Origin of the sequence: Actinoplanes aureus (genome assembly GCF_015704865.1) — a bacterium.
GTDB lineage: Bacteria > Actinomycetota > Actinomycetes > Mycobacteriales > Micromonosporaceae > Actinoplanes > Actinoplanes aureus.
The window spans coordinates 412,726-470,396 of the sequence record NZ_JADQTO010000004.1; the positions used below are offsets into that span (position 1 = coordinate 412,726).

At 71.2% G+C, this 57,671-nt stretch carries 47 protein-coding genes (2 of these 47 only partly in view); 26 read left to right on the plus strand and 21 right to left on the minus strand.

Annotated features, from left to right (window positions below):
- The 4 genes from I4J89_RS10695 to I4J89_RS10710 all read right to left on the minus strand — a co-directional run.
- Nucleotides 1–59: the 5' portion of a TetR/AcrR family transcriptional regulator gene (locus I4J89_RS10695; RefSeq protein WP_196413716.1), read on the minus strand. It extends 661 nt beyond the left edge of the window; only the first 59 of its 720 coding nucleotides appear in the window; it begins with the start codon at nt 57–59; its stop codon lies beyond the left edge, outside the window.
- Nucleotides 40–465: a thiol-disulfide oxidoreductase DCC family protein gene (locus I4J89_RS10700; protein WP_196413717.1), complete on the minus strand. Its 426-nt coding sequence runs from the start codon at nt 463–465 to the stop codon at nt 40–42. The genes I4J89_RS10695 and I4J89_RS10700 overlap by 20 nt, the downstream gene beginning before the upstream one ends.
- Nucleotides 458–865, minus strand: coding sequence for a hypothetical protein (locus I4J89_RS10705; protein WP_196413718.1), 408 nt, complete (start codon nt 863–865; stop codon nt 458–460). The genes I4J89_RS10700 and I4J89_RS10705 overlap by 8 nt, the downstream gene beginning before the upstream one ends.
- A gap of 250 nt (nt 866–1,115) precedes the next feature.
- Entirely contained in the window at nt 1,116–2,567 is a 1,452-nt protein-coding gene (locus I4J89_RS10710) for a glycoside hydrolase family 3 N-terminal domain-containing protein (RefSeq protein ID WP_196413719.1), read from the minus strand.
- A 174-nt stretch (nt 2,568–2,741) separates the two neighbouring features.
- Between I4J89_RS10710 and I4J89_RS10715 the strand changes: the two genes are divergently transcribed.
- The 3 genes from I4J89_RS10715 (at nt 2,742) to I4J89_RS10725 (ending at nt 5,721) form a co-directional block, all read left to right on the plus strand.
- Nucleotides 2,742–3,920 carry an ROK family transcriptional regulator gene (locus I4J89_RS10715; protein ID WP_196413720.1) on the plus strand — a complete coding sequence of 393 codons (1,179 nt, stop codon included), beginning with the start codon at nt 2,742–2,744 and terminating at the stop codon, nt 3,918–3,920.
- A 94-nt stretch (nt 3,921–4,014) separates the two neighbouring features.
- Nucleotides 4,015–4,830 (plus strand): ABC transporter ATP-binding protein, encoded by an 816-nt coding sequence (locus tag I4J89_RS10720; protein ID WP_309238257.1) that lies wholly within the window; start codon nt 4,015–4,017, stop codon nt 4,828–4,830.
- Nucleotides 4,831–5,721: a ribokinase gene (locus tag I4J89_RS10725; protein WP_196413722.1), complete on the plus strand. Its 891-nt coding sequence runs from the start codon at nt 4,831–4,833 to the stop codon at nt 5,719–5,721.
- A gap of 3 nt (nt 5,722–5,724) precedes the next feature.
- Here I4J89_RS10725 and I4J89_RS51260 read toward each other — a convergent pair whose 3' ends face one another.
- From I4J89_RS51260 to I4J89_RS10745, 4 genes are read right to left on the minus strand one after another with little or no spacing between them, the layout of a single operon-like run.
- Entirely contained in the window at nt 5,725–6,648 is a 924-nt protein-coding gene (locus I4J89_RS51260) for a methyl-accepting chemotaxis protein (RefSeq protein WP_196413723.1), read from the minus strand.
- Entirely contained in the window at nt 6,645–7,187 is a 543-nt protein-coding gene (locus I4J89_RS10735; RefSeq protein WP_196413724.1) for a PAS domain-containing protein, read from the minus strand. The genes I4J89_RS51260 and I4J89_RS10735 overlap by 4 nt, the downstream gene beginning before the upstream one ends.
- Before the next feature lie 52 nt (nt 7,188–7,239).
- The gene (locus I4J89_RS10740) at nt 7,240–7,593 is read right to left on the minus strand and encodes a DoxX family protein (RefSeq protein ID WP_196413725.1); all 354 of its coding nucleotides are present in this window, start codon (nt 7,591–7,593) and stop codon (nt 7,240–7,242) included.
- A complete protein-coding gene (locus tag I4J89_RS10745) occupies nt 7,590–8,051 on the minus strand; it encodes a DUF6232 family protein (protein ID WP_196413726.1) in 462 nt (153 codons plus the stop codon). Before I4J89_RS10745 ends, I4J89_RS10740 begins: the two co-directional genes overlap by 4 nt.
- 79 nt (nt 8,052–8,130) lie before the next feature.
- Between I4J89_RS10745 and I4J89_RS10750 the strand changes: the two genes are divergently transcribed.
- Genes I4J89_RS10750 through I4J89_RS10760 form a run of 3 tightly spaced genes read left to right on the plus strand, consistent with a single transcriptional unit; the run spans nt 8,131 to nt 12,827 of the window.
- Complete coding sequence (locus I4J89_RS10750) at nt 8,131–8,904, plus strand: enoyl-CoA hydratase/isomerase family protein (RefSeq protein ID WP_196413727.1); 774 nt, start codon at nt 8,131–8,133, stop codon at nt 8,902–8,904.
- A 41-nt stretch (nt 8,905–8,945) separates the two neighbouring features.
- Complete coding sequence (locus I4J89_RS49430; RefSeq protein WP_230858659.1) at nt 8,946–11,174, plus strand: Hsp70 family protein; 2,229 nt, start codon at nt 8,946–8,948, stop codon at nt 11,172–11,174.
- A gap of 30 nt (nt 11,175–11,204) precedes the next feature.
- A complete protein-coding gene (locus I4J89_RS10760) occupies nt 11,205–12,827 on the plus strand; it encodes an acetolactate synthase (protein WP_196413728.1) in 1,623 nt (540 codons plus the stop codon).
- Nucleotides 12,828–12,831: 4 nt separating this feature from the next.
- Here the strand turns inward: I4J89_RS10760 and I4J89_RS10765 are convergent, their stop codons facing one another.
- Genes I4J89_RS10765 through I4J89_RS10775 form a run of 3 tightly spaced genes read right to left on the minus strand, consistent with a single transcriptional unit; the run spans nt 12,832 to nt 13,951 of the window.
- On the minus strand, nt 12,832–13,173 hold the full coding sequence (locus I4J89_RS10765) for a PLD nuclease N-terminal domain-containing protein (RefSeq protein ID WP_196413729.1): 342 nt from the start codon (nt 13,171–13,173) through the stop codon (nt 12,832–12,834).
- A gap of 38 nt (nt 13,174–13,211) precedes the next feature.
- On the minus strand, nt 13,212–13,568 hold the full coding sequence (locus I4J89_RS10770; RefSeq protein WP_196413730.1) for a DUF202 domain-containing protein: 357 nt from the start codon (nt 13,566–13,568) through the stop codon (nt 13,212–13,214).
- The gene (locus I4J89_RS10775; protein ID WP_196413731.1) at nt 13,568–13,951 is read right to left on the minus strand and encodes a YidH family protein; all 384 of its coding nucleotides are present in this window, start codon (nt 13,949–13,951) and stop codon (nt 13,568–13,570) included. Before I4J89_RS10775 ends, I4J89_RS10770 begins: the two co-directional genes overlap by 1 nt.
- Before the next feature lie 407 nt (nt 13,952–14,358).
- Here I4J89_RS10775 and I4J89_RS10780 point away from each other — a divergent pair, with 407 nt between their 5' ends.
- The 11 genes from I4J89_RS10780 (at nt 14,359) to I4J89_RS10830 (ending at nt 30,303) form a co-directional block, all read left to right on the plus strand.
- A complete protein-coding gene (locus I4J89_RS10780) occupies nt 14,359–15,138 on the plus strand; it encodes an electron transfer flavoprotein subunit beta/FixA family protein (RefSeq protein ID WP_196413732.1) in 780 nt (259 codons plus the stop codon).
- A gap of 23 nt (nt 15,139–15,161) precedes the next feature.
- On the plus strand, nt 15,162–16,112 hold the full coding sequence (locus tag I4J89_RS10785; protein WP_196413733.1) for an electron transfer flavoprotein subunit alpha/FixB family protein: 951 nt from the start codon (nt 15,162–15,164) through the stop codon (nt 16,110–16,112).
- 534 nt (nt 16,113–16,646) lie between these two features.
- Entirely contained in the window at nt 16,647–17,822 is a 1,176-nt protein-coding gene (locus I4J89_RS10790; RefSeq protein ID WP_196413734.1) for a cysteine desulfurase family protein, read from the plus strand.
- A gap of 9 nt (nt 17,823–17,831) precedes the next feature.
- On the plus strand, nt 17,832–18,929 hold the full coding sequence (gene mnmA / locus I4J89_RS10795) for a tRNA 2-thiouridine(34) synthase MnmA (RefSeq protein ID WP_196413735.1): 1,098 nt from the start codon (nt 17,832–17,834) through the stop codon (nt 18,927–18,929).
- On the plus strand, nt 18,913–19,911 hold the full coding sequence (locus tag I4J89_RS10800) for a methionine synthase (RefSeq protein ID WP_196413736.1): 999 nt from the start codon (nt 18,913–18,915) through the stop codon (nt 19,909–19,911). The genes mnmA and I4J89_RS10800 overlap by 17 nt, the downstream gene beginning before the upstream one ends.
- Nucleotides 19,912–19,945: 34 nt before the next feature.
- Entirely contained in the window at nt 19,946–22,183 is a 2,238-nt protein-coding gene (gene ligA / locus I4J89_RS10805) for an NAD-dependent DNA ligase LigA (protein WP_196413737.1), read from the plus strand.
- Between the two features lie 162 nt (nt 22,184–22,345).
- Nucleotides 22,346–24,574, plus strand: a complete 2,229-nt coding sequence (locus tag I4J89_RS10810) for a putative bifunctional diguanylate cyclase/phosphodiesterase (protein ID WP_373688117.1) — start codon at nt 22,346–22,348, stop codon at nt 24,572–24,574.
- The gene (gatC, locus tag I4J89_RS10815) at nt 24,547–24,846 is read left to right on the plus strand and encodes an Asp-tRNA(Asn)/Glu-tRNA(Gln) amidotransferase subunit GatC (RefSeq protein ID WP_196413738.1); all 300 of its coding nucleotides are present in this window, start codon (nt 24,547–24,549) and stop codon (nt 24,844–24,846) included. The genes I4J89_RS10810 and gatC overlap by 28 nt, the downstream gene beginning before the upstream one ends.
- Before the next feature lie 6 nt (nt 24,847–24,852).
- A complete protein-coding gene (gene gatA / locus I4J89_RS10820; protein WP_196413739.1) occupies nt 24,853–26,316 on the plus strand; it encodes an Asp-tRNA(Asn)/Glu-tRNA(Gln) amidotransferase subunit GatA in 1,464 nt (487 codons plus the stop codon).
- Between the two features lie 10 nt (nt 26,317–26,326).
- On the plus strand, nt 26,327–27,805 hold the full coding sequence (gene gatB / locus I4J89_RS10825) for an Asp-tRNA(Asn)/Glu-tRNA(Gln) amidotransferase subunit GatB (RefSeq protein WP_196413740.1): 1,479 nt from the start codon (nt 26,327–26,329) through the stop codon (nt 27,803–27,805).
- Between the two features lie 1,238 nt (nt 27,806–29,043).
- The gene (locus tag I4J89_RS10830; protein ID WP_196413741.1) at nt 29,044–30,303 is read left to right on the plus strand and encodes a pectate lyase; all 1,260 of its coding nucleotides are present in this window, start codon (nt 29,044–29,046) and stop codon (nt 30,301–30,303) included.
- A 16-nt stretch (nt 30,304–30,319) separates the two neighbouring features.
- Here I4J89_RS10830 and I4J89_RS10835 read toward each other — a convergent pair whose 3' ends face one another.
- From I4J89_RS10835 to I4J89_RS10845, 3 genes are read right to left on the minus strand one after another with little or no spacing between them, the layout of a single operon-like run.
- Entirely contained in the window at nt 30,320–30,982 is a 663-nt protein-coding gene (locus I4J89_RS10835; protein WP_196413742.1) for a response regulator, read from the minus strand.
- Entirely contained in the window at nt 30,979–31,296 is a 318-nt protein-coding gene (locus I4J89_RS10840; RefSeq protein ID WP_196413743.1) for a sensor histidine kinase, read from the minus strand. Before I4J89_RS10840 ends, I4J89_RS10835 begins: the two co-directional genes overlap by 4 nt.
- 34 nt (nt 31,297–31,330) lie before the next feature.
- The gene (locus I4J89_RS10845) at nt 31,331–32,122 is read right to left on the minus strand and encodes a histidine kinase dimerization/phosphoacceptor domain-containing protein (protein ID WP_196413744.1); all 792 of its coding nucleotides are present in this window, start codon (nt 32,120–32,122) and stop codon (nt 31,331–31,333) included.
- A gap of 205 nt (nt 32,123–32,327) precedes the next feature.
- Between I4J89_RS10845 and I4J89_RS10850 the strand changes: the two genes are divergently transcribed.
- Nucleotides 32,328–32,993: a hypothetical protein gene (locus tag I4J89_RS10850; protein WP_196413745.1), complete on the plus strand. Its 666-nt coding sequence runs from the start codon at nt 32,328–32,330 to the stop codon at nt 32,991–32,993.
- 28 nt (nt 32,994–33,021) lie between these two features.
- On the opposite strand, the gene I4J89_RS10855 is transcribed toward I4J89_RS10850, so the two are convergent.
- The 3 genes from I4J89_RS10855 to I4J89_RS10865 form a co-directional block, all read right to left on the minus strand.
- The gene (locus I4J89_RS10855; protein WP_196413746.1) at nt 33,022–34,596 is read right to left on the minus strand and encodes a metallophosphoesterase family protein; all 1,575 of its coding nucleotides are present in this window, start codon (nt 34,594–34,596) and stop codon (nt 33,022–33,024) included.
- 49 nt (nt 34,597–34,645) lie between these two features.
- On the minus strand, nt 34,646–35,806 hold the full coding sequence (locus tag I4J89_RS10860) for a PQQ-dependent sugar dehydrogenase (RefSeq protein WP_196413747.1): 1,161 nt from the start codon (nt 35,804–35,806) through the stop codon (nt 34,646–34,648).
- A gap of 66 nt (nt 35,807–35,872) precedes the next feature.
- Nucleotides 35,873–36,259, minus strand: coding sequence for a PH domain-containing protein (locus I4J89_RS10865; RefSeq protein ID WP_196413748.1), 387 nt, complete (start codon nt 36,257–36,259; stop codon nt 35,873–35,875).
- Between the two features lie 174 nt (nt 36,260–36,433).
- Between I4J89_RS10865 and I4J89_RS10870 the strand changes: the two genes are divergently transcribed.
- Nucleotides 36,434–39,061: an EAL domain-containing protein gene (locus tag I4J89_RS10870; protein WP_309238258.1), complete on the plus strand. Its 2,628-nt coding sequence runs from the start codon at nt 36,434–36,436 to the stop codon at nt 39,059–39,061.
- On the opposite strand, the gene I4J89_RS10875 is transcribed toward I4J89_RS10870, so the two are convergent.
- Entirely contained in the window at nt 39,058–40,071 is a 1,014-nt protein-coding gene (locus I4J89_RS10875) for a LacI family DNA-binding transcriptional regulator (protein ID WP_196413749.1), read from the minus strand. The genes I4J89_RS10870 and I4J89_RS10875 overlap by 4 nt on opposite strands.
- Nucleotides 40,072–40,355: 284 nt before the next feature.
- Here I4J89_RS10875 and I4J89_RS10880 point away from each other — a divergent pair, with 284 nt between their 5' ends.
- The 4 genes from I4J89_RS10880 (at nt 40,356) to I4J89_RS10895 (ending at nt 45,939) form a co-directional block, all read left to right on the plus strand.
- Complete coding sequence (locus I4J89_RS10880) at nt 40,356–41,645, plus strand: ABC transporter substrate-binding protein (protein ID WP_196413750.1); 1,290 nt, start codon at nt 40,356–40,358, stop codon at nt 41,643–41,645.
- A 58-nt stretch (nt 41,646–41,703) separates the two neighbouring features.
- On the plus strand, nt 41,704–42,687 hold the full coding sequence (locus I4J89_RS10885; RefSeq protein WP_196413751.1) for a carbohydrate ABC transporter permease: 984 nt from the start codon (nt 41,704–41,706) through the stop codon (nt 42,685–42,687).
- Nucleotides 42,684–43,535, plus strand: a complete 852-nt coding sequence (locus tag I4J89_RS10890) for a carbohydrate ABC transporter permease (RefSeq protein WP_196413752.1) — start codon at nt 42,684–42,686, stop codon at nt 43,533–43,535. The genes I4J89_RS10885 and I4J89_RS10890 overlap by 4 nt, the downstream gene beginning before the upstream one ends.
- Nucleotides 43,536–43,806: 271 nt before the next feature.
- Nucleotides 43,807–45,939, plus strand: a complete 2,133-nt coding sequence (locus I4J89_RS10895) for a PKD domain-containing protein (protein ID WP_196413753.1) — start codon at nt 43,807–43,809, stop codon at nt 45,937–45,939.
- Between the two features lie 33 nt (nt 45,940–45,972).
- Here I4J89_RS10895 and I4J89_RS10900 read toward each other — a convergent pair whose 3' ends face one another.
- Nucleotides 45,973–47,700 (minus strand): AfsR/SARP family transcriptional regulator, encoded by a 1,728-nt coding sequence (locus tag I4J89_RS10900; RefSeq protein ID WP_196413754.1) that lies wholly within the window; start codon nt 47,698–47,700, stop codon nt 45,973–45,975.
- Nucleotides 47,701–47,844: 144 nt separating this feature from the next.
- On the opposite strand from I4J89_RS10900, the gene I4J89_RS10905 reads away from it, so the two are divergent.
- The 3 genes from I4J89_RS10905 (at nt 47,845) to I4J89_RS10915 (ending at nt 56,173) form a co-directional block, all read left to right on the plus strand.
- On the plus strand, nt 47,845–49,515 hold the full coding sequence (locus tag I4J89_RS10905; RefSeq protein WP_196413755.1) for a multicopper oxidase family protein: 1,671 nt from the start codon (nt 47,845–47,847) through the stop codon (nt 49,513–49,515).
- Entirely contained in the window at nt 49,515–50,270 is a 756-nt protein-coding gene (locus tag I4J89_RS10910) for a hypothetical protein (protein WP_196413756.1), read from the plus strand. Before I4J89_RS10905 ends, I4J89_RS10910 begins: the two co-directional genes overlap by 1 nt.
- Nucleotides 50,271–50,431: 161 nt before the next feature.
- Complete coding sequence (locus I4J89_RS10915) at nt 50,432–56,173, plus strand: peroxidase family protein (RefSeq protein WP_304519296.1); 5,742 nt, start codon at nt 50,432–50,434, stop codon at nt 56,171–56,173.
- A gap of 147 nt (nt 56,174–56,320) precedes the next feature.
- On the opposite strand, the gene I4J89_RS10920 is transcribed toward I4J89_RS10915, so the two are convergent.
- Nucleotides 56,321–56,791, minus strand: a complete 471-nt coding sequence (locus tag I4J89_RS10920; protein WP_196413758.1) for an NUDIX hydrolase — start codon at nt 56,789–56,791, stop codon at nt 56,321–56,323.
- 668 nt (nt 56,792–57,459) lie between these two features.
- Nucleotides 57,460–57,671, minus strand: the 3' portion of a protein-coding gene (ilvD, locus tag I4J89_RS10925) for a dihydroxy-acid dehydratase (protein WP_196413759.1). Its footprint extends 1,636 nt past the window's final position; the window shows 212 of its 1,848 coding nt (coding positions 1,637–1,848); its start codon lies beyond the right edge, outside the window; the stop codon is at nt 57,460–57,462.

The following is a 57,671-nucleotide window of genomic DNA, read 5'->3' on the forward strand; positions in this document are numbered from 1 at the left end:
GCCCGCCGCGGCTTCTCGGTGGGCGGCCCGGCCGGGCCGTCAGCGGCAGCTGTCGTCACAGGCCTCACCGTATCCGGGCTCCCGGGTGGCCTGCCGGACGGCCGACGTGGCGGCGATGAAACCGCGGGCCAGCGGCAGCAGCGCCGGGGCGGCCAGCCGGTCGGCCATCCCGCGGTAGTCGGCCAGCGCCCAGAGGCAGGCCAGCCAGGCGGCGTCCCCGGCGTACACCGCGCCGGTGTCGGCGATCAGCGTGAGATCCCGCAGGGTCGCGGCGTGATCCAGCCCCGGGAAACGGCGCCGGGCCTCAGCCGACCCGGCCGCCACGAATTCGAGCGGCACCAGCTGATCCCGGCCGGTCAGCCAGTGCCGCGCCGTCCGGCAGACCGGGCAGCCGGCGTCGAAGAGCACGGTGAACGAACCGATCCGGCCGGCCCCGTGTCCGGCCGGATCGGTGGTCTCAGGCATGCGCCGGTGGCATCGGCAGGCGTGCGGCCGGCGGCAGCGGAGGGACGCCCTGGTGCTGCCGGAGGCGGCTTCGCCGGTAGCGGCCCAGGAAGTAGACGTTGCAGAAGTGCAGGACTCCGAGGACCAGCAGCACCAGGCCGATCTTCATGGAGAGCGCTTCCAGCACCTCACTGGTGCCGATGACCGTTTGCTCGGAGCGCATCGCCACCGCCACGTAGCCGAGATTCAGCAGGTAGAACCCCATGGTGAGGAGCTGGTTGACGGCCCGGGCAAGCCTGGCGTCGCCGAAGACCTCCTCCAGGAAGATCTGCCCGTTGCGCGAGAGCGTGGTCGCCACCCACACGGTCAAGCCGATGCTGATCGCGAGGTAGACGAGGTACATCAAGGCTTTGTGATCCATGCGGACTCCCACTTGAACGCGTTCAACTATTGCGAGCATGACGGTACGCGCTTTGTTGAACGCGTTCAAGAAGAATTTGGGGTACGTGTGATCGGCCGTCCCCAAAACCCACGCCGTCCCGAACGGCGGCCCCCGCGGCCGCCTGCCCGGTCCGGGCCGCAGCGCGGCCGCCGGGCTGAAGCAGTGGGTGACGGCCGCGCCGGGCTTCAGCCCGGTCCGCGGTGTCGCGCCGGGCGGGCCCGGGCGGAGATCAGTGGGCCAGGCCGAGCGCTTCCGCGGCGGCGCGGCCGTTGGCGTGGCTGGCGCCGTGGGTGACGATGAAGGCCCGCGTCCCCTCCGGCCGCCAGTCCGACGGCCAGCCCATCTCGACGACGCCCACCGGGCGCGTCGCGGCCAGCTCGCCGACCAGCTCGCGGCCGGCCGGTGAGCTGTGGATGCGCCGGCCGACCACCACGATCGGCCGGTTCCCGGCCTGGGCGGCGATGGCCTCGGCCGTCGTGGAGCCGGCCACCAGTTCGATGTGCTCGGTGCCGTTCAGGTGCGGCTTGAGACCCCACGGCACCCGGCCCTCGGCGATCGAGTAGCCGGCGACCAGCTGCACCACGAGCGGGGAACGCAGCTCGGCGGGGGAGCCCTCGACGGTCACGGCCCGCCGGGCGGCGGCCACGCCGAGTTCGTCGTCGCGGTTCGCGGCCGGGCGCGGGGTGGCGCTCCAGGCGGCCAGCGCGGCGGTACGCGCAACCGCGCCCTCCAGCCGCCCGAGTTCCAGCCGCCCGTCCCCGACCGCCGCCACGATCTCGGCCGCGACCGCTTCGACAAGCGCCCGGTCCACGTCCGCGCCGATGCAGAGCAGGTCCGCACCGGCGGCCAGAGCGGCCACGGCAGCGCGCGGGATGCTGCCCGCGACTCCGGCGGCGCCCCGCATCTCCAGGGCGTCGGTGACGATCACTCCGCGGAACCCGTACTCGCCGCGGAGCAGGCCGGTCAGCGCGGCCCGGCTGAACGTCGCCGGCAGGTCGCCGGTGAGCGCCGGCACCCGGATGTGCGCGCTCATCACCGCCTGCGCCCCGGCGGCGACGGCCGCGGCGAACGGCGGCAGGTCCCGTTCGCGCAGCAGGCCGAGCGGTACGTCGACGGTGGGCAGCTCGAGGTGCGAGTCGGTGACCGTGGCACCGTGCCCGGGGAAGTGCTTGGCACAGGCCGCCACGCCGGTCGACTCCAGGCCGGTGATCGCCGCGCCGGCGTGCCGGGCGACCAGCGCGGGGTCGGCGCCGAACGATCGGGTGCCGATGATCGGGTTGTCGTCCGCGGTGTTGACGTCGACGGTCGGCGCCAGGTTCAGGTTCACGCCGGCGGCCGCCAGATCGGCGCCGATGGCCGCGTAGACCAGCCGGGTCAGCTCCGGGTCGTCGACCGCGCCGAGCGCGGCGTTCCCGGGGTACGCGCTCCCGGTCCGGTGCCCGAGCCGGGTGACGTCGCCGCCCTCCTCGTCGATGGCGATCAGCACGTCGGGCCGGGCGGTGCGCAGTTCCGCGGTCAGGGCCGCCAGCTGGCCGGGGTCGCCGACGTTGGTGCCGAACAGGGTGTGGCCGGCCAGTCCCTCGGAGAGCAGTTCGAGCGCCCAGCCCGGGGCGGTGTGCCCGGGGAACGCGGCGAGGAGGGTGTGCAGGGCGAGGCGGCGAAGGCCCGGGTCGGTCGACATGTTGTCCTTCCGATGACGCAAAACTGGTCCAGGTGGCCCGCGAGCTGCCATGATCGCTCGGAGTCGATGAGCCACCCTGCGGTTCGGCGACGTTGCCGACCGTTACGCTGCGGCTGCGTGTCGTGCGCCGACACTGTAACAGGAAAGAATCTTTAGTATTAGGGGACGAACGCTATGGCCGCTACCCGCCTACCGGGCACGCCCCGGCTGCTGCGCGCACTCAACGACCGTGCGGCGCTGGACCTGCTGCTCACGCGCGGTCCACTCACCCGGGCCCAGCTCGGCGAAATGACCGGCCTCAGCAAGGTCACCGCCTCGCAGCTGGTCGAGCGGCTGGAGGAGCGCGGTCTGGTGCGGCGGGTCGGTGAGCAGGCCGGCGGACGCGGCCCGAACGCCCAGCTGTACGCGGTCACCCCGACCAGTGCTCACGTGATCGGCGTGGACGTCGGCCCGGACTGCGTGGTCGCCGCGTGTGCGGACATCACCGGCACGATCATCAGCCGGGTCGAGCAGAGCACCAAGGACACCGACGACCCGGTCGGCGTCGTGCACAACGCGGTGGTCCAGGCCGCCGGCGAGGCGGGCACCGACATGTCCTCGGTACGCCGAGTCGTCCTCGGCACCCCCGGCCTGGTGGACCCGGAGTCCGGCGAGATCTCCTTCGCACACGACCTGCCCCGCTGGCACCGGGGCCTGCTCGCCGAGCTGCGCCGGGATCTGAGCACCCCGGTCTTCTTCGGCAACGACGTCAACCTTGCCGCGGTCGCCGAGTCCGGCACCGGCGCGGCGACCGGCGTCAGCGACTTCGCGCTGGTCTGGATCGGCCGGGGCGTCGGCCTCGCCACCGTCATCGCCGGCCGCCTGCACCAGGGCGCCACCGGAGCCGCCGGTGAGATCGGTTACCTGCCGGTGGCCGGTGCCGAGGTGCCGCACAACGCCTCTCGCCGGGGTGTGAAGGGCGCGTTCCAGGCGATCGCCGGAGCCGACGCGGTCAAGGCGATCGGCAAGCAGTTCGGCTTCCGTGGCGCCGAGGCGGCCGACGTGGTGCGCGCCGCCGTCGCGGCCGGCCCGGCCGGCGAGCCGGTGCTGGACGAGCTGGCCCGCCGCCTCGCGCTCGGTGTCGCCGCCATCTGCGTGGTGCTCGACCCGCCGCTGGTGGTGCTCGCCGGCGAGGTGGGCCGGGCCGGTGGCGCCGCCCTGTCCGACCGGGTCGAGCGCGAGGTGGCCGCGATAACGCTGGGCTCGCCCAAGGTCGTGGTCACCGGCGTGGCGGCCGAGCCGGTGCTGCACGGCGCCCTCCGGACGGCGCTCGACGCGGTCCGCGACGAGGTCTTCGGCTCGACCACGAACTGACTCCACACCCGCCTGCGGAGGAGCCGGGCACCCGCGCGAGTGCGGCACCGGCACGCCGTCTCGTTCCGATGCGGGCGCGTGGTTGGATGGATGCGTGCTGGAGGCTGCTGTATCCATTCCGCCCGACGAGGACACCGTCATCGCCTTCGACCGCGTCAGCGTGGTCCGCTCGGGAAATCACCTGGTCCGTGACCTGTCCTGGCAGGTCGAGCTGGATGAGCGGTGGGTGGTGCTGGGCCCGAACGGTGCGGGCAAGACGACCCTGCTCAACCTCGCGTCCGCCCGGATGCACCCGACCCGCGGTACGGCGTACGTGCTGGGTGAGCGTCTCGGGCGCGTCGACGTCAACGAGCTGCGGACCCGGGTGGGCTTCACCACCGGTCGGTTCGCCGAGCAGGTGCCGCCGGCCGAGCGGGTGCTGGACGTGGTGGTCACCGCCGCGTGGTCGGTGGTCGGCCGCTGGCGGGAGAGCTACGACCCGCAGGACGAGGCCCGTGCCCGGCAGCTGCTGGACCAGCTCGGCATGACCGGTTTCGCCGACCGCGAGTTCGGCACCCTGTCCGAGGGTGAGCGCAAGCGCACCCAGATCGCCCGGGCGCTGATGACCGACCCGGAGCTGATGCTGCTCGACGAGCCGACCGCCGGGCTGGACCTGGGCGGCCGGGAAACCTTGATCGGCCACCTCGCCGAGCTGGCGCTGGACCCGGACGCCCCGGCGATGGTGCTGGTCACCCACCACGTCGAGGAGATTCCGCCGGGCTTCACCCACGGCCTGCTGCTGCGCGACGGTGTGGTGGTGGCGGCCGGTCTGCTCGGCGAGGTGATGACCGCGGAGAACCTGACCAAGACGTTCGGGCTGCCGCTGGTCGTGGAGCGTTTCGGCGACCGTTACGCGGCTCGGGCCGGCTAGATGGCGCCGCGGATCGTCGTCGCCGGCAGCGCGAACATGGACCTGGTCGGGCTGGCGCCGCGGCTGCCCCGGCCGGGTGAGACGGTGCTCGGCGACGACTTCGTGATGGCGCCCGGCGGCAAGGGGTCCAACCAGGCCATCGCGGCCGCCCTGGCGGGCGGCGCGACCACCTTCCTGGGCGCGATCGGTTCGGACGCCTTCGGGGTCACCCTGGGCGCCCGGCTCACCGCCGCCGGCGTGGACACCAGCCGGGTACGCACCAGCTACGGCAGCTCCGGAGTCGCCGTGATCATGGTGGACCGGGACGGTGAGAACTCGATCCTGGTCAGCCCGGGGGCGAATCGTACGTTCGTCGACCTGAGCGCCGACGAGCGAGCCGCGATCGCCGGTGCCGACGTGCTGCTCTGCCAGCAGGAGATCCCGCTGGAGACGGTCTTCGCCGCGCTGCGGGCCGGCCGCGAGGCGGGTACCCGCACGATCTTGAACGCCGCGCCCGCCATGGACCTGCCGCCCGGCCTGCTCGACCAGGTCGACCTGCTGGTGGTCAACGAGATCGAGGCCGGCGCGATCATCGGCCGTCCGGAACCCGACATGGCCGCGCTCCTGGATCTGGTCCCGCGGGTGGTGCTGACGCTCAGCGGTGCCGGCTCCCGGTACGCCGACCGGGACGGCCGGGACGAGCAGGTCCCCGCGTTCCGGGTGGAGGTGGCCGACACGACGGCCGCCGGCGACGCGTTCACCGGTGCCCTGGCGGTCGCCTGGGGCGAGGGCCGGGACCTGCTGGACGCGGTTCGCTGGGCGAACGCGGCGGGCGCGGTGTGCGTACAGAAGGTGGGCGCGAGTGGCGCGCTCCCCGAGCGCGCCGAGATCGAGGCCCTGTACGGCGCCTGATCCTCAGGACGACCGGATGGTGGCCACGAACCGGGAGACCTCGGCCCGGAGAACCTCCGCCAGCTGAGACAGGCCCGTCGTTCCGGCCGCCGCGCCGCCGTCCACCGCGACCGCGATCCCGTCGATCAGGTCGCTGATCTCGCGAAAGCTCCGGCTCACCCCCTCCAGCACGCCCACCGCGTCAGCGGCCGCCTGCTGCACCGTGCTCACCTGCCCCATGATCTCCTCGCTGGACGAGGTGGTCTCGTTCGCCAGGGTCTTCACCTCGCTCGCGACCACCGCGAAGCCCTTGCCGGCCGAACCGGCACGAGCCGCCTCGATGGTGGCGTTCAAGGCCAGCAGCCGGGTCTGCGAGGCGACCTGGTTGATCAGGTCGACGGCGTCGCGGATCTGATCCGAGGCGGCACGCAACGAGGTCACCGTCTCCAGACCCCGCTCGGCGTCACTTATCGCGCCGCGGGCGAAGCTGGCCAGGCCGTTGGCGGACGCACCCATCTGGGTCGCCGCGGTGGCCACCTGTTCCGACACGGTCAGGACCGCCGACTCCAGTTCGTCGGCGAGGGACAGGCGGGCCAGGTCGGCCTGCGAGATCCGCGCGGCGTTGCGGCTCATCGCGTCCAGCGACTGGTTGACCTGCTCCGCGGAGGAGCGGAACGCACCCTGCAACCCGGTGGTCAGGAATCGCCGGTAGAACCGTCCTTCGGCGGCCGCTGCGGATGCGGCGCCCGCCTCCCGGACGAACGCGTCGACCCGGTCCAGCAGGCCGTTCACCGCGGTACGGGTGGCGATCGCGGTCTCCGTGTCACCGATCGGGGGGACGCGCGACTCGAAGTCACCGGCCGACACGCTGCGGAAGGTGTCGGTGATCGCCCGCAGCGCGTCGTCGGTCGCCAGGCCTGGTCGCGGGTCCTCGCCGCCGCGCCTCATCGCGCGGATCCGTTCGTCAGCGACCAGACGAGTTCGTCGTACTCCTGCCCGCGCTCCCGCAGTTCGTTCCCCAGGGCCTGCCAGCCGGCCTGGACCGCGTCCCTGGGGCTGGCCGCCCGTGCCTCGGCGGTGCGCAGCCGGGCGTAGAGATCGCTGACCGCGGTGATCGCGGCCGGCGCGGGCCGGCGGCGGTTGGAGTGGTATCCCACCACCCGTCCGGCGCCGTCGTACGAGGGTGTCACGTGCGCCAGCACCCAGTAGTGCGCCCCGTCGGCGGCCAGGTTCAGCACGTAGGCGAAGATCTCGCGGCGCTCCGCCAGCACGTCCCAGAGCAGCTTGAAGACGGCACGGGGCATGTCCGGGTGCCGGATCACGTTGTGCGGCCGGCCGATCGCCTCGTCCTCACGCAACGCGGAGATCTGCAGAAAGAGATCATTGGCGTACGTGATCACACCCCGCTGATCGGTCTTGGTCACGATCATCTCGTTCTCGCCGAACGTGCGCTCGACCCCGGTGGGGCGTACCTCGGTCGCTCTCATGATTTTTAGATCGTCGCCAACCGGCGGGGTCTCGTACCGGGAAATCGAGGAATCAGCGAGCGACGCGCAACGCCCAGGCGATCAGCGGCGCTTGCAGGGGCAGGCGCCCGTAGGCGACGGCGCGGCGCGCCGGCGAGGCGTGCCGCCAGTCGATCGCCATCTTGACGTTGGCCGGGAAGACCGCGGCGAACAGCGCCGCGGCGGCCAGCCCGCCGGCCCGGCGGGTGCGCGGATGCGCGACGGCGGCGGCCACCGCCAGCTCGGCGACCCCGCTGAGGTGCGTCCAGGTGCGCGGCGATCCGGGCAGCGCGCGCGGGACGATGCTGTCGAACGGCTTCGGCGCGACGAAGTGCAGCACCCCGGTCGTGCCGAGGAACGCCGCCAGCGCGGCGGCGTCCCGCCTCACCGGCGGACCGCCGGCTCCAGAGCGCGCTGAAGGGCCCGGTAGATCCGGCCGAAGCGCTGCGCGTTGTCGGTGCGCAGCAGGAGTACGTCCCCGCCGCGCACCCGGCCCCAGATCTCCAGGTTCCGGCTGCCCCGGTCGTACGAGTGGTCGACCCGCTCCAGCAGCAGGTCGGCGACGGGCACCACGGCCAGGCCGAGCAGGATGCCGCCGACCACCAGCGTCAGGGTGGTGCTCAGCTCGGTGTCCAGGAGAACCGCCACCGCGATGGCGAGGCCACCGGCGAGCAGCGGGAGAAGAATGGTCAGGCCCAGCGCGCCGCGCCATGCGATCACGCTCCAGGACCGGGCGCCGCGCGTGTACCAGACCTGGATCAGGTCGGGCAGGCGGAAGTCGCGGCCGTTCATCCGTACACCGGACGACGTGATGAGCACTTCCGGATCCCGGTAATAGGTGGTCATCTTCTCCTCCTGGGCAACCAATGTAGTCCGTACCCGTCGTAGGCTGGCGGCGAAACGGCTCGATGCGAGGAGGCACGGGGTGGGCGAGTTCGTACGGCTCGAGGTCGCGGACGGTATCGGCACGATCCGGCTCGAGCGGCCGCCGATGAACGCGCTGAACACCCAGGTCCAGGAGGAGCTGCGGGCCGCTGCTCAGGCGGCCACCGGCGACGACGCGGTACGCGCCGTGGTGGTGTACGGCGGGGAGAAGGTGTTCGCCGCCGGCGCCGACATCACCGAGTTCACCACCGTGTCGTACCAGGACATGGTGACCCGGGCGGTGGCCCTGTCCAGCGCGTTCGACACGGTCGCCCGGATCCCGAAGCCGGTCGTCGCCGCCATCACCGGGTACGCGCTCGGTGGCGGCTGTGAGCTGGCCCTCGCCTGCGACTGGCGAGTGGTGGCCGAGGACGCCAAACTCGGCCAGCCGGAGATCAGGCTCGGCATCATCCCGGGCGCCGGCGGGACCCAGCGGCTGGCCCGGCTCGTCGGACCGGCCCGGGCCAAGGATCTGATCTTCTCGGGTCGGATGGTCGACAGTGACGAGGCGCTGCGGATCGGCCTCGCCGACCGGGTCGTCCCGGCCGCCGAGGTGTATTCGGCCGCGGTCGAGCTGGTGCGGCCGTACACGACCGGCCCCGCGCTCGCGCTACGGGCCGCCAAGCAGGCGATCGACGGTGGCCTGAGCGTTGATCTCGCCGCCGGACTGGCACTCGAGTCGCACCTCTTCGCGGGTCTGTTCGCCACCGACGACCGGGTGGAAGGAACCACCGCTTTCGTCGAGAAGCGCAAGCCGAAGTTCACCGGCCGGTAGCGATCAACCGGTTGCGGCCGGTCATTGCCTAGACTGCGGTCATGTCCATCGACCAGGGTGGTCCGAAGCGGTACGCCCTCGGCATCGACTTCGGCACCTCGAACACCGTCGCCGTGGCGCGATGGCCGGACGGGCGTGCCCGCCCGATCCTGGTCGACGGTTCGCCGCTGCTGCCGTCCGCCGTCTACGCCGACGCCGCGGGCAACCTGCTCGTCGGCCGGGACGCGGTGCACAGCGCCCGGCTCGACCCGGCCCGGTTCGAGCCGAACCCGAAGCGCCGGGTCGACGACGGTCTGGTGCTGCTCGGTGAGCGGGAGTTCGAGGCCGTCGAGCTGATCACCGCGGTGCTGGCCCGGGTCACCGAGGAGTGGCATCGCGCGGTCGGGCCGTACCGGCCGCAGACCACGCTCACCTGCCCGGCCAGCTGGGGCGCCGCTCGGCGTACCCTGCTGGCCGAAGCCGCCGCCCGGGCCGGGCTGGAGGGTGCCCGCCTGGTCGCCGAGCCGGTCGCCGCGGCCACCTACTTCGCCGAGATCCTCGGCCGGGACGTGCCGATCGGCTCGGTCGTGATGGTGCACGACTTCGGTGCCGGCACCTTCGACGCGAGCGTGGTGGCGCGTACCTCGTCGGGCTTCGAGGTGCTGGCCGTGGACGGCCGCGACGACCTGGGCGGCCTGGACGTGGACGCCGCGATCGTGGAGTACCTGCGTACCGACGAGTGGGGCCGGCTGATGGAACCGGCGACCGTCGAGGAGCGGCGGGCCCGGCGTCAGCTCTGGGACGACGTCCGGATCGCCAAGGAGCGGCTGTCCCGGGCTCAGTCGGCCGACTTCGTGGTGCCGCTGCTCGACTCCGAGGCGCACCTCACCCGCGACGAGCTGGAGACCGTGGCCAGGCCGGTGCTCGAGCAGACCGTACGCGTCACCAAGAACCTGTTGCGCTGGGCCGACCTGCCGGAGGGCCGGCTGGCCGGCGTCTTCCTGGTCGGCGGCGCGAGCCGGATTCCGCTGGTCGCCACGCTGCTGCACCGCGAGCTGGGCGATCCGCCGGTGGTGATCGAGCAGCCCGAGCTGGTGGTGGCCGAGGGCAGCATCCTGGCCGGTGCCGCGCTGCTGTCCACCGAGCCGGCGGCGCCCGGGCCGACCGAGGAACTGCGGCTGCCGTCGAAGTACCTGCCGAGCGGGACCGGCCTGATCGTTCTGAACGGAAAGCCGGCGGCCGAGTCACAGGCACCCACCGTGGTCGCCGCCGGCCTCGTCGCCGAGCAGCCGGCGGCCGCCGAGACCGAGCTGATCGGCCGCTCCGACATGCCGAACGGTGCGGACTTCGCCGAGACCGAGCTGATCGGCCGCTCCGGCATGCCCTCCGGACCGGACGCCGCCGATCATGACCCGGCCGCCACGGCGGACCCGGAGCCGGAGGCCGGCCAGGCCACCGTCGTGACGGGCACACCGCCGGGATCGGAGTCCGCTCCGCACGTCGCGGAGCAGCCGGGCACCGGCACACCGGTGAGTGAGCGGTCCGGCGAACCCGGATCCGGCCGGCGCGAGATCGACCAGGCCCGGCTCAGCCAGCCGGACACTCCGTCGACGCTTGGCACCGAGCGGCTCGGTGCGGCCCATGCCCCGGCCGAGCCCGCCGAGCCGGCGCCGGAGGACGTCCCGCTGCCGAAGCGGACCAAACGGCCGGTCGCGGCCGAGACGCCGGACGAGCCGGACATGCCGCCGCACCTTCGCCCGCCGGTGGACCCGTGGCCGAACGCGGACCCGTCGACCTGGCGACCGGACCCGGACGCGACGGCCGCCGCCGCGCACCCGTCCGCGGACGACGGCTGGAAGCCCGAGGAGAACTGGGGACGCGGCGACCGCTGGAAGCCGGACGGATCCTGGAAGCCCGTACCCCCGCCGCGCGGGAACCGGCCCACCACGCCGGTGGTCGCGCATGCCCGGCCGATCTCTCCGGTCGCGGCGCAGCCGCACCCGGTCTCGCCGGTGGTCGGCTCCGCCCGCCCGGTGCCCTCGGCGCGCGCCGTCGCTGCCGCACCGCGCCCACCGCGCCAGCAGGGACCGGAGCCGGCCAGGCAGAAACGACCCAAGCGCCGCGGCGGACGGTTCCTGCGCGCGATGCAGATCCTGATCAGCCTGATCACGATGGTGCTGGTGCCGATCGTGGCGCTGGTGCTCGCATACGGGTACGCCAACGGCGCGCCCTTGCAGGAGGACGCGGTGAACGTCTTCGAGGACTTGGCGGAACTACTCGGCTTCCAATAGGCGAAGCGCCCAAGAGGCGAAGGGGACGGCGTGACCGGATCTATCGAAGGGCACGGCGGCGAGCTCGCAATCGCCGCTCTGCGCGCCTACGGCGTGACCGAGATGTTCACCCTCTCCGGCGGGCACGTGTTCCCGCTCTACACCGCCGCCCACGAGTCCGGCTTCGACATCTACGACGTGCGGCACGAGCAGTCCGCGGTCTTCGCCGCCGAAGCGGTGGCCAAGCTGCGGCGCCGCCCCGGCCTGGCCGTGCTCACTGCCGGGCCGGGCGTCACCAACGGCGTGTCCGGGCTGACCAGCGCGCACTTCAACGGCTCACCGGTGCTCGTGCTCGGCGGCCGGGCCCCCGCGTTCCGCTGGGGATCCGGCAGCCTCCAGGAGCTCGACCACGTGCCGCTTGTCGCCCCGATCACCAAGTACGCGGCGACGGTCACCGCCACCGAGAACATCCCCGGCGAGATCGGTGCCGCCCTGACCGCCGCACTCACTCCGCACCGCGGTCCGGTCTTCCTGGACCTGCCGCTCGAAGTCGTCTTCTCCACGGCGGAGGTGGCCCGGCCCGGCGTACCGGCCGTGCCGGTCCTGGAGGCCGACCCGGACGAGGTACGCCGTGCCGCCGAACTGCTGGCCGGCGCGGACCGGCCGGTCATCATCGCCGGATCGGACGTCTGGACCGGTGACGCGGTGAGCGAACTGCGGGCCGCCGCCGAGGCGCTGCGCGTACCGGTCTTCGCCAACGGCATGGGCCGCGGCGCCCTCCCGCCCGGCCATCCGCTCGCCTTCTCCCGCGCCCGCCGGGCCGCCCTCAACGAGGCCGACGTGGTCGCCGTGGTCGGCACACCGCTGGACTTCCGGCTCGGTTTCGGCGACTTCGGCGACGCGCGGGTCGTGCACATCGTGGACACACCGGAACAGCGGGCCGGGCATGTGTCGCCGGCCGTCTCACCGGCCGGCGACCTCGGCCGCGTCCTGGCCGCGCTCGCCGACTTCTCCGGTGACCGGGTGGACCACGAGGAGTGGATCTCCGGGCTGCGGGCGGCGGAGGACGCGGCACGGGCCCGGGACGGCGAGACGATGGCCGCCGAGAGCGATCCGATCAAACCGGCCCGGATCTACGGTGAGCTGCGCAAGGTGCTTGCCCCGGACGCGGTGACGATCGGGGACGGCGGGGACTTCGTCTCGTACGCCGGGCGCTATCTCGAACCGGCGCAGCCCGGGACCTGGCTCGACCCCGGCCCGTACGGCTGCCTCGGCACCGGGCTCGGGTACGCGATGGGTGCCCGAGTGACGTACCCCGACCGGCAGATCTGCGTCCTGATGGGCGACGGGGCCGCCGGCTTCTCACTGATGGACGCCGAGTCCCTCGCCCGGCAGGGACTGCCCGTGGTGATCGTGGTCGGCAACAACGGCATCTGGGGCCTGGAGAAGCACCCGATGCGGGCCATGTACGGCTACGACGTGGCCGCCGACCTCCAGCCGGGACTGCGTTACGACGACGTGGTGCGGGCACTCGGCGGGGCGGGCGAGACGGTGGAGAAGCCGGCCGGGATCGGGCCGGCCCTCCGGCGTGCTTTCGACGCGGGAGTCCCGTACCTGGTCAACGTTCTGACCGACCCGGCCGACGCCTACCCCCGCAGCTCGAATCTGGCCTAGCGACTCAGGGCTTCTGCTGGTCGTCGTCGGGGTCGGGGTGCAGGTCGCGTTCCCACTGGGCGAGCGTCTCGCGGTCGCGGCGGGACTGCTCGGTGTCCATGGAACGCAGGAAGTCCGGGTCGTCGTCCGGCGATGACGGACGCCGCGGTGCGCGCCGCGGCGTACGCGTGACCGGGCGGCCCCACACGAGGTAGGCGATCGGACCGGCGATGGGGATGAGAAGGATCACGAGGATCCAGAGCGTCCGCGGCATGTTACGGACACGATCCGCCGCCAGGCCACTGATGAGGGCCAGGATGAGCAGGACGAGCGCCGCCGCGGCCAAGAAGATGAGCAACCGGACCATGCCGCAATGATGCCCCGGTTATCGCCGGTCGGCGACGATCAGAGCATGACAACCCAACCACCGAGGATCGCCAGCAGTGTGGTGATCAGCGCGTAGGCGCGTACCGAGCGGGGCGCGGCGGCCGGGAAACGGGCTCGCAGGCCACGGGCGCGGTGCAGGGCGAGGGCCACCATCGCCGCCCAGCTGAGCATCGCGGCCGCGGCGGCCAGCCACTGAGCCGGGCCGGAATCGGGCGCGAACGCCGGCCGCGCGGCGAACAGCGCCACCACGGCCGCGGACAGACCGGTACGCCGCCAGGCGAGCCGGGTCCGCTCCGGAGAGGCACCGGGGTCCCGGGTGAGTTCCGCGCAGGCACCCGGATCCCGCTCGTGCTCGGCGCACGGCTCGGGGGCCATCAGAAGACCTGGATCAGCACCGAGACGACCAGGGCGATCGCGCCCAGTGCGACCACGATGGCCAGGACCGCGGGGAACCGGGAGCGCGGCAGTGCCGTACCCAGCCGCATCGCCCGCTCGGTCCGCGCCCAGTGGTCGACCGCCCGCAGCGCGACCACCCCGCCGAGCACCAGCAGCAGGATCGCGATGATCTCGCGCAGGTGGGCGACCGGCAGCGGGGGCAGGAACTGCGCGCAGGCCAGGCCGCCGGCGATCAGCGCCAGGCCGGTCCGGATCCAGGCCAGGAACGTACGTTCGTTGGCCAGCGAGAACCGGTAGTCGGGAGTGGTGCCCCGCTCCGGGTCCCGCCCTGGGTCGAACCATTGGATCAGGCCGCCGAACACCCGTCGATTATTGACCTATCGGGTCAAGAAGCTCGCGCCAGAGAATGCGGACTTCGTCACTCACGCAGGCCTCCCGTGAGTGACCGCAGAGGCACCACGGCGAGTCCTGGCCGGCGCGACCATGGGCCTGCGGCTCGACTTCGACGGGCGGTGGGGGAATATGGGACGCAGGCGGACTCATACCGTCTACCAGCGAAGCGTTTTGGCCGGACATGTCTGACACCTCCTCAAGGCCACTGTAGCGATCGTGATCGCGCCGTGGGTGAGGTGTGTCACTCTGGGTGGCCGGCACCAGTAAAGCTACTGACGGGTAACCTGGCGGACATGTGCACTGCCCGGGCTCACCCCGGCCGGCAGTCAGGTCGACCGCAACGGTGCGTTCAATACAGGAGGGTCGTAGGAGCGCGATGAACATCGTCGTACTGGTGAAGCAGGTACCCGACTCCGGTGCCGAGCGCACCCTGAGCGCTAGCGACAACACCGTCGAGCGGAGCTCGGCGAGCAACGTCATCAACGAGATGGACGAGTACGCCATCGAGGAAGCGCTGAAGATCAAGGAAGCGCACGGTGGCGAGGTGACCGTGCTGACGGTGGGCCCGGCGGGCGCCACCGAGTCGATCCGCAAGGCGCTCTCCATGGGCCCCGACAAGGCGGTTCACGTGCAGGACGACGCGCTGCACGGCTCGTGCGCCGTCGCCACGTCCAAGGTGCTCGCGGCCGCCCTCGGCACGCTCAACGCCGACCTGATCCTGTGTGGTGCCGAGTCGACCGACGGCCGTGTCCAGGTCGTCCCGCACATGCTGGCCGAGCGCCTCGGTGTGGCCGCCCTCACCGGCGCCCGCAAGCTCACCGTGGACGGTTCCCAGCTGACCGTCGAGCGGCAGACCGACGAGGGCTACGAGGTGGTCACGGCCGCCACGCCGGCGATCGTCAGCGTCTGGGACACCATCAACGAGCCGCGGTACCCGTCCTTCAAGGGCATCATGGCCGCGAAGAAGAAGCCGGTGCAGAGCCTCGCCCTGAGTGACCTGGGCGTCTCCGCCGACGAAGTGGGCTTCGCCGGTGCCACCAGCACCGTGCTCGAGTTCTCGAAGCGGCCGGCCCGGTCCGGCGGCACGAAGATCACCGACGAGGGCGACGGCGGCGAGAAGCTGGTCGCGTACCTCGCCACCGAGAAGTTCGTCTGAGCGGGTCGAGGGGAATAGACACCATGGCTGAGGTATTGGTCGTCGTCGAGGCCTCGCAGGCTGCCGGCGTCAAGAAGGTCACGCTCGAGATGCTGACCATCGCCCGTGGGCTCGGTTCGCCGAGCGCGGTGGTCTTCGGTGACGCGGCGCAGCTTACCGACAAGCTGGCCGAGTTCGGTGCGGAGAAGATCTACGTGGCGTCCGGTGAGGACGTCGAGGGCTACCTGGTGGCGCCCAAGGCCACCGTGGTCGCCGAGCTGGTGAAGCGGGTGCAGCCGGCCGCCGTGCTGCTCGGCTCCACTCAGGAGGGCAAGGAGATCGCCGGACGCCTGGCGGTCAAGCTGGACAACGGCCTGCTCACCGACGCGGTCGCGGTCGAGGCCGACGGCACCGCCACCCAGGTGGTCTTCGCCGGTTCCACGATCGTCAAGTCCAAGGTCACCCGCGGCCTGCCGATCGTGACCATCCGCCCCAACTCGATCACCCCGGCGCCCGCCGCGGCCTCGCCGGCCGTCGAGCAGCTGACCGTCGCGGTCTCCGACCAGGACAAGCTGACCAAGGTGGTCGAGCGGGTCGCCGAGCAGAAGGGCTCCCGCCCCGAGCTCACCGAGGCGTCGATCGTCGTCTCCGGCGGCCGCGGCGTCGGCAACGCCGACAACTTCAAACTGGTCGAGGAGCTCGCCGACCTGCTCGGCGGCGCGGTCGGCGCGTCCCGCGCGGCGGTCGACTCCGGTTACTACCCGCACCAGTTCCAGGTCGGCCAGACCGGCAAGACGGTGTCGCCGCAGCTCTACGTCGCGCTCGGCATCTCCGGCGCGATCCAGCACCGGGCCGGCATGCAGACCTCGAAGACCATCGTCGCGGTCAACAAGGACGCCGAGGCGCCGATCTTCGAGCTCGCCGACTTCGGCGTGGTGGGCGATCTCTTCAAGATCGTGCCGCAGGCGGCCGACGAGATCCGCAAGCGCAAGTAGACATCTCGCTCCGAGGGAAAACGGCCCGGCGGTCTTCCGCCGGGCCGTCTCCTTTTCCGGTACGGGCGCCGCGTCCCGCCGAAGCCACACCTCCCGCCCTGCCGCGCGGCCACCTGCCCACTCACCGCCCCACCGCGCCCGCCGGGAAACGCCACGTGCCCCAGCCGAGTCCGGTCAGCTGCTCGCCATAGCGAGCCCGCACTCACGGCCCGACAGCCGCCCGCTGGAGAGCCTTCGTGGTCGGGGTCCAGGTCGGCCCACACTCAATGCTGTCTCAACGGCCTCAAGACAACACTCACGTTGGGCCAAGAAATCCGGACGTGATGGCCGCGCGGGGCGTTGGCGGCGGGTGAGGGTATGGGCGTGCTTGGGCCCGGCGGGCGCCGGGCGGCATGGAGTGGCAGGTGGTCGCGGGGGGACGGCGGGACGGCGGAAATCTCGGCGGGGAGGTGTGGGGCGTACCCCCGCATGGTTTTGATCTTCGCGGTAGGACGGCTGGGGGGTGCGCCGGGCGGAGGGCCTAAGCTGAAAGTGATGGCCTACCTGGATCATGCGGCGACCACGCCGATGCTTCCCGCCGCGCTGGACGCCTACGTCGCCGCGGCGCGGGAGGTCGGCAACCCGTCGTCCCTGCACGCCGCCGGGCGCGGCGCCCGGCGCCTGGTCGAGGAGTCGCGGGAGCGGATCGCCGCGGCGCTCAGCGCGCGCCCGTCCGAGGTGATTTTCACCGGTGGCGGCACGGAGAGTGACAACCTCGCCGTCAAGGGCATCTTCTGGGCACGGCGTGCGGCGCAGCCGGCGCGGGCCCGGGTGGTGGCCTCGGCGGTGGAGCATCACGCGGTGCTGGACGCGGTCGACTGGCTGGGCCGGCAGGAGGGCGCCGCGGTGGCGTCGCTGCCGGTGGACGGTGCCGGCCGGGTGGCACCGGAGACCCTCGCCGAGATGATCGACGAATACCGCGACGAGCTCGCGGTGATCAGCGTGCAGTGGGCGAACAACGAGGTCGGCACGGTGCAGCCGATCGCCGAGCTGGCGCGGATCGCGGCCGAGGCGGGTGTGCCGTTCCACACCGACGCGGTCCAGGCGGTCGGGCAGATCCCGGTGGATTTCGCGGCGAGCGGTGTCGCCGCGCTCACGGTGACCGGGCACAAGGTCGGCGGGCCGGTCGGGGTGGGTGCGTTGCTGCTGGGCCGCGAGGTGCCGTGCACGCCGCTGTTGCACGGCGGCGGCCAGGAGCGCGACGTGCGTTCCGGCACGCTGGACACGCCCGGTGTGGTCGCTTTCGCGACCGCGGTGGAGGCCGCGGTGAAGACCCGGGAGGAGTACGCGACGCGCCTCGCCGCCCTGCGCGACGAGCTGGTCGAGCGGGTACGCGCCGCGGTCCCCGACGCGATCTTCAACGGTTCCGTGGCCGACCGGCTGCCCGGTAACGCGCACTTCTCCTTCCCCGGCTGCGAGGGCGACGCGTTGCTGCTGCTCCTGGACGCGCAGGGGGTCTACTGCTCGACCGGTTCGGCCTGCTCCGCCGGGGTGGCGCAACCGAGTCACGTGCTGCTGGCGATGGGTGCGGACGACGCCCGGTCCCGGTCGTCGCTGCGCTTCACGCTCGGCCACGACAGCACCACGGCCGACGTGGACGCGCTGCTCGCGGCGCTGCCGGGTGCGGTGGAACGCGCCCGCCGGGCGGGTGCCTGGAAGACTCCCAGATAGGCTTTGCACATGCGAGTTCTTGCGGCCATGTCGGGCGGTGTCGATTCCGCGGTCGCCGCCGCGCGCGCTCGTGACGCCGGTCACGACGTCACCGGTGTGCACCTGGCGCTGGCCCGTAATCCACAGACGTTCCGGACCGGGGCGCGCGGCTGCTGCACCCTGGAGGATTCCCGGGACGCGCGCCGGGCCGCCGATGTGATCGGCATCCCGTTCTACGTGTGGGACATGGCCGAGGAGTTCCACGACAGCGTCGTCGACGACTTCGTGAACGAGTACGCGGCCGGGCGTACGCCGAATCCCTGCCTGCGCTGCAACGAGAAGATCAAGTTTGCTGCGGTGCTGGACCGTGCGGTCGCTCTGGGGTTCGACGCGGTCGTGACCGGCCACCACGCGCGGCTGGGTGCCGACGGCCTGCTGCGCCGCAGCGTCGATCTGCCCAAGGACCAGTCCTACGTCCTGGCCGTGCTGACCCGCTCGCAGCTGGAGCGGGCCGTCTTCCCGCTCGGTGACTCGACGAAGGAACAGGTGCGGGCCGAGGCCGCCGAACGTGGGCTGGCCGTGGCGGACAAGCCGGACTCGCACGACATCTGCTTCATCTCGGACGGGGACACCCGGGGCTTTCTGGAACGGCGGCTGGGGTCGGCGCCGGGCGACATCGTGGACGGGCGGAGCGGTGAGAAGCTCGGCACCCACAACGGCGCCTACGGGTTCACGATCGGCCAGCGCAAGGGCTTGGACCTGCGGGTTCCCGCCGCGGATGGCCGTCCTCGATACGTGTTGTCGATCACTCCGGTGACGAACACGGTGACCGTGGGTCCGCGCGAGGATCTCGAGGTGGACGTGGTGACCGCCGAACGCCCGATCTGGCATGAAATTTCGTCTGATGTCTCGTGCGAGGTGCAGCTGCGCGCCCACGGCGAGGTGGTGGCAGCGTCGGTCTCGGTGACTGAGGACGGCTTGACGGCTCGCCTGGAGTCGCCGGCCCGCGGAGTGGCGGCGGGGCAGGCGATCGTCGCCTACCGGCCGGACCCGGGCGGCGACATCGTGCTCGGCTCGGCGACGATCACCGCGGGCACCCGGGCGCCGGCCGATGTCGCCAATGCCTGACTTCCCCTGGCCGTCCGGGGCCGCGACCGGTATCGGCTCGTTGCCCGGCACCGACGTCGCCGAGTCCCTGCGGATCGTCCTCGGCGAGCTGCCGGACCTGCCGCACCTGCCCGAGCTGCCGGACCGCGGCCCGGGCGCCGACATGATCGGCCGGGGTGCCGGGTTCCTGGTGGAGCTGCCGGTCCAGCTGTACGCCGGCCGCTGGCAGACCGCGTCGCGACCCGGCACGGACCTTCGTCGCACCGCCGACCTGCTGGAACGCGACCTGGACCAGCTCACCGAGCAGGCCGACGGGTACACCGGGCCGCTGAAGGTGCAGGCACCCGGCCCGTGGACCCTCGCGGCGAACCTGGACCTGCCGATCGGCGGCCGGATGCTGCGCGACCCGGGAGCGGTACGTGATCTGACCGACTCGCTCGCCGAGGGACTCCGCCGGCACGTCGCGGACATCCGCAAGCGGGTCCCGGGCGCTTCGGTGCTGCTCCAGCTGGACGAGCCGTCGTTGCCGGCGGTGCTCGCCGGTCACGTGGCGACGGAGAGCGGGCTCTCCGCCTACCGGAAGGTCGACGGGCCGGACGCGGCGACACACCTGCGGGCCGTGGTGGAGACCGTCGGGGCACCGGTCGTGCTGCACTGCTGCGCTCCGGACCTGCCGTTGCAGGTGGTCCGGGACGCGCAAGCGGTCGCGGTCGCGCTCGACCTCTCGCTGATCAAGGATCTCGATCCGCTGGGTGAGGCGATCGAGGCCGGGCTGGGCGTCTTCGCCGGCGCCGCCGCCACGTCGGGCGCCGCGCGACCGGACTCCAAGGAGATCGCGGAACGGGTACGTACGCTCTGGCAGCGCCTCGGTTTCCCGGCCGCGCGCCTGCCACAGCAGGTGGTGATCACGCCGGCGTGCGGCCTGGCCGGAGCACCCGCCGGGTACGCTCGCGCGTTGCTCAAGGCGTGCACGGAGGCCGGCCGCCGCATCGCCGAGGTGTAGCTGCGCTCTAGGTTCACTGACACGGAGGTTCTCGGTGGTGGAAAAGTCTGTGGTGGAAGAGTCCACACCCGAGCCGGCGGCGGTGGGCAAGGAGCCGACCGCAGAGGCCGGCACCCGGCACGCCGAGCTCGCCGACGAGATCCGCGGCCATCAGTACCGGTATTACGTTCTCGACGCGCCGACGATCTCCGATCACGAGTTCGACGTACTGTTGCGCGAGCTGGAGGCGCTGGAGACCGAGTTCCCGGCGCTGCGCACCCCCGACTCGCCCACGCAGAACGTGGGCGGCACCTTCTCGACGCTGTTCACCTCGGTCGAGCACGCCGAGCGGATGATGTCGCTGGACAACGTCTTCAACTTCGACGAGCTGACCGCCTGGTCCGAGCGGACGGTGCGGGACGCCGGCGGCCCGGTGCGGTTCCTCTGCGAGCTCAAGGTCGACGGGCTGGCGATCAACCTCACCTATGAGAAGGGCCGGCTGGTCCGTGGCGCCACCCGCGGCGACGGCCGCACCGGTGAGGACGTGACGCCCAACGTGCGCACGATCCGGGAGATCCCGGAGCGGCTGGCCGGTGACGACGTCCCCGATCTGCTCGAGGTGCGCGGCGAGATCTACTTCCCCGGTGAGGCGTTCGCCGATCTCAACGCGAGCCTGGTCGAGCAGGGCAAGGCGCCGTTCGCCAACCCGCGCAACGCGGCCGCCGGCAGTCTCCGGCAGAAGGACCCGAGGGTCACCGCCTCCCGCGGCCTGCGGATGGTCGTGCACGGCATCGGCGCCCGGGAGGGCTTCCACCCGGTGTCTCAGTCGCATGCCTACGAGGCGTTGAAGGCGTGGGGGCTGCCCACCAGCGAGCGGTGGAAACTGGTCGACGACATGGCCGCCGTCCGCGACTTCATCGAGTATTACGGGAAGCACCGCCATGACGTCGAGCACGAGATCGACGGCGTGGTGGTCAAGGTCGACGAGGTGGCCCTCCAGGGCCGGCTGGGCTCGACGAGCCGGGCGCCACGCTGGGCGATCGCGTTCAAGTACCCGCCGGAGGAGGTCACCACCAAGCTGCTCGACATCGCGGTGAACGTGGGCCGGACCGGCCGCGTCACGCCGTACGCGGTGTTGGAGCCGGTGAAGGTGGCCGGTTCGGTGGTCGCACAGGCCACTTTGCACAACGCCCAGGAGGTCGTACGCAAGGGCGTGCTGATCGGCGACACCGTGGTGCTCCGCAAGGCCGGTGACGTGATCCCGGAGATCCTCGGCCCGGTCGTGGACCTGCGGCCGGAGGACGCCCGGGCGTTCGTGATGCCGACCGAGTGCCCGGCCTGCGGCACCCCGCTGGCGCCGGCCAAGGAGAGCGACGTCGACATCCGCTGCCCCAACGCGGAGTCGTGCATCGGGCAGCTCCGGGAGCGGCTCAGCTATGTGGGCAGCCGCGACGTGCTCGACATCGAGGTGCTCGGCGCGAAAGCGGCCTGGGCTCTGTTCGACTCCGGGGTGCTGCACAACGAGGGCGACCTGTTCAGCCTGACCGAGGAGGACCTGCGCCGGGTCCCGTTCTTCGTCAAACAGAACGGTGAGCTCAGCACCAACGCCGGCAAGATGCTGCAGAGCCTGGCGGAGGCGAGATCGCGCCCGCTGGCGCGGGTGCTCATCGCCCTCTCGATCCGGCATGTCGGCCCGACCGCGGCGCAGGCCCTGGCCGTGGAGTTCGGCTCGATGACGGCGCTGGAGGAGATGCTCGCCAAGACCGCAGCCCAGCCAGAGGTCGTGGCGGCGACCGCTGAGGCCGCCGCGGCCGCCGAAGCGACCGACGCCGAGGCGGCGGAGTCGGCCAAGCGGCAGGCCAAGGCGGTCGACCCACTCGCCGCGGTCGACGGCGTCGGCCCGATCATCGCGGACAGCCTTCGCGAGTGGTTCACCGTGCCCTGGCACCGGGAGATCATCCGCAAGTGGCGCGAGGCCGGGGTCAAGATGGCGGACGAGCGGGTGGAGACCGGCCCGCGCCCGCTGGAGGGCCTGACCATGGTGGTCACCGGGACGCTCGCCGGTTATACCCGCGACCAGGCGGCCGAGGCGATCACCACGCGCGGCGGCAAGGTGAGCGGCTCGGTGTCCAAGAAGACCGGGTTCGTGGTGGTGGGCGACAACCCCGGCAGCAAGTACGACAAGGCCGTCGCCCTCAAGGTGCCGGTGCTGGACGAGGCCGGGTTCGCCGTGCTGCTCGCCGAGGGCCCGGAAGCGGCTCGATCAGTCGCCGAGGTGACACCCGAGTCCTGATGCGGTGGCCGGGGTTCGCGGTCACCCTTACGGGGGAATCGTGACGGTTATCACGTGTAGGAGCTTATGACGGTTTAGTAACGCATAGGTGCTTAAGAGCAAAAAACACCATATGGATCTATGGTGTAGGCGATCGGTGATCGAGGCCATCGTGGAGGTCGCATGGATGCCGCTCGCCCTCGCATGGCCGGATTCCGGACCGCCCCCAAGGTGGCCCGGATCGATCCCGGCCTGGGCACCTCCGGCCGGCGGCCGGTCGGCAGGAGGCCAACCGGCCACCACCCTGCCGACCTTGACGCGGCCCGCCAGCTCAGTGGTGTTCCGCTTGACGACCGGGAGCCAGGCGGCCCGCGCCACCGGCGCACCATCCTCATCACGACGATCGTCGCCGTCGCCGGAGCGCTGACGCTCTGGGCGGCCGATCCCGGATCCTTCGCCGGCCTGCCGGCCGGCTTCTGGACGATGGCGCTGCTCGCGATCGCCGCCGACGCCCGCCCCTATCTGGTGCCCGGCCGCCGGGCCAGCGCCGTCGTCCTGCCCTCGATCTGCTTCACCTTCGCGATCCTGCTGGCCTGGGGTGGCCCGCCGGCGCTGGCCGTCCAGCTGGTCGCGGTGACCGTCGCCGGCGTACGGATCCGGCATTCGCTGCGCCGCACCCTGCATCTGGCGCTTCAGCACGCCGTCGCGCTCGGCGCGGCGGCCGGTGTCGCCGCTGCCGCGTCGCTGCGGATCGGCACCGGGCCCGGCTGGGGCGACGCCGTGCTCACCGTCGCCGCCGCGGCCGCCTGGATCGCCGCCCGGTACGTGGTCGCCGCCCTGGTCCGGCGCTGGACCAGTGAGGGCCGCCCGGGTGGCCGGCCGAAACGGCACGGGGTGCACGCCGATCTGCTGGCCACCGCCGCGCTGCTGCTCCTCGGCCCGGTGGTGCTGGTCGCCGCGCACGTCAGCCCGGCTCTGCTGCCGCTGGCCCTGCTGGCGTTGCACGCGGTGCACCGGATGGTCCGCTGGGCCGGCGAGTCGGAGCGGGCCGCCCGGTTCGACGCCCTGACCGGCCTGCCGAACCGCCGGGCGTTGCAGGCCGCGATGACCGAGCGCGCCCCGGACCGTCGCCGCGCGCTGCTGCTGCTCGACCTGGACCGGTTCCGTACGGTCAACGACGCCCTCGGCCACGGCGCCGGCGACCACCTGCTGACCCGGGTGGCGGACCGGCTCGCCGCCGCGGTGCCCGCCCACGACCTGGTCGTCCGGCTCGGCGGTGACGAGTTCGCGGTGCTCGCCACCCGGGTCGAGGGTCCGGCCGCGGCCCGCCGGATCGCGCAGCACCTGGCCGAGACGCTGAGCCGCCCGTTCCCGATGGACGGCACGCCGGTCGAGCTGAGCGCGTCGATCGGGATAGCGCTGCAGTCCGGCCGTCGTGACGGCGGCACCCTGCTGCGCGAGGCGGAGGCCGCGATGTACGAGGCCAAGCAGCGCGGCGACCAGATCGCGGTGCACGGCCCGGATGCCGCTCACCACTCGCCGGAGCGGCTGGCCCTTCTCGCCGACCTGCGTACCGCGCTGCGGCGGGACTCGCCCGACGACGGGATCGTGCTCTTCTACCAGCCGCAGATCGCCATCGCGACCGGCGAGGTGATCGGTGTGGAGGCGTTGCTGCGCTGGCGGCATCCGGAGCGCGGCACGGTCGGCCCGGAGGAACTGCTCCGGGTGGCCGAGCCCACCCCGGTGATGCGGTTGCTGACCAACCGGGTGCTGGAGGAGGTGATCGCGCAGCTGGCCGCATGGCAGAAACAGAAGAAGCCGCTGCGGGCCGCGGTCAACGTCAGCGCCCGCGACCTGCACGCCGGGGACATCGCGGATCGGGTCGCCGGGCTCCTGCACCGCTACGCGGTCCCGGCCGAGCTGCTCCAGCTGGAGATCACCGAGAGTGCCCTGATGGCCGACCCGCACCGGGTGCTGGACACCACCACCCGGCTGAGCCGGATGGGCGTCGCGATCTCCCTGGACGACTTCGGCACCGGCTACTCGTCGTTGCAGCATCTGCGCCGGCTGCCGCTCTCCGAGGTGAAGATCGATCGTTCGTTCGTCCTGGGTATGGCGACGGACCGGGGCGACGCGGCGATCGTGCGCTCGGTCATCGGCCTGGCCGAGGCGCTCGGTCTGCGTGCGGTCGCCGAGGGTGTGGAGGACGAGGCCACCTGGCGGCTGCTCGCCGCCGCCGGTTGTCACACCGCGCAGGGCTGGTTCCACGCTCGCCCGATGCCGGCCGCCGATCTCGCCGAGTGGCTGGGCCGGTACCGGCCGGTCCAGCCCCGGAAAATAGACTCAGGGTTCGCAGGCAAACCGTCAAACAATGAGGGGGCAGGATGGCCGCCATCTCCCGCGAAGAGGTAGCGCATCTGGCGCGCCTGTCGCGGCTCGCCGTGACCGAGGAAGAGCTCGATCGATTCGCGGGACAGCTCGATGTGATCCTGCAGTCGGTCGCGCGGGTCGGTGAGGTGGCCGCGGAGGAGATCCCGCCGACCTCGCACTCGGTTCCGCTGACCAATGTGTACCGCGACGACGTCCCCACTCCGAGCCTGACGCAGGACGAGGCGCTGTCCGGCGCTCCGGACGCGTACGAGGGCCGGTTCCGGGTGCCGCGCATCCTGGACGAGGAGGACTGATCGATCGTGAGTGACCTGACCAGGATGTCCGCGGCTGATCTCAGCAAGTTGATCACCGCGAAGCAGGTCTCGGCCGTCGAGGTCGCCACCGCGCACCTCGATCGCATCGCCGCGGTCGATGATCGAGTGCACGCGTTCCTCCACGTGGACCGGGAGGGCGCCCTCGAAGCGGCGGCCGCGGTCGACCGCGGGGAGATCACCGGTCCGCTGGCCGGTGTGCCGATCGCGGTCAAGGACGTGGTGACCACCAAGGGCATCCCGACCACCGCGGCCTCGAAGATCCTCGAGGGCTGGAAGCCGCCGTACGACGCGACGATCGTCGAGCGGCTGAAGAAGGCCGGCATGCCGATCCTCGGCAAGACCAACATGGACGAGTTCGCCATGGGGTCGTCGACCGAGTACAGCGCCTACGGCCCGACGAACAACCCGTGGGACCTGGGCCGGATCCCGGGCGGCTCCGGTGGTGGCTCGGCCGCCGCTATCGCCGCTTACGAGGCCCCGCTCGCAATCGGCACCGACACCGGCGGCTCGATCCGCCAGCCCGGTGCGGTGACCGGAACGGTCGGCGCCAAGCCCACCTACGGCGGCACCTCCCGCTACGGCTTGATCGCCTTCTCCTCCTCGCTGGACACCCCGGGTCCGTGTGCGCGGACCGTCGAGGACACCGCCCTGCTGCACGCGGTGATCGCCGGGCACGACCCGCGTGACTCGACGTCGATCAACCAGGCGGTGCCGGACGTCGTGCGAGCCGCCCAGATCGGCAAAAATGGGGATCTGTCCGGCGTCAAGCTGGGCGTCGTCAAGGAGTTCACCGGCGACGGCTCCGAGCCCGGCGTGAGCGCCGCGTTCAAGGAGTCCCTGGAAGCCCTGGTCAAGCTGGGCGCCGAGGTCGTCGAGGTGTCCTGCCCGCACTTCCAGTACGCCCTCCCGGCCTACTACCTGATCGCCCCCAGCGAGTGCTCCTCGAACCTGGCCCGCTTCGACGGCGTCCGCTACGGCCTCCGCGAGGGCGACGACGGCAACCGCTCGCTCGAGGAGGTCATGTCGCTGACCCGCGAGGCCGGCTTCGGCCCCGAGGTGAAGCGCCGGATCATCATCGGCACCTACGCCCTGTCGTCGGGTTACTACGACGCCTACTACGGGCAGGCGCAGAAGGTCCGCACCCTGATCACCCGGGACTTCCAGTCCGCGTTCGAGAAGGTCGACGTGCTCGTCTCGCCGACCACACCGTTCGTGGCGTTCCCATTCGGGTCGCGTACCTCCGACCCGTACCAGATGTACCTCGCCGACCTCTTCACCATCCCGACGAACCTGTACGGCGGCCCGGCCATCTCGGTACCGTGCGGACTCTCCGAGGGCCTGCCGGTCGGCTTCCAGATCATGGCGCCGACGATGGCCGACGACCGGATGTACCGGGTCGCCGCCGCTCTCGAGTCCGCCGTCGGCACGCTCACCCCGCCGGCCCTGTGAGGGAGAACCGATGAGCTACGAAGAGATCCTCACCCGGTACGAGCCGGTGATCGGCCTGGAGACGCACGTCGAGCTGGGCACCAGAACCAAGATGTTCTGCGGCTGCAAGACCGACTTCGGCGCCGAGCCGAACACTCAGGTCTGCCCGGTCTGCCTGGCCCTGCCGGGCGCGCTGCCGGTGGCCAACCGGGCCGGCATCGAGGCGACCATCCGGATCGGCCTCGCGCTGAACTGCGACATCGCCGAGTGGTGCCGGATGGCCCGGAAGAACTACTTCTACCCGGACATGCCGAAGAACTTCCAGACGTCCCAGTACGACGAGCCGCTCTGCACCGACGGCTACGTCGACGTGACCGTGGACGGCAAGGAGTACCGGATCGGCATCGAGCGGGTGCACCTCGAGGAGGACACCGGCAAGACGCTGCACGTCGGCGGCGCCACCGGCCGCATCCACGGCGCCACCGAGTCGCTCGTCGACTACAACCGGGCCGGCATCCCGCTCGTCGAGATCGTCACGAAGCCGGTCCCCGGCCTCGGCGAACTCGCCCCCGAGGTGGCCAAGGCCTACGTGGCCGAGCTGCGCGACATCATCCGCTCCCTCGGCGTCTCCGACGTGCGCATGGAGCAGGGCTCGCTGCGCTGCGACGTGAACACCTCGCTGAACCGGCCGGGGGAGGAGTGGGGCACGCGTACCGAGACCAAGAACGTCAACAGCCTCCGCTCGGTCGAACGCGCCGTCCGCTCCGAGATCATCCGCCAGTCCGGCATCCTCGACGAGGGCGGCAAGATCTTCCAGGAGACCCGGCACTTCCAGGAGACCACCGGCGACACCCGTCCCGGCCGCTCCAAGGAGACGGCGACCGACTACCGCTACTTCCCGGAGCCCGACCTGGTCCCGATCGCGCCGGACCCGGCGTGGGTGGCCGAGCTGCGCGCCGGCCTCCCGGAGAGGCCCAGCGCCAAGCGGGCCCGGCTCCGCCTCGAATGGGGAATGAGCGAACTCGACATGCAGTCGGCCGCCAACGCCGGGGCCGTCGAACTGATCGAGGAGACCATCGCGGCCGGCGCGTCCCCGGCGGGCGCCCGCAAGTGGTGGCTCGGCGAACTGGCCCGGCGCGCCAACGAACAGAGCATCGACCTGGCCGAGGTCGGCGCCACGCCGGCGCAGGTCGCGGCCCTGCAGAAGCTGGTCGACGAGGGCAAGCTGAACGACAAGCTGGCCCGCGCGGTCCTGGAAGGCGTCGTGGCCGGCGAAGGCGACCCGGCCGCCGTGATGGCCGCGCGCGGCCTCGAGGTGGTCAACGACACCGGCGCGCTCACCGCGGCGGTGGACGAGGCGATCGCCGCCAACCCGGACATCGCGGCCAAGATCCGCGACGGCAAGGTGGCGGCGGCGGGCGCCCTGGTGGGCGCGGTCATGAAAACCACGCGCGGTCAGGCAGACGCCAAGGCCGTCCGCGACCTCATCCTTGCCCGGCTCGGCGCTTAAACCTTTCATCAGTACGCGTAACCGCCCGGTCCCCGCTTCGGCGAGGCCGGGCGGTGCCGTACCCGGCCTTGTCTCCCCGCTGCCGGGCTGATGCGGTGGTCCTGCCTTTCTCCCTGGTGGCGCTGCGCATTTGTTCTCACGCTCGCGAGGTGGGGACGGTTTTGGGGCGGCGATGGCCCACTCCGGGCGGTCAGGCTTGATCCCTGCGTGGACCATCACCGCCCCAAAACCTTGCCTACTCACCCTCCGCAGCGCGGCTCGCGGCCGGCAGATTCCAGCACTCGTTCGCAGCCGGCGGTTTCCGGCACCCGTTCCGCAGCGGCGGTTGCCGGCACCCATTCCGTTGCCGGCGGCTCCGGCACCCTTTCCGCAGCGCGCGCTGCTGCACCGGGCGGCCACCTTCGTGAACAGCCGGGCGCGCGGCGGCTCCGGCCTCCTTTCGCAGCGGGCGGGTTCCGGACGCGTTTCGGCAGCCGGCGGCTTTCCGGCAGGCCACCGTGACCGGCGGTTCTGGCATGCGCTTCCGACAGCCAGCGGACTTTGGCCTCGATCCGTCCACTGTGCTCGGCGCACCCCTGTGGCCCCGGCCGTCTTCTACACAACCGGCACCCTCCGACACGTGGTAGAGCGACGGCTGAGGGCCCAGCCGTCGTCTACGCCTATGCCCCGACAGCCGTTCGACGAGGTGGAAGCGTGACGGCTGGGCGGGCCGAGCCGTCGCTGGCGTACCTTGTCTGGCTCGTCAGTGGGTGGGGGTCTGGCGTGTGTTGCCTGTTGGTGGGGTGTTGTGGTTGCCCGCGCTGCGCGTTGACCTTGGCGTTGTTCGGCGAGCGCGTTTGCGGGTTGGTGGCGGGAGCCGCGCTGTGGAGGGTGAGTAGGCAAGGTTTTGGGCGGTGATGGTCCACGCAGGGATCAAGCCTGACCGCCCGGAGTGGGCCATCGCCGCCCAAACCGTCCCCGCTCGCGAGCGTGACCAAGCCGCACCGCGCAACCGAGGCGCAGTTCGTTATCGGCCGTCATTGCGGGGGTGTGTGGGAGCGTTCCCACTGGTGATGGGATGTTCGCTAACAGAAGGGCGTTTGCAGCAAATGGCTGCAACAAACTGCAAATGCGCATTCTCTTGACGGGCCAAGTTGTTAGCGACAACATCGATGGACATCTGTTCTGTAGTGAGCCGGGCACGCGAGGAAGACCCCCAGTGCGCGGCGTTTCCCCATGCCTCGGACGGAGAGGAAACCATGAGCGAGACCAGAAGACGACGGCGCTGGGCGGCGGTGGCGGTCACGGTGCTGACGACTGTCGGCCTCGGTGCGGCCGGTGTGGTCACGGCCCAGCAAGCGAGCGCGGCCACCATCGACCTCAACGCCTACTACGTGCTGAAGAATCAGCACAGTGGCAAGGTGCTGGACGTCTGGAACCTCTCCACCGCCGATGGCGCGGTCATCAACCAGTGGTCGCAGAACAACGGCGACTGGCAGCAATTCAAGTTCCTCGACATGGGCAGCGGCAACTACCGGCTGCAGGCCAAGCACAGCGGCAAGGTGCTCAACGTTCAGGGGGCTTCGACGGCCAACGGCGCGCAGATCATCCAGTCCAACGGTGACAAGAACGCGACCAGCCAGCAGTGGAGGATCCAGGACATCGGCAGCAACATTCAGCTGATCAACCGGAACAGCGGCAAGGCCCTGGAGGTCTTCGAGTGGTCGACCGCTGACGGTGGCAACGTGGTGCAGTACGACGACCAGAACTTCGCCAACCAGCAGTGGCAGCTCATCAAGATGGGCAGCAGCGGCGGGGGCGGCGGCACCGGTCCGACCACGCCGTGGCCCAGCGAGACCGGCAGCGTGAAGGTGAACGCCACCATCAGCGTCTCGTCGAGCGGGCTGGACGGCGGCAACAAGCGGTACTACGGCATCGGTGACGGCGGGCAGAGCGAGAGCCAGGACCCGATGTTCAAGCTCGCCAACGGCGCCACCCTGTCGAACGTGATCATCGGTGCCCCGGCCGGTGACGGCGTGCACTGCGACGGCAACTGCACGCTGCGCAACGTGTGGTGGCTGGATGTGGGTGAGGACGCGGCGACGTTCCGCGGCGGCAGCTCGACGGTGGCCACCGTTGATGGCGGCGGTGCGCGGTCGGCGTCGGACAAGGTGTTCCAGCACAACGGTGGCGGCACGCTGACCATCAAGAACTTTCAGGTCACGAACTTCGGCAAGCTGTACCGGTCGTGCGGCAACTGCTCGACGCAGTACAAGCGGACCGTCGTCGTGCAGAACGTGCGGCTCACCGCCCCGGGTGGCTCGGTGGTCGGCATCAACACCAACTACGGCGACACCGCCACGCTCAGCGGCATCAACATCGTCGGCGACAGCTCGAAGAAGATCTCCATCTGTGACCGGTTCACCGGCAACAGCAGCGGGGACGAGCCGACCAAGACCGGTTCCGGCCCGGACGGTACGTACTGCCGCTACTCGACCTCCGACATCACCTACTCCTGAGGGAAGGCGGCCGGGATCAGTGCGATCCCGGCCGCACCAGCCCGCTCTCGTACGCGAAAGCCACCGCCTGCACCCGGTCCCGCAGCCCGAGCTTCATCAACATCCGCGACAGGTACGTCTTGACCGTCGCCTCCCTGAGATACAGCTCCGCGGCGATCTCGGCGTTGGACAGTCCGCGGGCCACCAGCCGCAGCACGTCGGTCTCCCGGTCGGTCAGTTCGCCGAGCCGTGAGGCGTGGGCCGGGTCGTGCTGCGGCGCCGTGGCCAGTGACTGGATGACCCGCAGGGTGACCGCGGGGTCGAGCAGACCACGACCGTCGGCGACCGTGCGTACCGCGTCCAGCAGCTGCTCCGGCGGCGACACCTTGAGCAGGAAACCGCTGGCCCCGGCCCGGAGCGCCCCGGTCACGTAGCTGTCCTCGTCGAACGTGGTCAGCACGATGATCCGCGTCGCGGGCAGTTCCTCGATGATCCGCCGGGTCGCCTCGATGCCGTCGACCCGTGGCATCCGGATGTCGATGAGAAGCACGTCCGGCCTGGTCCGCAGGACCACGGAGACCGCTTCGGCGCCGTCCGACGCCTCGCCGACGACCTCGATGTCCGGCTGGTAGTCGAGCAGCATGCGCAGCCCGGCCCGGATCATCCCCTCGTCGTCGGCGAGTACGACACGGATCGTCATCGGGTCCTCCTGATCGGGAAGGTGGCACAGACCGCATAGCCGCCGGACGGGCGCGGGCCGGCGCGCAGGGCACCGCCGAAGAGCCCGACCCGTTCCCGCATCCCGATCAGCCCGTGGCCGCCCACGGTGGCGTCGGGGACGACGGAATCTGACGGATCGTTGGTCACCTCGACGGTGAGCGTGTCGCCGCTGTGGCACAGGCGGAGCCGGGTGGGCACGAGACCGGCGTGCCGCAGCACGTTTGACAGTGCCTCCTGCGCGATCCGGTAGGCCGACACGTCCAGGCTTCGCGGAAGGTCGAAGTCACCGACCACCTCCAGCTCGACGGGGAGCCCGGCTGCGCGTACGTCATCGAGCAGCTCGTCGATGTGCCGCAGTGACGGCTGCGGCGCGTGCCTCGGCTTCGGCCTCGTCGCGCAGGATGCCGACCAGGCCGCGCAGTTCCTGCACCGATTGGCGGCCCAGCCGTTCCACGCCGAGCAGGACCTCGCTCTCCATCGGCCGGTCGTCCATCCGGGTACGCAGCACCCCGATCTGCAGGACCATCACGCTCACCGAGTGCGCTACCGCGTCGTGGATCTCCCGCGCGATCCGCTGCCGCTCCTCCATGACCACGGCGCGGTCCCGGGCTTCCCGTTCGGCGTCCAGGGCCGCGGCGAGGCGGGCCAGTTCGTCGCCGCGGTTGCGTTCCCGCCGCACCACCTGGCCGACCCACCAGGACACCCAGTACAGCGTGCCGAAGAACAGCGACTCCCACGCCGACTGCCCACCGGCGAGCACCGCGACCACGGCCATCAGGTGCCCGCCGGCCGGGCCGGTCCAGCGGTGTCGGCCGGTCTGGCGGTAGCCGAGCCACCCGTACGCCAGCAGCAGCGCCACCACGGTCGTACCCGGCGGCCCGGGTATCCCCAGAGCGACCACGGCCGGGAAGGTGGCGGACATCAGCAGCGCTCCGCCGAGCGGTGACCAGGCGGCCAGCACCGCCGCCACGGCGGTGATCGCGACGCTGACCGCCGGGGCGAGGGGCGCCGCCTGATACGCCTGGTCCAGCGTCACCTCGGCCACGCCCAGCACGGTGAGCAGCACCGCCGCGCCGATCGGCAGCGTGCGCCAGGGCGCCGGTACGTGCGGAGAAGGCATGTGGATCACGGTAGCCAGCCGGGATGACGGTGCGGATCAGCCTGCTGGTGGACAGCCGGGCCCTCGCTCGTCCGCCGTGTGACGGACGAGCGGGCGGCGCCGGCCAGCCGCGCGGCGGGGCTCGATCAAGCCCGTGGAAGGCATCGCCGGCACCGGTGCGAGACCTAAGTTTTCCCAGGTCAACGACAACCGAGGAGAACTGATCATGACTGTGACCGCACCTGTTGCCGCCCTTGACAACCCGGCTCGTCGAGTCCTGTGGCGGACCGGCGCCGCGTCCCTGATCGCCGGACCGCTGCTGTTCTTCGCCGGCAGCGTCACCGCGCCGGCGCAGGACTCCGAGACCCAGGCCGGCTACGTCGAATCGCTGGCCCGCGACCCGATGCTGACGCAGGTGTCCGCGCTGCTGCTGCACTACGGCAACATCTTCATCGGCGTCGGCGCGCTACTGCTCCCGCTGCTGGTTCGTGGCCGTAAGGGCGCCGTCGTCACGATCGTCGGTTCGCTGATGATGGCGCTCGGCTTCCTTAACATCTCCGGCAATCTGCTCAGCGACTGGTGGATCATGGAGCTGGGCCGGAACCTGCCGATCGAGCAGGCGGTCGCTCTCGCCGAGGGTGCTCTGGGCCACGGGCTGCTGCAGGTCTGGAACTTCACCGAGATGCTGTCCCTGCTCGGCGTGGTCGTGGCGCAGGTCGGGCTGGCCCGGGCCGGTGTGATCGGCTGGTGGGCCGTTCCGCTCCCGGTGGTCTGCCTGCTCGGCGCGTTCGCGCTGCCGCTGAGCATGCCGCTGTTGATCTCCGCCGTGGTGGGCGCTGCCTTCGCGCCGCTGGTCGTGGCCGGTATCCGGGCGATGCGCCGCCCGGCCTGAGCAGACCGCCCAGGCCACCGGGAACATGTCACCGACTGGGTTGGCTCACCGGTACGGACGCGGCCGGTGCGGGCTCCTCGTCGAGGCCGACCACGTTGCGCTGCATCTCCACGTTCGACTGGCCGGTCCCGCCGAGCTGGATGTCGTCGTACGCCTTGAGCTCGTTGTTCTCGTCGAAGTACAGGACCGACAGGCTCAGCGGCGTCGGCTCCTCCTCCTCGAGCCCGCGCAGCCCGGCCCCACCGGTCGACCCCTCGATCATGAGCCGGGTCGTCATCGGTGGCAGGGGTGCGGCCGACGGCACCGGGGACGGTGCGGCCGACGCCGACGGCGACGGGGCCGGCGCCTCCGGGGCGGGCAGCACACTCACCTCGCGCTGGTGCCGGTGCCCGGCCAGCACCAGCGGCACCACCCCGGAGAGCGGCTGCGCCATGGCCGGATCGTGAACCAGGGCGATGTCCACCTGCTTGCCGGAGCCGCGGATCGTGGTCGCCAGCCGCTCACCCGCCGCGCTCAGCAGCTCGGGGCCGGAGTCGTCCCCGGCCTCGTTCGTCTCGCTCTTGTCCGGGGTGAACTGCGGGTCGCCGATCCCGGCGATGGTCAGCCCGTCCACCTCGGTGAGGGCGTTGTCCAGGACCACCGCGTTGCTCTGCGCGTCCACCGCGGCCTGGATCGCCGCCGAGTCGTGGTTGCCCCGCACGTAGATGTACGGCACCTGGATCGACGGGATCGAGGCGACGTATCCGGTCTCGGCGCTGCTGCCCCAGTCGACGATGTCCCCGGTGTCGATCACCGCATCGATCTCGAAGGTCTCCACCACGGTCCGGATCAAGCCCCAGGAGGACGGGTTGAGGTGCAGGTCGGAGACGTGCAGCAGACGGGTGGTGTTGCCGGCCGGCTCGTAGACCGGCAGCGTCGCGATCGTCGAGTAGACCCGGCTGACGTTACCGACGATGGCCTGCAGCTGCTCGGCGTACCGCCCGTAGTTGTCCGCGATCCGCCGGGCGTCGCCGACCACCGCGGGTGCGTTGATCAGCAGTCCCTCGTACCGCGGCTCGCTGATCGCGTCCGGTCGCAGCGTGCCCGCCGCCAGGCCCAGGCTGCCGGTGGTGATCACCAGCGCGGTCACGCCGGCCGCCGCCGTGCGGCGGACGTCGCGGAAGATGACGGCGGCCAGGATCAGCGCGCTGAGCACGGCCAGCCCGAGGGTACGCAGCCCGAGGCGGGACACCCCGGCCACCACCTCGTCGACCGCCCGGTCACCGGCCGAGCTGAGCGCCGACGGGTTGTCGATCAAGGCCTCGGTACGGCTCTGGTCCAGCGAGCCGAGGGCCACCTTGAGGTGCAGCGGCCCGGAGTGGCTGTCCAGGTGCAGCGAACCGAGCGGCGGGATGTCCACCTCGGTGCCGCCGTGGACGGACGGCGAGATGGACATCTCGGCGCTGAACGGGCCCACGTTGAGGTCGGCGTGCGCGAAGAGCATCACACCGATCACCGAGCCGACGACGCTGACCAGGCCCACCGTGGCGGCGATCCCGGTACGCCGTACCCAGCGGTGCCGGATCACCCGGCCGGCCCGATGCCGGAGTTCGCGCAGTTTCATAAGGGGCACACCCTGCCCGGACCGGTGCGGATTGAAACAGTCATGGCCGTCAACTCCGGCCGGCGCCGCCGTCGGAGAAGACCAGACGGATGATGCGGTCGTCCTCGGGATCCGGCTCGCCGGCCTCCTCCTGGTTGGAGGTGCTCACCCAGAACGAGCCGTCCGGCGCGGTGACCAGGGCGCGCAGCCGGCCGAACTCGTCGTTGAGCAGTTGCTGCGGGTTGCCGAGCACGGTGCCGTTGCCGGTCACGTTCAGCAGGTACATCCGCTTGCCGAGCAGGCAGGCGGTGGCCACCAGGCTGTCCAGCGCGGCCACCCCGCCGCACGACGACTCCGCGGCCGGCCAGCCGACCAGCGGGTTCGTCAGCTTGGCGTCGGTGCCGGGGCCGTCGGCGGTGGGCCAGCCGTAGTTGGCGCCCTTGGTGATCACGTTCAGCTCGCCGGACCGGGGCTGGCCGCTCTCCGTGGCGTACATCCGCTTGGTGCGGTCCCAGGCCAGACCCTGCACGTTGCGGTGCCCGGAGGACCAGACCGGCGAGTTCTTGACCGGGTTGCCGGAGGCCGGCTTGCCGGCCGTGGTGATCCGCAGGATCTTGCCGCCGAGGCTCTTCGGGTTCGCCGCCAGGCTGCCGGCCGGGGTTCCGTCGCCGGTGCCGACGTAGAGCTGCCCGTCCGGCCCGAAGGCCAGCGCGCCGCCGTTGTGGCTCGCCGAGCGCGGGATGCCGGTGAGGATCGGCTGGAGCTTGCCGCCGGCCACCAGTTTGCCGACCCGGTTGTCCCGCTCGGTGGAGTAGTAGACGTACAGGGTCTTGTCGGTCGCGTACTTCGGGGAGACGGCGATGCCGAGCAGTCCGCCGTCGCCGGAGGGGCGTACCTCGCTGAGGCGCTGCAACTCGGTGACCTTGAGGCCCTCGGCGTCCGACTCCGGGCCCACCTTCAGGATGCGGGCGGTGTCCCGCTCGGTGACCACGGCCGAGCCGTCCGGCAGGAAGGCGATGCCCCAGGGCACCTCCAGTGCCTTGGCCAGAACCGTGATCGCGACCTCGCGCTCCTCGCCGTCCGCGGAGGAGGTGGGCGCGACGGACGGGCGGGGCAGGTTGGGCGGAGACCCGGCCTGGTCCGGCCCGGGCGGTCCGAAACTGCAGCTCGCGGTCAGTGCCAGCACGGCACCGAAGGTCGCGACCGCAGCGCGGCCCCGGCGGAAACGCACGACCAAACCACCCCTCTCAGGCTCTGCCGACCAGGGTAGCCGCGGCGTCTGAGAGTTCGCCGACGCTCACTGCTCGGTGGTGGCCGGTGTGCCGAGCGGGTGTCCGCCGGCCGCCAGCACCAGGGGCAGGTTGTCCCGGTTGACGCCGGTCAGGCGGATGACGTTGCCGTTGTCGAGCAGGGCGGAGACCCGGCCGCGCTCGTCCGGGGCGAGCTCGGTGATCCGGCTCCAGGGCACCCGGCTGCCGCCGAACAGGGCGCGCACCCGCAACTCGTCCGGGTAGACGTCGGTGCCGGCGCGCCATGCCCAGATCAGCACGGCGAGCGGGATCAGCAGGATCGGCGCCAGGGCCCACGAGGCACCGGCCAGCGGAACCGCGCCGACGACCGCGATGAGCGCCGCGACCAGGACGGCGCCGGACTTGCGGACGCGAAGAGCGGGACGATTGCGCACGTTCCCATCTTCCCATCCGTTGTGGCCGTCGGCTCCGCCGACCCGGTGCGGCCTTCACGATTTGACCATCGTCATTGGAAGGTCCACGATCCGTGGTAGGAGAACCCGTAACCCGAGCCGGGGAACACTCGTTGACCGGGTGCAGTTCCTACCCCTCGTCCCAGAGGACAGATCGTGGCTGTGCCTCCCCTCGCGCCGGCCCCGTCCCGGCCTGGCGGCCGGACGGTCTTGATCGCTGTGCCGGTGGTGTCGGCGCTGGTCCTGATCGGGGGTGCGGCCGGACTGCTGCCCGCGCTGGCGGCCCTGGCGGTGGGTGTCGGCGTGGCCGGCCTGGGCGCGGGCGCCTTCCTGATCCGTGCGGCGCTGGACATCCACCATGCCGACGGGACGTTCGTGGCCTGCCGGGGCGCCGGCTTCGTCGGGCTCGCCGCGCTGGCCACGGGTGTGACCGCGACCGTGCCGTGGTGGGCGTCCCGGCAAACGGTCGGCTGGCTCACTGCCGGGCTCGCGGTGGTGGCCGGCTGTCTCGTCGTGGGCGTCTCGCTGCTTCCCGGCGCGGTGCGGACCTGGCAGGTCCGGTTGCGGCGGGCGTTCGACGGCGTGGGTCTGGGCGTGAGTCTCGGCTTCGCGGCGTACCTGGTGCCCGGGGCGGCGACCCGGCCGTCCGCGGTGCCCGCGATGCTGATCGCGGCTGGTGGGGCGGCCATCGTCACGGTGATCGTGTTGCGTGCCCGGCCGCGTCCGAACCCGGCTCTCTGGTGTGGCGGCGGGGCGGCGCTGGTCCTGCTCGCGCTCTGCGGGCTCACCGAGCTGGTCGCCTTCGATGTGACCGGTCCGGCCGTGCCGCTGATCGGGCTGCCGATGGTGGCCGGGTTGACCGCCTGCGCGACCGGTGGGTCCCGCCGCGACCTTCCGCTGCCGCCGCTGGAACCGCGGTATCCGGATCAGTACCTGGCGAGCTATCCGCTGCTCGCGGTGCCGGCCGCGGTGGGAGTCGTCGCCGCGCTCTGGCACCTGGTCACCGTCCGCGACTTCAGTACGCAGGCGGTCATCTTCGGTCTCGTGATGGTCAGCGTCCTGGCCGTACGGGAACTGCTGGTGGTCCATGACATCCGCCGGTACGCCGGCCGCCTCCGGGTCGCCGAGGCACATTTCCGCTCCCTGGTGGCCGGCGCCACCGACCTCACCCTGGTGCTCGACGAGCAGCTGACCATCCGCTGGCAGTCACCGGCCGCGGCCCGGCTCTTCGGGCTGCGCGACGAGGAGGTGATCGGCCGCGGGTTCCGCGACCTGATCCACCCCGACGACGCCGGCCCGGCCCAGGCGGTGATCGAGTCGGTGCTGGCGGGCGAACACGAGGGCGGGCCGCCTGTGCTGGTCAGCGCCCGGCTGCGGGACGGCGCGAAACTCTGGCGCGACACCGAGTCGACCATCTCCGACCAGCGGTCGGTCCCCGAGGTGGCGGCGCTCGTGGTGCACGTGCGCGACGTCGGCGAACGGGTCCACCTGGAGCGCACCCTGCACCGGCTGTCCCACCTCGACCAGCTGACCGGGCTGGCGAACCGGCCGGCGCTGATGCGTGACCTGCTGGACCGCCGGCGCCGGGCCGGGCAGCGCGGCACCCTGCTCGTGATCGACCTGCACGGACTCGCCGAGATCAACGACAACCGGGGCCGGGAGATCGGTGACGCGGTGCTGGTCGAGGTGAGCCGGCGGATCCGCGGGCTGCTCGGCGCCGAGGACGTGCCGGCCCGCCTGGGTGGTGACGAGTTCGCGGTGCTCACCGCGGATTCGGCGGTGCCCGCGTACGCCCTGGCCACCCGCATCGTGACCACGCTGGGTGAGCCGTACGCGCTGCCCGGCGCCACCCTCGACCTGCACACCAGCGTGGGCCTGGCCGAGCTGTCCGGCGGCGCCGACTCCGAGGAGGTGCTCCGGCACGCCGACCTGGCCCGGCAGCGGGCCCGCCAGCTCGGCCTGGACCGCGTCGAGTGGTACGACCCGGACGTCGAGATCCAGTTGCATCGCCGGATGGAGCTGGAGCGCCAACTGCTCGGCGCGGCCGGCCGGGGCGAGCTCGACCTGGTGTTCCAGCCGGTGACCGGGCTGCGCGACAACCGCCCGGTCGGCGTCGAGGCGCTGCTGCGCTGGCGCCACCCGGAGCTGGGCACCATCCTGCCGGCGGAGCTGCTGCCGATCGCCGCGTCGCTCGGCATCACCGCGCAGCTCGACGAGTGGGTCCTGGACGAGGCGTGCCGTCACCTGACCACCTGGTCGTTCTCCGACGAGGGCTTCTGGCTGTCGGTGAACGTGGGCCCGCGCGAGCTGCTGACCGCCCGCTTCCCGGAACAGGTCGCCCAGACGCTGAACCGGCACGGCCTCGCCCCGGAACGCCTGGTCGTCGAGGTGGCCGAGACGTGGATCGCCGCGGACGTGCCGGCCATCGTGGCCGCCCTCACCGGGCTGCGCAAGCTGGGTGTCCGGGCCGCGCTCGACGACTTCGGCTCGGGCCAGACCTCGCTGTCGCACCTGCGGCGGCTCCCGGTGGACATGCTGAAGCTGAGCGCGTCACTGCTGAGCAACCCGTCCGAGGCGGTGGTGGGCGGCGGTCCGGCGGTGCTCGACGTGGTGGTGAGCCTCGGTCGCCGGCTGGGTCTGGAGATCGTCGCGAAGGGCCTGGAGACGGCCGAGCAGATCGAGCGGGCCGCGGCCGCCGGCTGCCGGTACGGCCAGGGGCACGCGCTGGGCTACCCGGCGCCGGCCGAGCGCATGGAGGCCTACCTGGAGTCCCACCGGTCCTAGCGGGGCGGTGCGGTGCTCCCGCGCGGCGTGAGGTGCACCCGGCCGGCCTCGACGTTGCCGACCTTCTTGCCGTCGATCGCGTTGAGCAGTTCCCGGGCCGCCTGCGCCCCGTACGCCGAGATGTCCCGGCTCAGCGCGGTGAGCGGCGGGTGCACGAGGCTGCACAGTGGTGAGTCGTCCCAGGCCACGATGGACAGATCGCCCGGCACCGAGAGGCCCATCTCCTGTGCCACCGCCAGTCCGGCGACCGCCATCACGTCGTTGTCGTAGATGATCGCGGTGGGCCGGTCGCCGCCGATCAGCAGCCGCCGGGTGGCCCGGCTGCCCTCCTCGCCGGTGTAGTCGGCGGGCAGCGTGATCACGTTGTCCAGCCCGAGTGAGGCGCAGACCTCGTTGAACGCCTTGGTACGGACCTGGGTGTGCAGCAGGTCGGGCACACCACTGACCCGGGCGATCTTGTGATGGCCGAGGGCGACCAGGTAGCGGACCGCCTCGGTGATGGCACCGGCGTCGTCGGACCAGATCTGCGCGATCGACCCGGTGTCGCCGGGGCCGCCGATCACCACGGCGGGCAGTTGGAGCTGCTGGAGCACCGGGATGCGGACGTCGTCCTCGCGGATGTCGGTGACGATCACCCCGTCGATCCGCCGCTCACCCCACCACCGGCGGTAGACCTCGATCTCCTGCTCGGGAGTGGCCACCACCTGGAGGGTCAGCGCGTACGAGTGAGCACCGAGCTCGGCCTCGAAACCGCTGATCAGTCCCATGAACCAGGGCTCGATCCCGAGGATCCGGGCGGGCCGGCACAGGGTCAGCCCGACCGCCCGGGCACGCGCGCCGGACAGCGCACGGGCCGCGCTGTTGGCGTTGAAGCCGATCTCCTGAGCGATCGCCAGGATGCGTTTACGGGTCGCTTCGGAGACGCCGGGCTGACCGTTCAGCGCGTACGACACGGCGCCTTTGGACACACCCGCACGCCGGGCGATGTCGGCGATCGTGGGCCGCTTCACTCAGTCTCCTCCGTACCCGATGGTGCCGAGCTTAACGGTCGCTGAACGTCCCTTGGCGAGCTCCCTTGACGCTAGGGAGGCGCTTGAGCGGTTAAGTGTTACGGCACGCAACGGCCGGTGTAAAGCGTGGGAGCGCGCCCATGTCCGTTAAATCCAGCTTATCCGCACCTGATGGCACGGAAGAATCACGACTGTAACCGGCTATTGACAGCCGCCGAAGCCGCACATAGCGTCGGCGCAACTTACCCGGTTCAGTGACTTACCTCTCCGCACTGGAGGAAACTATGGAGCGTTTCGGACGACGTGCCCTGCACGCCGCCGTCGCGGGCGTCGCGGCGACACTGCTCATCACCGGTTGCAGCGGTCAGGCCCTGGAGGGCGGGAACGACAGCGACAGCGCGAGCGGCGAGCAGATCACCCTGAAGGTCAACTTCTTCGGTGACATGGGCGAGAAGATGCTCAAGGAGCGCTTCGAGAAGGCCAACCCGAACATCAAGATCACCCTGAACTCCGCCGAGTACAACGCGCACCACGAGGACCTGCAGAAGAAGCTGGTCGCGGGCTCCGGCGCGCCGGACGTCGTGGCGATCGACGAGGGCTTCATGGTTCAGTTCAAGAACCAGGCCGACAAGTTCGTCAACCTGCTCGACCAGGGTCTGGGCAGCGCCGAGTCGCGTTACCTGCCGTGGAAGTGGAAGGCCTCGATGTCTTCCGACGGCAAGCAGATCGGCATCGGCACCGACGTCGGTGGCCTGGCCATGTGCTACCGCACCGACCTGTTCAAGGAGGCCGGCCTGCCGACCGAGCGGGACCAGGTCTCCGCCCTGTGGCCCACCTGGGACGCGTTCATCGAGACCGGCAAGAAGTACACCTCCGCGACCAAGAAGAAGTTCATCGACTCCGGCACCAACCTGTTCAACCCGGTGCTCGGCCAGCAGCCGGTGGGCTTCTACAACGAGCAGGAGCAGCTGCAGATGGAGGGCGGCCCGAAGGTCGCGTTCGACGTCAGCATGAAGGCGATCGACGCCGGCCTCTCCGCCAACCTGGTCAGCTTCCAGCCGAACTGGAACCAGGGCTTCACCGGTAACAAGTTCGCCGTGCTCGCCTGCCCGGCGTGGATGCTCGGCCACATCCAGCAGACCGCGCCCAGCACCAAGGGCAAGTGGGACATCGCCGCGATCCCGGGCGGCGGCGGCAACTGGGGCGGTTCCTGGTGGACCGTGCCGGCGCAGACCAAGCACGCCGAGGCCGCTGCCAAGTTCGTCGACTTCGCGACCCAGCCGGAGCAGCAGATCGAGGTCTTCAAGACGGTCGGCAACCTGCCCTCGCAGCCGGCGCTCTACAAGGACCAGGCCGTCCTGGACTTCAAGCACGAGTTCATGAGCGGCGCCCCGACCGGCCAGATCTTCGCCAAGACCGCGGAGAGCCTGCAGCCGCAGTACCTCGGCAAGAAGAACGGCAAGACCCGTGAGGCGGTCGAGGCCGTCATCACCCAGGTGCAGCAGGGCAAGGTCAAAACCACTGAGGCCTGGCCGAAGGCAGTCGAGGCTGCCAACAAGGTCGCCAATTCCTGACCCGTAGCTGAACGGCGGGGCGACGCGAGTCGCCCCGCCTTCGCCCTAGGAGTGCCTCGTGTCCCTGACCCAGGTCCGCCCGTCGCCGCCGGCGCCGCCGCGGCATTCGGCGTCCGCCGGCAAGGCGAAGCTGTGGTGGCACCGCTTCGACACCAGAACCGTCCCGTACTTCCTGATCGCGCCGTTCTTCGTGCTCTTCGGGATCTTCGGGTTGTTTCCACTGATCTACAACGCCGTGGTGTCGTTGCGCCACTGGCGGCTCGACGACCCCGACAAGACCGGCTGGGCCGGGACGGAGAACTTCGCCCGGCTCTTCTCCGACGAGGACTTCTGGAACGCGCTGTTCAACACGTTCGGCATCTTCATCCTGTCGACCGTCCCGCAGCTGCTGCTGGCGCTGATCATCGCCAACCTGCTCAACCACAAGCTGCGGGCCAACACGTTCTGGCGGGTCGCCGTCCTGCTGCCGTACGTCACTCCGGTGGCCGCGTCCACGCTGCTGTTCGCGATGTTCTTCCAGACCGACAGCGGCATGGCCAACTGGTTCCTCTCGCTGGTCGGCTTCGGCGAGGAGACACCGCTGAACTGGCGGGCCGAGAAGTGGAGCTCGTGGATCGCGATCGCCACGATGGTCAACTGGAAGTGGATCGGCTACAACGCACTGCTCTACCTGTCGGCCATGCAGGCCATCCCGCGTGACGTCTACGAGGCGGCGGCGGTGGACGGCGCCGGCCCGCAGCGGCAGCTGTGGCAGATCACCGTTCCGATGATCCAGCCGGTCGTCATCTTCACCGTGGTGCTGTCCACCATCGGTGGCCTACAGCTGTTCAACGAGCCGATGCTCTTCGACGAGAACCCGGCGCTGGCCAGCGGCGGCTCCGACCATCAGTGGCAGACCATCGCGCAGCTCATCTATCGGGTCGGCTGGCGTGATGGAAACCTGGGCTACGCGGCCGCGATGTCCTGGGCACTGTTCCTCATCATCCTCGTCGTGGCGGGGATCAACGCCCTGCTCACGCGGCGTCTCGGAGGTGGCCGATGAGCGTTCTGACATCTCGTGCGCCGCAGGACACGCGCGGCAGCTGGAAGACCTATTTCAGCCTCGGCGCCGTGCTCCTGCTCTCCGCCTTCCCGCTGTACTGGATGTTCGTCATCGCCACCAGTACCGACGAGGCGCTCGGCAAGTACCCGCCCGTGCTGATCCCGGGCGACCAGTTCATGGTCAACCTGCGGGAGGTCTTCACCCTGCAGAACGTGTACTTCGCCGCCTCGCTGATCAACAGCGTCATCGTCGCCGCGGTGGTCACCGCCTCGACGCTGTTCTTCTGCTCGCTGGCCGGGTTCGCCTTCGCGAAGCTGCGGTTCAAGGGCCGCAACCCGCTGATGTTCGTGGTGATCCTGACCCTGACCGTGCCGAACCAGCTCGGCGTGGTCGCGCTCTACATCCTGATGGGCAAGCTGCAGTGGAACGGGACCCTGCTGGCGGTCATCGCTCCCGGCCTGGTCAGCGCGTTCGGCGTCTTCTACATGCGGCAGTTCATCGACCACGCCGTCCCGGGCGAGCTGGTGGAGGCGTCCCGGATCGACGGCGCGTCGACGATGCGTATCTACTGGAGCATCGTGTTGCCGGCCATCCGGCCCGCCCTGGCGGTCCTCGGCCTGCTGACCTTCGTCGCCACCTGGAACGAGTTCCAGTGGCCGCTGATCACCCTCGGCGGCACCGAGTACCCGACCTCGATGGTCGCCCTCTCCGACCTGGCGAGCGGCAACTTCGTCATCTTCCGCCGGGTGCTCGCGGGCGCTTTCGTGGCCACGGTGCCGCTGCTCCTGCTGCTGCTCATCGGCGGCCGGCAGATCGTGCGCGGCATCATGGAAGGCGCGGTCAAATAAGGCGAACCCCATAAAAACCGCCGGGCCCGCTGCGGGCCCGGCGGTGGGTCTCTCTTCAACCTTTGGACGTACGCCCACGACTCCCGCCGAAATCCCGGCCGTCCCCCGCCTTCGGCGGCTACCGCCGGACCGTCCGGGGCGAACTTTCAGCGATTACTCAGCCCGCACCAACGCGACCTCAGCCGGACGACCGGTCACCCGACGAAGGTGACCGGTCGAGTCGTGTGCCGCTCTGTCCGGACAACGACTCCCGGAACGACTGAGGAGTCCGATGAAGAAGACGCTGAACCGCTGGTCGATCACCGCGGGGGTGATCGTCGCGGTGGTCGCGCCGCTGGCCGGCACGGCCGCCGCCGTCGTGGTGAATCCACCGGTAGGCCGAAGTGGCACCCTGACGCAGGTGGGCCCGATCGCCGAGCACGGTTTCCCGGCCTGGTACCGGGACAGCAACGGGGTCCGGCTCGAGGCGTGCACGACGCTCGACGATCCGCTCTGCTCGACCCTGCCGGACGAGGTGCCGAACCCGGACGAGCCGGTGTCGTACCCCGGCAACTTCCCCGGTGAGTTCTTCTATCAGCTCGCCGGGGCCGAGCTGACGCTCGCCGACGGGACCGAAGCGTCGATCGGCATGGACCTGGAGGGCGCCTGGGCCGCCGAGGAGGTGCGCGAGGGCGACCAGATGGTGTTCGGCCGGATCCGGATCCGGTTCGACGCGACGACCGGTGAGGCGTTCCGGGTCACCCACCCGTACGGCATCGACGAGGTGGTCGCCGACGACCGGGGCCGGATCCGGATGACCGAGGACATCGGCACCACGCCGGGCGCGTTCGGGCAGGCGTTCACCAGCCGGGTCGGCCCGTTCCTGAAGTGGGACCCGGCAGTCGGGCCGCAGGCTCCGGCGGGCTACACCGGTGACCCGGGCGTCGACCACAAGGTGGTCGGCAGCCCCTACGACACCAACTTCGTCCGGATCGAGCAGATCGACCCGGCGACCAAGGCCGTCATCGGTCAGGTCGGGTACACCGACCTGTTCAGCGTCCAGGGTCGGTACGCCGTCAACGCCGGCGTCGACGTCGACCAGGCCACGTACACCACCGGCGCGAACGGCAACGGCGTGATCGAGGTGTACGCCAGCAGCGAACCGGACGAGGTCATCGAGGTGACCGGCGACTCCGCGCTGGGCTTCAGCACCACACCGCTGCGGGGCAGCGGCGGCCGCTACTACGGCCGGTTCCCGGTCACCGGGCCGCTGCCCGCGGGCACCACGATCGAGGTGGTGAACGCCGGGGACGTGCCGGTCGCCAAGAAGACCCGCAAGCTGGTCGACGTCGTCCGGATCACCGCGGCCGAATACGACGCGGACGCCCGTACCCTCGCTGTCAAGGCCGTCTCCAGCGACGGTGACAGCACTCCGCCGACCCTGACCGTCACCGGCTTCGGCCCGTTGACCGGCAGCCCGTTCACCGGGGTCGTCGCGCCGCCCGCCGCGGTAACGGTCACCTCCTCGGGCGGTGGCTCGGTGACCGCCCCGATCACCGGTGGCGGAGCCGTCTTCGGCCCGGTCGCCCCGGTCGCCGCCGTGGTCGCGGACGCCGCCTCGGTGGCCGGCCAGCGGGTCCGGCTCGACGGCAGCGGTTCGGCCGGCGTGATCACCTCGTACGCCTGGGCTCAGACCTCGGGCCCGGCGGTCGCACTCGAGGACGCCGCCACCAGGGTTGCCACCTTCACCCCGCAGCAGCCGGGCGAGTACCGGTTCCAGCTGGTCGTGGCCGGTCCTGGTGGAACCAGCACGCCGGCCGAGGTGACCGTGACGGTGACCGGGGCCGCACCGGCGACGGCGAACGCCGGCCCGGACCAGACCGTGGTCCGGGGACGGTCGGTCACCCTGGACGGCTCGAAGTCGACCGGCGCCGAGTCGTACCAGTGGAGCCGTGTCTCCGGCCCGGCGGTCACGCTGACCGGCGCGACCACCGCGAAGCCGTCCTTCGTCTATCCGGCGCTGGCCCTGCCGGCCGCGCCCGGGCCGAACGCCGCGTACATCTACAACAACGACCCGGTCGTCCTGGAGCTGACCGTCCGTAACGCGGCCGGCGTCAGCACCGCCCGGGTGACCGTCCGCCCGCAGGCCGAGACCCTGTCCGGCCTGGCGGTCCGCTACCGCACCGGCAACAACGAGTGGCGGATCTCCGGCACCAGCAGCGTGCTCGCCGGGCAGCGGGTCACCGCGGTGGTGGGCAGCACGCTGAGCGGCGGCCGGGTGGTCGGCACGCCGGTCACGGTGGACGCGGCCGGCGCGTTCAGCCTCCGGGTCACCGGTCCGAACCCGGGTACGGTCCGGACCATCAGCCTGGTCACCTCGATCGGCGGGCAGTCGCTCGCCGTCCCGGTCAACGTGACGAACTGATCCAGCGCTGAAGTCTGGCGGCGGTCTCCTTCCTCAGGAGGCCGCCGCCAACTGTTTGCGCAGGTAGAGAGCGGACGCGGTGGAGACCTGTCCGGCCACCGCGGCGCGGATCAGCGAACTGCGGTGCCCGGCCCGGCCGTCCCCGGTCTCGGTGAGCAGGTGCGCGTGCACCAGCCGGTCGACGCAGCTCAGCAGCTCCGGCAGGGAATAGCCGGTGAGCGTGCTCAGCTCGGCCGGGCCCAGTTCGCCGAGGATGGCGCAGAGCCGCAGGATCTCCCAGGCCGGCTCCGGCATCCACCGGGTCCGCTGCCGGGCGATCTGCATGGCGACCGCGTGGGTCACCTCGGCGGGCCGCCGGGCGACCGCGACCAGCGCCGGGATGCCCCCGGTCCGTTCCAGCACGGTGTTGTCGCCGAGCACGGTCAGGTCCTGCTCGTGCAGGGGTTCCAGCCGCAGCACCACCGGCGTGCCGAGCCCGGAGAGCGGCCGGTCGGCGATCTGGGACGGATAGCAGTAGGTGAGCACGATGCGCAGGGACGGGCAGTGCCGGCTGAGCCAGGACAGCTCGGCGACGCTCGCCGCGTCGAGGTCGGCCGCGTCGTCGACGGCCACGAAGGCCGGCTCCGGACCGGCGAAGGCGGAGGCGACCAGCTCCAGCTCCGAGCGGCGCAACGGCTGTTCCGGACCGGCCGCGTCGATCACGGCGAGCACCTCGGGGGACACGTCCAGCTGGGCGAGCGCGGTGCCCAGCCAGGCGTGCCGCAGCACACCGACCGACGAGGCACCGTGCCCGATGCCGACCCGTCCCGGCTGGTGCCGCTCCAGTTCGGCGAGGAACGCCGACTTGCCGGAGCCGGCCGGGCCGACGATGTGCACCACCGGCGGGGGGTCCGGCTCGATCAGCACCCGCAGCTCGGTGAGCCGGCCGAGGAACCGTTCCCGTGGCGGCTCTGGACGGACCACGGTGAGCCGGGGAACGACCGGCGCGGGTGGTGGGCCGGGTTCGGCGGCCGGGCCCCGGCTGGCGAGCACGCTGCGCTGCAACCGGACCAGCTCGGCCGACGGCGCCACGCCGAGTTCCTCGTCCAGCAGCTGCCGGCAGCGCTCGAAGATGCGCAGCGCGTCGTCCTGCCGGTCCAGGGCGATCGCCGCGATCATCGCGGCCCGGTAGCCGGACTCCAGGAACGGGTTGAGCTCCATCACCTCGTGCGCCAGGCGCAACGACCGGGCGGCGTCCTGCGACAGCACGGCGGCGGCGTGCTTCAGCAGCGCGTTCACCGCCGCGGCCTGGACCTCCGTGCGCACCGGCTCGGCCCACTCGGCGTACGGGTCCTCGGGGAAGGGCAGTTGCCGGGCCAGGGCCAGGATGCTCTCCTGGGCGGCCAGCTGCTCCGGGCAGTCCGGCCCGTACGCGTCCAGCTCCCGTACCAGCCGGCGCAGCCGGGCCAGATCGAGGTCGGCCCGGCTGGTGTCGAAGAGATACCCGCCGCTGCGGGTGACGATGAACCAGGTGGCCGCCGAGCCCTGCGGCTGGAGCCGGCGCCGGATCACCGAGACGTAGTGCTCGAGCGCGGCGACGTGGTTGCCGGGCAGGTCGGTGCCCCAGACCGAGTCGGCGAGGGAGTCCTTCGACTGGATCCGGTCGTGTCTCGCGGCGAGCACGGCGAGCACCTGCCGGGCTCGCCGCGGCAGTTCGCCGGCCGGTAGCGGGTTGCCGTCCGCGTCGGTCACGGTGAGCTGCCCCAGCACGCTGACGCGCATCTCGCCTCCTCGTCGATCTTCCTGGTCCCGGATCGGCGGCCGAGGTGGGGGACTTGAGGCGTTTCTTCAGCTTTTACTACGCCGGTCCTCAGGGCGGATCCATAACTTCGGCACCGGCCTGACGTACGGAAACTAGGGAGTTCGATGTCACGCGGGAGTCTGAACCGGCGCGACCTGCTCAAGGGGGCGCTGGCACTCGGCGGAGGCGGCCTGATCGTGGGGGCCGGCGGCGGTGCCGTCGTCGCCAAGTCGAGCAAGCTTTCCTCGAAGAACACACCGACGCCGTACACCAGCATGTTCCGCCGTCCGCCGGTGCTGCTGCCGGTCGCCGAGGGCGTCGACGAGCAGGGGCCGTACCAGAAGTACCGGCTCACCCAGAAGGCCGGGAAGGCCAGCATCCTGCCCGGTCTGAGCACCGCGATGGCGGGCTACAACGGGATCTTCCCGGGGCCCACCATCCGGGTGCCGCGCGGGACCCGCAGCGAGGTGCGGATCGCCAACGCGCTCACCGTGAACCGGCTCAACGGCCGGCCCTTCTCGACCGTGACGCACCTGCACGGCTCGGCGTCGCTGCCGCAGTACGACGGGTACGCGAACGACCACACCACGCCCGGGCACTGCAAGACGTACCGGTACCCGAACTGGCAGCAGGCCCGCACGCTCTGGTATCACGACCACAACCACCGGACCACGGCGGAGAACGCGTACGTCGGCCTGGCCGGGATGTACCACCTGGTCGACGAGTACGAGCAGGCGCAGCTGCCGCAGGGTGAGTTCGACGTGCCGATCGTGGTCAACGACATGGCCTTCAAGTCGGACGGGTCGGTCGACTTCGACGACGACTCGCACGAGGGCTTCATGGGCGACGTGATCCTGGTGAACGGGGTGCCGTGGCCGAAGATGCGGGTCAAGCCGCGGGTCTACCGGTTCCGGATCCTGGTCTCGTCGGTCTCCCGTTCGTTCCGGTGGCAGCTGAGCACCGGTGACCCGTTCCACGTCGTGGCGACCGACGGCGGCCTGACGCCGAAGGTGGCCGCCGTGACCACGCTCCGGCACAGCTCCGGCGAGCGGTACGAGGTGCTGATCGACTTCCGGAAGTACCGGACCGGTCAGAAGATCGAGCTGCGGAACCTGAGCAACAAGAACAACGAGGACTTCCGGAACACCGACAAGGTGATGCAGTTCGAGGTGGTCGCCGACTCGGGTGCGCCGGACCCGTACCAGATCCCGTCGACGCTGGACGCCGGTCCGGTGCCGTGGGCCAACCGCGGCGCCCTCGACGTCATGAAGCTCAAGCCGGAGATGGCCACGGCCCGCCGGACCGTACGCGTGGAGCGCAAGCACGGCCTCTGGACCGTCAACGGGGAGACCTGGGACGACGTCGAGCGCAGCGGCTTCCGCCGGGTGCTGAGCAACCCGAAGCCGTACGACGTGGAGATCTGGGACCTGGTGAACGAGTCGGGTGGCTGGTTCCACCCGGTGCACATCCACCTGGTCGACGGCATGCTGCTGTCCCGGAACAACACCTCCGGCAGGAAGCCGTACGCCTGGGAGAACGGCCCGAAGGACGTCTTCTACCTGGGCGAGAACGAGACCGCCTCGGTGATCATGCAGTTCACCACGGGTGACGGCAACGACGGTGGCCGGTACATGCTGCACTGCCACAACCTGGTGCACGAGGACAACGACATGATGATCCAGTTCGCGGTCGGCGACCTGGACGGCAACGACCCGATCGAGGCGGACCCGGCATACGCGGACCACGAGCCGGAGCAGCCGGTCGGGTACGCCCCGAGCCGTCCGCTGGGCACCTGATGCGTATCCATCGCCCGACCCTGCTGTCCCTGGTCCTGCTCCTGCTGATCACCGGGGTGGTGGTCCGGCTCGGGGACCGGCTGGCCGAGCCGGACGCCGTACCGGTCGCCGCGACCGTCACCGACGACGCCGGCGACGAACTGGCCACCACCACGTACGACGGCCCGATGATCCGCCGGCGCGCGGCGATCGCGATCCACCCGGTGGCCGGCGCCGACCGCGCGGCGATCGCCCGGGAACTGCGTGCCGTGGCCGCCCGGGAGGAGGTCGGCGAGCTGACCGACTCGACGTTCGCGGTGTTCAGCGCCGAGATGCTGGAGTACCTGGTGCCGGAGTTGACGCTGGTGATGCCGGAGGGCGTCTCGGTGCACCGGGCCGAGGCGTTCATGCGCGACTTCCGGCCGGCGAGCGTCGGCTTCTACCTGGTCGAGACGGTGCTGGTGCACGACCTGACCTTCGCGGTGCTGCCGGTGGCCGGGGTCGCCCCGGCCACGGTCCGGGACCGGATCGACGCCGAGGGCGTGCTCGCCGACTCGCTCAACCGGTACGAGACCACGGTGCAGCCCGCCGGGGTGACCGTGCGGTACTTCGGCGCGGTGCTCAGCGATGGCCAGATCGCCAGGGTGCGGGCGTCGATCGGCCGGGCCGCCGGGGTTCCGGCCGAGCGTGTGCTGGTGGAGGCGAGCCGGCCGGGGGCGGGCGTGGACCTTTCGCACGGCGTACCCAATCTGGTTGAGCCCCCGCACGGGCACTGACCGCAAGCTGACCACCAGGCCCGGCCGATTCTTCGGCCGGGCCTTCAGCGTTCGCACAGCCAGGCCTTCAGGAAGCGTTCAGCCGGACCAAACCCCACCTTCCCAACATGTACGGAATAACCGCCCTAACCGGGCAATCCATCTCGCTGGTGAGGTCCCACTTGCGCAGAACCTGGCTCTTCGCCGCACTGCTCGCCACTACGGTGATCGCGGTGCCCGCCCCCGCCCAGGCCGCCCCCATCGGCCAGGGCTTCACCGTCACCGCCGCCGACCTGGCCTACATCCTCAAGCAGATCAAGATCGCTGAGGCGCATGCGGCCGCCACCACCAGCGAGACCGGCCCTTGCGGCGCACTGCTCGGCACCGGCCCGAACCAGCTCGCCAGCCCGCTGCTCTCGATGGGCCTGCGCACGGTCGACGGCACCTGCAACCACCTGACCCCGGGCGAGGAGACGTACGGCGCCGCCGACCAGGCCTTCCCGCGTCTCGCCCCGGCCAAGTACCTCCCCGGCTACACCGGCGCCAACGCCCAGGACGACCAGCCCCGGCTGATCAGCAACCTGATCTCCGACCAGACCGCGGCCAACCCGGCGGCGGTCGCGGCGGCCGGCAGTCCGGTACGCAGCCAGCAGAGCGGCACCGCCCCGGTGCTCGACGGCACCACGCTGTTCATCCCGAACGTCACCACCGACGTCGGCCTCTCCGCGCCGTACAACTCGTGGTTCACCCTCTTCGGGCAGTTCTTCGACCACGGCATCGACCAGACGGTCAAGGGCACCGGCACGGTGGTCGTCCCGCTGCGTGCCGACGACCCGCTGATCGCCGGCAAGGACCGCGTCCCGGGCAACGCCGACGACCCGAAGCCGGGCGACGCGAAGTACGTGCCGCAGTCGATGCGGTTCATGGCTCTCACCCGGGCCGGCCGGGAGGCCAAGAACACCGACACCCCGTACGTCGACAACTCACAGACGTACAGCTCGCACGCCCCTCATCAGGTCTTCCTCCGCGAGTACGACGGCGCGGTCAGCACCGGGCGGCTCCTCGAAGGCGCGTCCGGCGGCCTGCCCACCTGGGCCGAGGTGAAGCAGCAGGCACGGGAGCGACTCGGCCTGGAGCTCGGCGACCTCGACGCGCTCAACGTGCCGATGGTGCTGGCCGACGCGTACGGCGACTTCGTTCCCGGCCCGGCGCGCGGCCTGCCGCAATACGTCACCGCCACCGGCCTGGTCGAGGGCAACCTGGCCACCCCGGTCAAGGTCCCGGCGAACGTGCTGCACTTCGACACCCCGTTCCTCACCGACATCGCACACCACGCCACCCCCGCTCCGGCCCTGCGGCCGGACGCCGACACGGTCGCCTCCTCCGACTTCGCCGCTCAGCCGAGGGGCACCTACGACGACGAGATGCTCGCCGCGCACTACATCGCCGGTGACGGCCGGGTCAACGAGAACATCGGCCTCACCGCGGTGCACCACGTCTTCCACTCCGAGCACAACCGGCTGATCTCGGACATCGTCCGCATCGTCGGGGACAGTCCGGAGTGGACCGGCGAGCGGCTCTTCCAGGCGGCCAAGTTCATCAACGAGATGGAATACCAGCACCTGGTCTTCGAGGAGTTCGCCCGCAAGATCTCACCGGCGATCAACCCGTTCCAGCCGTTCGCCTTCACCCAGACCGAGCTGAACCCGGCCGTCTACGCCGAGTTCGCGCACGCGGTCTACCGATTCGGGCACTCGATGCTCACCGAGTCGATCCAGCGGCCCAACGCCGGGAGCCTCTCCCTGCTCGACGGCTTCCTCAACCCGCTCGCCTACACGAACAACGGCACACTGAGCCCCGAGGCCGCGGCCGGCGAGATCGTCATGGGCATGACCGACCAGGTCGGCAACGAGATCGACGAGTTCATGACGGACACCCTGCGGGACAACCTGCTCGGCCTGCCGATGGACCTCGCCGCGATCAACATCGCCCGGGGCCGGTCGGAGGGCGTGCCGACGCTCAACGACTTCCGGCGCCACCTGTACGAGAAGACCGGTGACGGGCGGCTCAAGCCGTACGTGAGCTGGGTCGACTTCGGCGAGCACCTGAAGCACCCGGAGTCGCTCGTCAACTTCGTGGCGGCGTACGGCAAGCACCCGTCCGTGATCGGGGCGACCACTATCGCGGACAAGCGTGCGGCCGCTGCCGCGCTGCTCGAGTCACCGGCGGCCGCCGACTTCTTGAACGCCACCGGCACCTGGACCACTGCGAGCTCCGGCCTGGACGGTGTGGACCTGTGGATCGGCGGGCTGGCCGAGGTCACCGAACCGTTCGGCGGCCTGCTCGGCACCACCTTCGACTACGTCTTCGAGAGCCAGCTGACCAGCCTCCAGAACGGGGACCGGTTCTACTACCTGGCGCGTACCACCGGGATGAACCTGCGCAGCCAGCTCGAAGGGAACTCGTTCGCCGAGCTGATCGGCCGGACCACCGGCGCGTCCGGGCTGCGGTCCGACTCGTTCGCCACCGCCGACTGCAAGTTCGACCTGGCGAATCTGGCCGGGGACGGCGGTGGGGTGGCCGACGACCCGGCCTCCGACTGCGACGAGAGCCGGCTCCTGCTGCGCCACGCGGACGGCACCATCGCGTACCGGGCCCGCAACAGCGTGGACCGGCCCGGCCTCAACGCCCAGTCCGTCTGGTCCGGAACGCTCGACCGGGACCGCGTCGTCGCGGGCAACGACAACGACACCATCTGGGGTGACGAGGGCGACGACGTCCTCGAGGCCGGCGCCGGCAACGACGTGACGCTCGGCGGTGAGGGCGACGACGTGCTCACCGACCAGAACGGCGCCGACTTCGCGAAGGGCGGCCCCGGCAACGACGCGCTCGACGGCGGACCCGGCCTGGACATCGTCCTCGGCGGCGACGACAAGGACTTCACCGGCGGCGGCGCCAACGCCAACGACACGTTCGGCGGCGAAGGCGATGACATGATCTTCGCCGGCGACGGTGAGGACGTGGCCTGGGGCGACTCCGGCGACGACTGGATGGAGGGCGGCGACTCGCCCGACCTGCTCCAGGGCGACAGCGGCAACCTGTTCTTCCTCGACGACGCGAACCGGCCCGGCCACGACGTGCTGACCGGCCAGGGCGGCGACGACGACTACGACATGGAGGGCGGCGACGACATCGGCGTCCAGGGCCCCGGCATCGAGAAGAACGCCGGCGGCTCCGGATACGACTGGTCGATCGCCGGCGACGCCGGGGCGGTCGACGCCGACCTGGACCTGCCGCTCGACGGCCGAGACATCCTCCAGATCGGCGTCCGGGACCGGTACAACGAGGTCGAAGCGCTGTCCGGTGGGGCACACGACGACACCCTGCGCGGCGACGACGTGACCCCGTCCGCGGTGGGCGGCGACGGCTTCCTCGGCTGCGACGCGCTCGACGCCGCCGGCATCGCCCGGATCAACGGCCTGAACCAGGTGGTCACCGAACTGCCGACCCCGGCCTCGGCCGTCGGCAACCAGACCGGGCGGCCCTGCGAACTCAGCGGCAACGTCTGGGGCGAGGGCAACATCCTGCTCGGCGGCGCCGGCAACGACACCTTCCAGGGTCGCGGCGGCAACGACATCATCGACGGCGACCGCTACCTGACCGTCCGTCTCTCGGTCCGCGACGCGGACGGCAACGAGATCCGGTCGGCCGCGAGCATGGCTGAGCTGCGTGCCGACGTCTTCGCCGGCAAGATCAACCCCAAGGACATCTTCACCGTACGAGAGATTCGCGTCGCCCCGTCCGCCGGTGTCGACACGGCTGTCTTCGCCGGTCAGCGCAGCGCGTACGCGGTCACGCCGATCTCCGCGGGCGTACTGGTCTCCGGCCCGGACGGCAACGACATCGTCCGCAACGTCGAGAAGATCCAGTTCGACGACGAGACCATGGATGTCACCGGTCTGCAGGCCTTCCTCGGGGTCACCGCTTTCGCGGGCGACGCCCAGGCGACCGTCCTGATCACAGTTCCGTCCGGCAGCGAGCCGATCACCGGCTTCACCCTGGAGCGGACCGGCGGCGATGCGACCGTGCTGACCTCGCTGCCGGCGGAAGCCCGCAGTCTGGTGGTGCCCGGGCTGGCGAACGGGACGGCGTACACCTTCCGGTTGCGTGCGGAGACGGCTGCTGGGCCGGGCTTGTTCACCGCGCCGTTCGGGCCGGTCACGCCGGCAGCGCCCGTCCCCGGCGACGATGACGGCGAGCGAGTCGGGGACGCCGGAACCGAGGATCCCGGAACCGAGGACCCCGCAACCGAGGATCCTGCAACCGAGGATCCCGCAACCGAGGATCCTGCAACCGAGGATCCTGGCACCAACCCGGTTCCGCAGCCGAGCCCGAACCCCACGACCGCGCCGACGACGGCACCCGCGACCGACCCGACCACCGCAGCGCCGACCACTCCGCCGGTGCCGCCGGTGCCGACCGTGCCGACCGTGCCGACCACAACCGCGCCGCCGGTGCCCGCCGTGCCGACGACGCCGCCGCCGGTGCCGACCATGACGGCGCCCTCTGTGGAGCCGACCCGGCCGGTGACCCCGGTCGCGCCGGACGCCCCGGTGATCGGCCTCGCCACAGCCGGCGACGAGAGCGCCGTGGTGCGTTGGACGGCACCCGCCTACGACGGCGGAACCGAGATCTACGGCTACGAAGTGCAGGCCATCGACGACGAGACCGGCATCGTGGTCGGGGTGGACGTGGCCGCGCCGGACGCCACCGCGCTGACGATGACCGGCCTGACGAACGGTGTCCCCTACGCGTTCTGGCTCCGTGCCGTGAACGCCGCCGGCGCCAGCGACTACTCAGCCATCTCCAACACGGTCATCCCGACCACGTCGGCCGGCACCCCGGGCGGCCCCGCTGTACCAGGACCATCAGGCCCGGTCACCCCGACCGGCCCGACCCAGCCCGGCTCCGGCACCAACCCGACTACCGGTCCTACGCAGCCCGGCACCAATCCGACTACCGGTCCTACGCAGCCCGGCACCAATCCGACTACCGGTCCTACGCAGCCCGGCACCAATCCGACTACCGGTCCTACGCAGCCCGGCACCAATCCGACCACCGGTCCTACACAGCCCGGCACCAACCCGACTACCGGTCCTACGCAGCCCGGCTCCGGCCCGACGAGCCCGACCACCGGCCCGACCCGGCCCGGCTCTGGCACCAGCCCGACCACCGGCCCGACCACCGGTCCCACCCAGCCGGTCCCCGGACCGGGTAACGGCGGAACTCCCGGCCCGTCGACCGGCACCCGCACCGTCCCCGGTGCGGCCCGGATCGGACAGCCGGCAGCCGGCAACGCCCTGGCCGTAGTGCGCTGGACCGCTCCCGCCAGCAACGGCGGGTCTCCGATCCTGCGCTACGAGATCCGGGTGCTCGACGCCAAGAACCGCCAGGTAGGCACCCTCCGGACGGCCACATCCGCAGCCGCGGTCCGAACCGTCACCGGCCTCGCCAACGGAACGCCCTACCGCTTCCAGGTCCGAGCGATAAACGCGATCGGCGCCGGCCCCTGGTCCTCGGCGAGCACCTCGGTGACGCCGCGCACCGTACCCGGAAAGCCCCGCTCGCTGACCGCCAAGCCCGGCCGAACCGGCGGCGCTCCGACCGCCACCGCCCGCTGGACAGCCCCGGCCACCACCGGCGGCACGAAGATCACCGCCTACCGGGTCACCTACCAGCGCCTTACAAGCAAGGGAGTCAACCGCGGCGCACCCACCGTGACCACCCGCTCGGCCACAGCCCGCTCGGCCACCTTCACCGCCCCGCGCGGCGTACCGGCCGGCACCCGCTACCGAGTCACCGTCCAGGCCGTCAACGCAGCCGGCGCCGGCCCCGGACTCCGAACCACCACAACAGTTCGCTGACCCAAGACAAAGCGGCGCCGCTGTCCCCCGGACGGCGGCGCCGCCGCGTTGCGCTGCCGGAACACCCGAAGCAGATGTCAACGCCCGTTCTTGGACCGGTCTGGTAGGTCGCGGCGCCTTACCTGGCCGGTCGGGCACTGTGCTCGCTCAGGACACGAAGTAGGGCGCCGCAGTGGGATCAAGCGCGAGCTCGAGGTAGCGCTTCTGCCGGTCGCCGATCTCCGGGACGGCATCCGGCGCAAACCATGCCACATCGATCGACTCGTCATCGTTGACCCGAGCCTCGCCGCCGACGGCCCGGCAGGCCAAGCTCACCTCGAACCAGTAGACCTGATCCCCGTTAGCAATCCGGCGAAGCTCCAGGGCCTCCACAGCGAGGATCCGCTCAACGGCGACCTCAACAGCGGTCTCCTCATAAACCTCCCGGATCGCGCCGGCCGCCGGCTGCTCACCCGGCTCAAGGACGCCACTGAGCAGCGACCATCGGTGATCGTCACTACGCCGGTTGAGCAGCACCCGCCCCGCGTCGTCGAAAACCACAGCGGTGACGCTGGGCAGCGGAAGCGGCGCATGCCCGATGTGCCGCCGCAGCTCCAAGATGAATTCCGGAGTAGCCACAAAGCGACCTTAACCGCCCCCGCCTCCCTCCCCGCGCCGAAACTCCAGCCCCCGCCGACCGTGGCTCCCCGACCTTGTGCCCCGCCCCGGTCCGGCTGGCGCCGAAGCACCGAATAGGGCCGTCGTCGGTTGGCTGGACGGGCCAGCCAGCCGGGCACCCGGCCGCCCCGGGGAGAGGGCGGACGGGTCCGGCTAGCGGCGGGCACCGACTGGAGCCGGCGTTAGGTGGCTGGCCGCCAGCCGGCGGTCTCGGCTGGCCCTGACGCACCGAACGGGGCCTCCATTCGGTGGCTGAACGCCAGCTTGACGGCCCGGCGCATGGGAAAGAGGGCAGGCGAAGTTCGGCCGTCGTTTGCGCACGTTGTGGGGCGTGGTGAGGTGCGTGGGCTACGGCTGGCAGTGGTCGGCCGTCGCTCGCGGGCGTCAGGAGGGGGTCGGGTGGGGGAGCGATGCTGCCCGTTGGACCCGGCGGGTCCGGGGCGCGCTCGTGCGGCCGTGATGCCGGTGCGCGCGGGCCGGGGGCGACGCCGTGGGGGCGTGGTCGTGGACGGCGGTTTCGCCGGCTGTGGTTGAGCGGGCCGGGAGAACGCCACCCGAACAACCACACAACCATGACCAGGCGGGGCCGGGCCGTTTGATTCGGCGCCGGCCCCGGTGGGCGTACCGGATTATTCGGGAACTCGGCGGTAGGCGCCGTCGCTGGCGCTGGTGGCCATCGAGGCGTAGGCGCGCAGCGCCGCCGAGACCGGGCGCTGGCGCGCGACCGGCGTGTAGGGCTTGGGGCGGCGCTCCTGCTCGTGCCGGCGCTGGGCCAGGACGTCGTCGTGGACGTTCAGGGTGATGCTGCGGCCGGGGATGTCGATGATGATCTCGTCACCTG

What these genes read in the sequence shown, in the direction of transcription:
- mnmA (WP_196413735.1), top strand. Translation starts at nt 17,832, where the DNA reads ATGCGAGTTCTTGCGGCCATGTCGGGCGGTGTCGATTCCGCGGTCGCC.
- I4J89_RS10715 (WP_196413720.1), top strand. Translation starts at nt 2,742, where the DNA reads ATGGCCGCTACCCGCCTACCGGGCACGCCCCGGCTGCTGCGCGCACTC.
- I4J89_RS10830 (WP_196413741.1), top strand. Translation starts at nt 29,044, where the DNA reads ATGAGCGAGACCAGAAGACGACGGCGCTGGGCGGCGGTGGCGGTCACG.
- I4J89_RS10880 (WP_196413750.1), top strand. Translation starts at nt 40,356, where the DNA reads ATGGAGCGTTTCGGACGACGTGCCCTGCACGCCGCCGTCGCGGGCGTC.
- I4J89_RS10890 (WP_196413752.1), top strand. Translation starts at nt 42,684, where the DNA reads ATGAGCGTTCTGACATCTCGTGCGCCGCAGGACACGCGCGGCAGCTGG.
- I4J89_RS10905 (WP_196413755.1), top strand. Translation starts at nt 47,845, where the DNA reads ATGTCACGCGGGAGTCTGAACCGGCGCGACCTGCTCAAGGGGGCGCTG.
- I4J89_RS10780 (WP_196413732.1), top strand. Translation starts at nt 14,359, where the DNA reads ATGAACATCGTCGTACTGGTGAAGCAGGTACCCGACTCCGGTGCCGAG.
- I4J89_RS10835 (WP_196413742.1), bottom strand. Translation starts at nt 30,982, where the DNA reads ATGACGATCCGTGTCGTACTCGCCGACGACGAGGGGATGATCCGGGCC.
- I4J89_RS10700 (WP_196413717.1), bottom strand. Translation starts at nt 465, where the DNA reads ATGCCTGAGACCACCGATCCGGCCGGACACGGGGCCGGCCGGATCGGT.
- I4J89_RS10710 (WP_196413719.1), bottom strand. Translation starts at nt 2,567, where the DNA reads ATGTCGACCGACCCGGGCCTTCGCCGCCTCGCCCTGCACACCCTCCTC.
- I4J89_RS10845 (WP_196413744.1), bottom strand. Translation starts at nt 32,122, where the DNA reads ATGCCTTCTCCGCACGTACCGGCGCCCTGGCGCACGCTGCCGATCGGC.
- gatB (WP_196413740.1), top strand. Translation starts at nt 26,327, where the DNA reads ATGAGCTACGAAGAGATCCTCACCCGGTACGAGCCGGTGATCGGCCTG.
- I4J89_RS10705 (WP_196413718.1), bottom strand. Translation starts at nt 865, where the DNA reads ATGGATCACAAAGCCTTGATGTACCTCGTCTACCTCGCGATCAGCATC.
- I4J89_RS10790 (WP_196413734.1), top strand. Translation starts at nt 16,647, where the DNA reads ATGGCCTACCTGGATCATGCGGCGACCACGCCGATGCTTCCCGCCGCG.
- I4J89_RS49430 (WP_230858659.1), top strand. Translation starts at nt 8,946, where the DNA reads ATGTCCATCGACCAGGGTGGTCCGAAGCGGTACGCCCTCGGCATCGAC.
- I4J89_RS10725 (WP_196413722.1), top strand. Translation starts at nt 4,831, where the DNA reads ATGGCGCCGCGGATCGTCGTCGCCGGCAGCGCGAACATGGACCTGGTC.
- gatC (WP_196413738.1), top strand. Translation starts at nt 24,547, where the DNA reads ATGGCCGCCATCTCCCGCGAAGAGGTAGCGCATCTGGCGCGCCTGTCG.
- I4J89_RS10895 (WP_196413753.1), top strand. Translation starts at nt 43,807, where the DNA reads ATGAAGAAGACGCTGAACCGCTGGTCGATCACCGCGGGGGTGATCGTC.
- I4J89_RS10735 (WP_196413724.1), bottom strand. Translation starts at nt 7,187, where the DNA reads ATGAGAGCGACCGAGGTACGCCCCACCGGGGTCGAGCGCACGTTCGGC.
- I4J89_RS51260 (WP_196413723.1), bottom strand. Translation starts at nt 6,648, where the DNA reads ATGAGGCGCGGCGGCGAGGACCCGCGACCAGGCCTGGCGACCGACGAC.
- I4J89_RS10810 (WP_373688117.1), top strand. Translation starts at nt 22,346, where the DNA reads ATGGATGCCGCTCGCCCTCGCATGGCCGGATTCCGGACCGCCCCCAAG.
- I4J89_RS10850 (WP_196413745.1), top strand. Translation starts at nt 32,328, where the DNA reads ATGACTGTGACCGCACCTGTTGCCGCCCTTGACAACCCGGCTCGTCGA.
- I4J89_RS10785 (WP_196413733.1), top strand. Translation starts at nt 15,162, where the DNA reads ATGGCTGAGGTATTGGTCGTCGTCGAGGCCTCGCAGGCTGCCGGCGTC.
- I4J89_RS10770 (WP_196413730.1), bottom strand. Translation starts at nt 13,568, where the DNA reads ATGGCCCCCGAGCCGTGCGCCGAGCACGAGCGGGATCCGGGTGCCTGC.
- I4J89_RS10745 (WP_196413726.1), bottom strand. Translation starts at nt 8,051, where the DNA reads ATGACCACCTATTACCGGGATCCGGAAGTGCTCATCACGTCGTCCGGT.
- I4J89_RS10900 (WP_196413754.1), bottom strand. Translation starts at nt 47,700, where the DNA reads ATGCGCGTCAGCGTGCTGGGGCAGCTCACCGTGACCGACGCGGACGGC.
- I4J89_RS10910 (WP_196413756.1), top strand. Translation starts at nt 49,515, where the DNA reads ATGCGTATCCATCGCCCGACCCTGCTGTCCCTGGTCCTGCTCCTGCTG.
- I4J89_RS10765 (WP_196413729.1), bottom strand. Translation starts at nt 13,173, where the DNA reads ATGGTCCGGTTGCTCATCTTCTTGGCCGCGGCGGCGCTCGTCCTGCTC.
- I4J89_RS10855 (WP_196413746.1), bottom strand. Translation starts at nt 34,596, where the DNA reads ATGAAACTGCGCGAACTCCGGCATCGGGCCGGCCGGGTGATCCGGCAC.
- I4J89_RS10800 (WP_196413736.1), top strand. Translation starts at nt 18,913, where the DNA reads ATGTCGCCAATGCCTGACTTCCCCTGGCCGTCCGGGGCCGCGACCGGT.